Below are 57,671 nucleotides of genomic sequence, written 5' to 3'. Positions count from 1 at the left end.
AGTAGTACCTACGGGGGTACCTACGGCAAGAGCTATGGCAAGACGCCGCCCTCCCCAAAAACAGCGGCTAAGGGCAAGACCCCAGTAGTCCTCAATCAGGTCGTTCAGGTTGCGCCTGCGCCTGCCGAAACCAGACCATCGTAGGATGCGCGGCCTAAGCAATGATCGATCTGCACTGCCATTTTCTGCCTGGTATCGATGACGGACCGGAAACAGTCGATGAAGCACTGGCACTAGCCAGGGCGGCAGTGGCCGATGGCATCACCCACTCGATGCTGACCTCACACATCGATCCTGACCGATACGTCAATCAGCGCAGTAGTCTGGAAGGCGTGTTTGCCAGCTTCGCTGAGCAGATAAGGGCTGCCAGAATTCCTCTGGAGTTGCGTTTGGGGGGCGAGGCCCGCTTATGCCCGGAGTTGATGGATTTGATTGCAGACAACCAGGCCCCGTTTCTGGGGGAGGTTGATGGTTGGCGAATATTGTTGCTGGAGTTTCCACACCACCTCATCCCGGTCGGCAGCAGCCGTTTTATCTACAGCCTCCTCAAGCTCAAGATCCGTCCGCTGATTGCCCATCCAGAGCGCAACAAGGCCGTCATGGCCCAACCTGATCGTATTCTGGAGTTCACTGATGCGGGGTGTTGGTTGCAACTGACGGCGGGATCCTTGTCAGGCCGATTTGGAGTCGTTGCACAGAAAGTTGCGTTTGGACTGGTTGAAGGGGGATTTCACTGTCTGGCTGCCACGGATGCCCACAACCTCGGCAGTCGCCCACCGCTGCTCAGTGAAGCACGGGACGTGTTGGCGTTGCGGTACGGCGATGCAATCGCGCACAGCATGGTTGTGGAGCGACCAGCCCGTATTTTTGGAATACAAGGGGCGTGACCATCAATTCAGAATTTGTCGTTTGCGGTCCCCAGACCTCCAAGCCATCGCTGAGCCGTCCAGTGATGATCGTGGGGCTTCTTGCTTTGTTGGTTTTGGGCAGCGCAACCCTGTGGTTTGTGTTACGGGCGGCATGGGCAGATGCAATCACCCTGAGCGCGCGCAGCATTGTTGCTGAATGGCGGGAGGGCAGCGGTCCCGCCTTTACGCCCGAGCTTTGGGATCGGACCCGAGGTCAGCTGCAGTCGGCTTTGAACGCGGTGCCTGGCAATGCGCGGTTGCATGACGATTTGGGTTTTCTGCATGCCGCGCGTTCGCAAGGCATGGGTGATGTACCAATTGATGGGCCTGAGCACCTATTGCAGCAGACCCTGATGGAGGCCGCCATCGACCATTACCGCGAAGCCAGCGCGTTGAGGCCAACCTTTCCGTATTCCTTGACCTATCTCGCACTGGCCAAGCACCTGCGGGAACAGCATGACGAGGAGTTCTGGTCTGCCTTTGACCACGCGATGCAGTACGGGCAAACCGAAGCTGCGCTACAGAGCCCACTTGCTGAAATCGGATTTGCCAACTGGTCGCGCCTGGGAGTCAAGCGTCAAAAGGCCGTTGTCGATATGGTGGCAAATGCCAAGGCGCCGCTGCGTAAAAAATTGACCGCAATGGCAGATCAAGCTGGCATAGTGCTACGACGCTGACCAGTCGGTTTACGCAGTTCAGAGTAGGCTGGAAACAACGGCGTCAATGATCCAACGGTGATGCGCCTTCGCTTCTGAATCCATGCTTGTCCGGACCGATTGAATCTTGCCCAAATCACTGCCGCTCGGCCGCAGACTGCGTGGCGTAGTTCAGCACCAGTTTGTCGAGCTGGGTGAGGTTGTGAAAAACCAGGCCAACGTAGAACGCAGGATCTGTTGCGGTACGGTTGTTGTGGCCAATGCTGGCGTTCAAGTTCAATTGCACCGGTTGGTCTTCAAAGGTTACGCTCAGTCTCAGGGTCACCATGTCACCCACTGTGGAAAGGGCTGACTCGATTTTGATCATGGCGCCATGCATGCTGATGTCCACCAAAGTGCCTTGCAAGGCAGGCCCAGCCGGTTGCGCGTCTTTGGCTGCGGTTTGCACGGTGGCAGGCCAGGATGTCTTGGTGCGCATGGACTGGCGCACCTTGCGGGCGTCCACTTGGGCGGGGTAGGCTAGCAGGGCGTAGGCAAAGGGCTTTTGAAAGGTCTGCAGTACCTTGCTCAAAAACGAGAACTCATACAGCCCGGTAAAGCCGCGCACGACGCACACTTCGCCGTCATCCAACTCAGTGCTGACGCCGTCCGGGCCCATGGGCCCCACCATCACACCTTTGCCTTCGATGGCGCCAAAAAATTGGGACTCTTTTTTGCTCGCACCTTCCACCAGTCGGCGGGTCTGCAAGGCCATGCCGGTACGCAGACCCAGCGCCTTGAAGGGAATGCGGCTGATGTCAGTGCTGTTGGTTTCTTCGGTGCTCATGGGGATAAGATGGTACACCGGTGTTGCGCCGGTTTGGGCATGACGCCGACCGAAGCACGGGCGTACCTCACCGTGTCGCTCAATAGACATTGGATTGACCCTTGCGATTTTATTTATTTGGAGTTGAATTGACCTGCTACGACGAAGGGCATCGCTTTGGAGCAGGTTGATTGTGTTGTCATCGGGGCCGGCGTGGTCGGCTTGGCGGTGGCGCGCACCCTGGCGCTGGCCGGTCGCGAGGTGCTGGTTCTGGAGGCCTGCGCGGCCATAGGCACACAAACCAGCTCACGCAATAGCGAAGTCATCCACGCTGGCATGTACTACGCCACGGGCTCGCTGAAGGCGCAACTGTGCGTGCAGGGCAATCGCTTGCTGTACGACTACTGCGCAGAGCGTGGTGTGGCGCACCAGCGCTGTGGCAAGTTCATTGTGGCCACCTCGTTGGAACAGTTGGCGCAACTCCACTTCATCCACGACCGCGCCTTGGCCAATGGCGTTATGGACCTGCAATGGCTGGATGCCGTCCAGGCCCAAGCCGACGAGCCGGCGTTGCGCTGTGTAGGCGCTTTGTATTCACCTTCCACTGGTATTGTGGACAGCCATGGGTTGATGCTGTCCTTGCTGGCCGATACCGAGCATGCCGGCGGTGTATTGGCACTAAATTCGCCTCTAGCCCTCGCAAAATATACACAGGAAGCTATTGAATTGGTAGCGGTTGATGGCACACGGTTAGCTGCCAGACTGGTAGTAAATGCAGCGGGCCTGCAAGCGCCCGCAATGGCGGCGCGCTTTGAAGGGCTGGATGCACGCCATGTGCCAACTGCCTACTTTGCCAAAGGCAATTACTTCACGTTGGCAGGCCGTTCTCCGTTTACGCGCCTGATCTATCCGGTGCCCGAAGCCGCTGGTTTGGGCGTGCACCTGACGCTGGACTTGGGCGGCCAGGCGCGCTTTGGGCCGGATGTTCAATGGGTAGACAGCCCCGATGACACCCGGGTGTCGCCCGAACGGGGGGACGCCTTTTATGCCGAGGTGCGCAAATACTGGCCCGCATTGCCCGACGGTGCGCTGGCACCCGCCTATGCCGGCATCCGGCCCAAGATCAGCGGCCCCAACGAACCCGCACGCGACTTTTGCATTCAGGGGCCACGCGACCACGGCATACCCGGCTTGGTTAACTTGTTTGGCATTGAATCACCGGGCCTGACCTGTTGCCTGGCCATAGCCGAGCGGGTTAGCGAAATGCTATTGAATCAGTAGCGTAATCGCAAGCGTTGATGAGGGCTGGTAGTCTATTTTCCCACTGCCTTGATCGCCAAAGCTGAGGCTTTGACCAACTCTGGCCCTTGGTAAATCAGCCCGGTATAGATTTGCACCACATCGGCGCCAGCGCGGATTTTTTCAACCGCGTTGCTGGCGCTCATGATGCCGCCTACGCCAATGATGGGGAACGTGGGCCCCAGGGCGGCGCGCAACTGGCGAATCACCTGGTTGCTGGCCTCAAACACTGGTGCGCCCGACAGGCCACCGGTTTCCTCGGCGTGGGGCAAACCCTTGACTGCGTCGCGGTTCAGCGTGGTGTTGGTGGCCACCACACCGTCCATGCCATGGCGCACCAGTGTGGCGGCAATGACGCCGACCTGGGCTTCGTCCAGGTCGGGCGCAATCTTCACAAAGATCGGAATGCGTTTGCCGTGCTGCTGGTGCAGGGCTTCGCGCCGCTGGGCAATGGCGCCCAGCAGGGCGTCCAGTGCCTCGTCGCTTTGTAGCGCGCGCAGGTTTTTGGTGTTGGGGCTGGAGATGTTGACCGTCACATAGTCGGCATGCGGGTACACACCATCCAGGCAAAGCAGGTAGTCGTCGGTGGCGTTCTCGATGGGTGTGGCGGCGTTCTTGCCAATGTTCAGTCCCAGCAGCATGCCGGGCTTTTTTTGGCGGCGCAGGGCAGAGCGCTGTACGTTCTGCAAAAAGGCATCCAGCCCTTCGTTGTTGAAGCCCAGGCGGTTGATCATGGCGTTGGCCTTGGGCAGGCGAAACATGCGCGGCTTGGGGTTGCCTGGCTGGGCCTTGGGCGTGACCGTGCCCACCTCGACAAAGCCAAAGCCCATGGCGCCCAGGCCGTCGATGCAGCGGGCGTTCTTGTCCAGGCCAGCGGCCAGGCCCACGCGGTTGGGAAAAGTGAGGCCGGCCAGTGTGATAGGGTCGTTGACGGTGTCAACGCAATAGGCCCACGTTAGCGGTGTGCCCTGGGCACGGGCCAGGCTGGCCATGGTGATTTCGTGGGCCACTTCGGGGTCCATACTGAACAACACACGCCGCGCCAAACCATAGGGAACAAGAGACATTGGATAATTCCTGCAATATTTCGTAACTACCATGATTTTCGCCCATGACCCAAACCAACACTCCCACCACCGACGCTTCACCCGCCCTCACACAAGATCAGCTCAAGACCCTGGTAGGGCAGGCCGCCCTGCAATACGTGGTGCCGGGCGAGATTGTGGGCGTGGGTACCGGCTCCACCGTCAACAAGTTCATTGACGCGCTGGCTACCATGAAAGACCAGATAAAGGGTACCGTATCCAGCTCCGTGGCCAGTACCGAACGTCTGCAGGCCCTGGGCATTCCGGTGTTTGACTCCAATGAGGTTGCCCGCCTGTCGGTCTACATCGACGGTGCCGATGAGATAGATGGCCACGGCAACATGGTCAAGGGCGGCGGCGCGGCGCTCACGCGTGAGAAGATCGTGGCCGCCCAGTCCGACCGGTTTGTGTGCATTGCGGATGAATCCAAGCTGGTCCAAACGCTGGGCGCTTTTCCGCTGCCGGTTGAGGTGATTCCCATGGCCACGCAACGGGTGATTGCCCAGTTTGCGGCCCAGGGCGGCAGCGCCAAGGTGCGCCTAAAGGATGGTCATCCGCTGGTGACTGACAACGGTCAGTTCATTGTCGACGTGACAGGCCTGCAGATTACCGATCCGCGCGCGTTTGAAGCCGAGGTGAGTCAATGGCCCGGTGTGGTGACCGTGGGCGTGTTTGCCTTTCAGCGCGCCCAGGTGTGTTTGCTTGGCACGGCCAACGGTGTGAAGACACTTACGTTCTAAACGCCCGTGCAGAAATTGGCCTAGAAGGTGATGCCGGCCGGATTGGATGGGTTGGCAGCAGGTGGCTGGTAGGCGGGTTCGGGTGTCGAAGCCGCGTCAGCCGGTTTGGCCGCCCCGGCAGGCGCTTTTTGCACTACAACCAATGGGGTAGGGTCGGGGCGCTTGTAGGTGGCTGGCAGCAGAGACTTTTGTGGGTACCCGGCTGCGTCCAAGTACTGGTTCCACTCCTGGTCCGAAAAACCTCGGATGCGTTGACTGCCAATGGTCAAGTAGGGCACGGAGTTGTCACCGGTCAGGCGCCGCAGGTAATCACGGTCTTCGTTGGTGCTGACGGTGCGCTCTGAAAAGGGAATTCCGCGCACAGTCAAGAATGAGCGGCCAGTGTCGCAGGGTACGCATTGGGTTGAGGTGTACAGAACCACCGGGTATTTCGCAGCAACTTGACGCAACTCGAATGGCATTGCGGCTCCGGTTGCGTCAGTCTTGGCGCCCGCGCCGGTGCTGGCCACTTTGCCCTGATCCGCGGTGACCGGCGGCTTGTCGGAAAAGGTGACCTTGCCATCGGCGCCAACGATGCGGTAGATCGTTTGTGCCTCCACGCCCATGGCCGACCCAAGTAACGCCGCGCTGCTCAGCAGTACTGCAATGGTGTGGTGTTTCATGTGCGGATTCCTCTTTGGTGTAATAGCGGGTTGCCTCATGGTGCCATACCCTGGTGGCGCAGCAGTGCGTCCAGCGAGGGTTCGCGCCCCCGAAAGGCCTTGAACGACTCCATGGCCGGACGGCTGCCGCCGGCTTCCAGTATCGCTTGACGGTATTTTGTACCGGTTTGCAGATTTGGCAAACCGTCGGGGCCAGCTGTTTCTTCAAAAGCGGCATAGGCATCGGCGCTAAGCACTTCGGCCCACTTGTAGCTGTAGTAGCCTGCGGCGTAGCCACCGGCAAAGATGTGGCTGAAGGTATGGGCCGTGCGACTCCATTCAGGCGGCCGCATGACTGCCACTTCGGCGCGCACCTCGTTGAGCAGGGGCAGAAAGTCTGCTTCTGGGTCGTGGGCTGTGTGCAGCAACATATCGAACAGCGAAAACTCAATCTGCCGCAGCGTCTGCAGGCCACTTTGGAAGTTGCGTGCTGCCAGCATCTTGTCGAACAGGTGACGTGGAAGCGGTTCGTCGGTTTCTACGTGTGCCGTCATGTGGCGCAGCACGTTCCATTCCCAGCAGAAGTTTTCCATAAATTGGCTTGGCAGCTCCACCGCGTCCCATTCCACGCCACTGATGCCAGAGACATCGTGTTCGTTCACCTGGGTGAGCATGTGGTGCAGGCCATGGCCAAATTCGTGGAACAGTGTGGTCACGTCGTCATGCGACAACAAGGCGGGTTGCCGCACGCCGTTGACCTCTATCCCATCGGCAAAGTTGCACACCAGGTGCGCTACTGGGGTTTGTAGTTGCTGGGTGTCTGGGCGCAGCCAGCGGGCGCAAACGTCGTCCATCCAGGCACCACCACGCTTGCCGGTGCGGGCCGTGGGGTCCAGGTAGAACTGGCCCACCAACGTGGAACCGGACGCGGTTTGGCGTTCAATGCGGTAGAACTCCACGTTGGCATTCCACGTAGGTGCCTGGTCGCGGTGAATCGAAATATCGAACAAGGTTTCGGCAATCTTGAACAGACCGGCAAGCACCTTGGGGAACGTAAAGTACTGCTTGACCTCTTGCTCACTGAAGGCATAGCGCGCTTCCTTGAGTTTTTCGCCCACATAGGCCCAGTCCCAGGGCTGCGGGTCGGCCAGGTTCAGGTGCTCGCGGGCAAAGAGGCGCAGATCGTCCAGGTCTTTTTCGGCAAACGGGCGCGCTTTGTGCGCCAGGTCGCGCAGGAAGGTGACAACCGCGTCGGGTGACGACGCCATTTTGGGCACGAGGGACAGTGTTCCAAAGTTGGGGTAGCCCAACAGAGTAGCCTCTTCCTGGCGCAAAGCCAGGATATCGCGAATGTTCTGTGTGTTGTCAAATTGCAAGGCGGTGGTATCGGCCTGGTCCGAGGCCCGGGTGATGTAGGCCCGGTACAGCGTGGCGCGCAACGCGCTGCTGCGGGCAAACTGCATGACCGGCAGGTAGCACGGCATCTTGAGCGTGAGTTTGTAGCCTTCCTTGCCTTGTGCCTGGGCAGCGGCGCGGGCTGTTTGCTGCACGTCTTCGGGCACGCCTAACATTTCGGCTTCGGTAGCGTAGTAGCTGAAAGCGTCTGTGGCATCCAGCGTGTTTTCGCTGAATTTCTGGCTGAGTGCGGCCAATTGGTCCTGGATCTCTGCAAAGCGTTCGCGTGCCACTCCGGTGAGTTCGGCACCACCCAACACAAAGTTGCGCATGGCGTTTTTATGGGCCTGGCGCTGCTCAGGGTTCAAGGTTTGCAAGTCAATGGCTTTGTACTTGGCAAACAGCCGTTCATCGGCACCCAGGCGGGTCCAAAACTCTGTCACGTGAGGCAGGGCGGCGTTATAGGCAGCACGCAGCTCGGGGTTGTCGGCTACGCTTTTGAGGTGGCTTACTGCTCCCCAGGCTCGCCCCAGCTTTTCTGTGGCAACGCCCAGTTCCCTGGCAATCGACTCCCATTGCGCCGGGAAGTCAGTCGCCGTGACGGTTTCCAGCGCCTGGTTGGCACCGGCCAGTAGTGTCTCGATGGCGGGTACTACATGTTCCGGACGAATGGCGTCGAACAGGGGCAGAGTGGTTGGGCTGAGCAGCGGGTTCATGCAACACCCAATTCGCGTTCAGCCGCTTCAATGGTGTTAACCAGCAGCATGGTAATGGTCATGGGCCCCACACCACCGGGTACTGGGGTGATGTAGCCGGCGACTTGCTTGACGCCTTCAAAGTCCACGTCGCCGCACAGCTTGCCCTCGTCATTGCGGTTCATCCCGACATCGATTACCACAGCGCCCGGTTTGACCATGTCAGCGGTCAGCACATTGCGCTTGCCGACAGCAGCAATCACGATGTCCGCCTGGCGTGTCATGGCACCCAGATCGGCTGTGCCGCTGTGGGTGATGGTGACGGTGGCGTTGGCGGCCAGCAGCATCAGGGCCATGGGTTTGCCCACGATGTTGGAGCGGCCAATGACCACCGCATGCTTGCCACGCAGGTCTTTCATGCCGATAGATTCCAGCATCTTCATGCAGCCATAGGGTGTGCAGGCCTTGAAACCGGTTTCACCCACCATAAGCGCACCGGCGCTGGCCACGTGGAAGCCATCCACATCCTTGGCCGGCGAAATGGCTTCAATAACTTTGTGGTCGTCAATGTGGGCTGGTAGCGGTAGTTGGACCAGGATGCCATGGATAGCGGGGTCGTGGTTGAGTGCGTCCACCCGGGCCAGCAGCTCTGCCTCGGTCATGGTGGCGTCGTATTGTTCCAGGACGGAGTGCAGACCGGCATCGTGACAGGCCTTGACCTTGTTGCGTACATAAACCTGGGAAGCGGGGTTGTCACCCACCAGCACCACGGCCAGGCCAGGTGTCAGGCCACGGGCCTTGAGGGCGGCGCTGCGGGTAGCGACGTCTTGCCGCAGTTGCTTGGACAGAGCAACGCCATCTATGATTTGGGCGGTCTGGGTCATGTTCAATATCTCTAAGTAAAAACGCCCGCAGTCCTCGCGGGGCGGGCGTAGACAGCTATAAAATAAATAGCGTCAGGTTTTCGGGGTGGTTTGTCCCAGAGCAATTTTGAGGAGGTCCGCCACGGTGTTGGCGTTGAGTTTTTCCATGATGTTGGCGCGGTGCGCCTCCACCGTCTTGATGCTGATGCCCAAGTCGTCGGCAATCTGCTTGTTCAGACGTCCGGCCACAATGCGCTCCAGCACCTGTGATTCACGCAACGTCAGTTTGGAGAGCAGGGCGTCGCGGTTGGCTGCGGTCTGGAATTCGGTAAAAGAATCCTTGGCGTGGTCCAGCATTCGCTCGACAAGCCCGATGATTTGTTCCTCGTTAAAGGGCTTCTGAATGAAGTCCATAGCGCCCTTCTTCATCGTGTCCACCGCCATGGGCACGTCGCCGTGGCCGGTGATGAATACGATGGGCAGGGGAGAGCGCGCGTCGATCAGGCGCGTTTGCAACTCCAGGCCCGTCATGCCACCCATGCGGATGTCCACAATCAGGCAGGCCACCTCGCGGGCGTCGTAGCGACTGAGAAAGGATTCCGCGGAGTCAAAGCACCGAACACGAAAACCCTTGCCCTCCAGCAACCACTGCAGGGAGTCGCGCACGGCTTCATCGTCGTCGACGACGTAAACGGTACCTTTTTTGGGAAACAGGCTCATTCGGAATTTCCAGGGTTCTAGTTGCTTTTTCGTGGATGTTGCGTTAAACCGGCGCTAACTTCTGTCAGCGGTATCCAGAATGAAAATCGGCACCCCGATACTTCGTCACCATTGTAAAGGTTCTCTGCCGACATTCTTCCCAAGTGGGATTCGACAATGGAGCGGCACAGCGACAGGCCAATGCCCATACCATCGGCTTTGGTCGTGTAGAACGCCTCGTACAGGCGGGACAATACTTCAGGGGACAAGCCCTTGCCGGTGTCTTGCACCGAGAATTCAATCACTGGCTTGTCATCCAGGGTCTTGGGCACCACGCGCAGCTCCACAATGCGCTGGGACGTTTGTCGCAGCGCCATGTCAATGGATTCTGCCGCGTTGCGCAGCAAATTGATTAACACCTGTTCAATCAGGATGGGGTCCACCATCAAGGACGGCAAGCGGGCCGCTACGTAGTGGTTCAGGCGCACGTTGAAGCGGCGCAGTTCGATTTCGGCCAGTTCTACCGACTCGGTCACCATGGCGCCCACCTCAGACAGCGTGCGGTTGGGCTCGCTGCGTTTCACAAAAGAGCGTATGCGCTGGATGATTTGTCCGGCTCGTTGGGCCTGTTTGGCCGTTTTTTCCAGCGCAACCAGAAGCTCTCCCTCGTTGATCTGTTGCGCCTTGATGCGGGACACCATGCCGTTGCAGTAGTTGTTGATGGCAGTCAGCGGCTGGTTGAGTTCGTGTGCCACGCTGGACGCCATTTCGCCCATGGTGATGAGTTGGCTGGCCGACTGGGCGCGCTCGGTCTGGTTGGCGGCCTGCTCTTCGGCAATGCGCCGTGTGGTGATGTCTGTGGCAATCACCATCTGGGCCAGGCGGCCGTCGACCCAACTCAGGTAGCGGCTGCGCACCTCCAGCCACTTGTTTAGCTCGGGGATGAAGATCTCCGCGCTTTCCGTCTCTGTGTCCGGCAGTGCGGCGGTGGACAGGCCCGCGAAGGAGTCCACGCTGTCAGTGGACTCATCGCTGGTCGGGCTGGCGGGCACGCCGGCTTCGGCAATCAGTTGCAAGTGTCCCTGGGTCTGGGTGCCAAACCACTGGCGATAGAGTTTGTTGGCAAACAGCAGTTCGTCGCTGCCCAGTGGGGCCACCGAGATCGAGGCGTCCAGCGCTTCCAGTACCGTAGTAAAGCGCTCGTGCGATGCTGACAACTGATCGCGTATTCGGTTGGGTTCAGTGATGTCCGTCATGGAGCCCATCCAGCCGGTTTGTTTACCCACGGCGTCGATCAGCGGAGATACATACAGGCGGGCGTCAAACAGGCTGTTGTCGCGCCGCTTCACGCGCACCTGAATGCCGCCGGGGGTGGAATTGCCGGCCAGCTCTTCGTTTAGATATGCATTGAGTTGGTCCCGGTCGTTTTCCGGCCAATAGGGAAAGGGGGCGGTACGTCCCACCAAGTCGGACTCGGTCCAACCCGTCATTCTGCAGAAGGCCACATTGACGTAGGTGATGCGACCCTGCAGATCGAGTGCGCGCATGCCCGTTAGCATGGAGTTCTCCATGGCGCGTCGAAAGGTCGTTTCGGACATCAGTGCCTGCTGGGCCTGCAAGCGGCGCCGGGTATGGCGCCAGTTGGCAATCAGCATCCAGGCGGTCATCAGGCTCAGTGCCGCAACCAGCCAGAACAACCCGCTGCCGATTACCCCCAATGAGGCCCGGTAGGCTTGGCCGCGGACCACCAAGCCATCGCCCACGGGAGATACCGGCATGGCGTATTCGTTGGCGGGCCTGGCCCAGGGCAGCAGCGTTTTGACACCTTTCTTGTTGGGGAGAGCAACGCCCGCCAGCAGGCCGCCTTTGGCGTCGTGCAGGGAGATGGCGTAGCGCGAAGTCACTTCGGTTGGTACGCCATAGCGGTACAACCCGTCCACCGAATACTCTGCCAGCAACACGCCGGCGAAGCGTCCCCGGTCACTCAGTGGAAGCAGCATTTGCAGCTTCGGTGCGTCGCTGGCGGAGCCCAGGGGCTGCACATAGACCGGCTGCTGAAAGTCGCGGCTGGCGACGAAGCCGGCCAGCGTGTCATTGTTCTGGCTTTCGTTGCTGCTGGGGTTGAGTTGCCCGCTGACAAGCACCGCAGTGCCCAGGGCTGTGCGCACCCGCTTGCGTTCATCTACCCAAGCCAGACCCTGCAATGCAGGGTTTTGGTTGAGCATGGATCGCGCACGGGCCCGGAAGTCCTCCGTGTCCAACTCGTGGTTGGAAATTTCCCGGCCGATGCGTGCCAGTTGCTCCTGGCGTTCCAGCAGCCGCATACGCAAGCGCTGTTGGGTGTATTCCACGTCCCGTTGCACAGCTTGCTGTTCGCGGTCCATTTCTTCCAACCGCAAATAGCCCAAGGCTGCGATGATGGCTGCAAAGAAAAGCAGCACAGCCACCAGCGGAGCCAGCACAGCCAACCGGTCCTGGCGGTGTGGAGCTAACCGTTGCCACCAATGTCGGATGCGAGTCAGGGTCGACAACCCCCATTGTTTGGGTACAGTGATGATTCGCGGCAAAGACATGGTGCAAGTGTAGTTGTGCGCCAGCAAAGGCATTCTTTAATAATTCATAATATGAAATTGAAAAGCGCATCTTGAAATTTTGAAGTTCTTGTGTGAAAATAGGCAGAACGTACTAAATTGCATTCAAAACAACCAGGAGACACCGCATGTCAGCAGTTCCACCAGGCGAAGCAAACGCCACTACCTCCGACCTGGACAGCCAGGAAACCCGTGAATGGATGGACGCGCTGTCCGCCGTGATTGAAAGCGAAGGACCAGAGCGCGCGCACTTCCTGCTGGAGCAACTTTTGGAGCATGCGCGCCAAAGCAGCATTGATCTGCCTTTTTCGGCCAACACCGGTTACGTCAACACGATTGAACCCGGTCAGGAAGCGCACTGCCCAGGCAACATCCAGATCGAAAAACGCCTGCGCGCTTACATGCGCTGGAACGCCATGGCCATGGTGGTGCGTGCCAACCGCCTGCACCCGGAAGACGGCGGCGACCTGGGTGGCCATATTGGCTCGTTTGCCTCGGTGGCCAGTATGTTTGGCGCCGGCTTCAACCACTTCTGGCATGCCGAGAGCGAGGGCCATGGTGGCGACCTGCTCTACATCCAGGGTCACAGTTCGCCCGGTATTTATGCAAGAGCCTACATGGAAGGGCGCCTGACCGAAGATCAGCTCGACCATTTCCGCCAGGAAGTCGGTGGCAAAGGTCTGTCGAGCTATCCGCACCCCAAGCTCATGCCCGAGTTTTGGCAGTTCCCCACGGTATCCATGGGGCTGGGCCCATTGATGGCCATTTACCAGGCACGCTTTCTCAAATACCTGCACGCACGGGGCATCGCCAACACCGAGAACCGCAAGGTCTGGGTGTTCTGTGGCGACGGTGAGATGGACGAACCCGAATCGCTGGGCGCTATCGGCCTGGCATCCCGTGAAAAGCTCGACAACCTGATCTTTGTTGTCAACTGCAACTTGCAGCGTCTGGACGGCCCGGTGCGCGGCAACGGGAAGATCGTGCAGGAGCTCGAAGGTGAATTCCGTGGCAGCGGCTGGAATGTCATCAAACTGCTGTGGGGCAACGGTTGGGATGCACTGCTTGCCCGTGACAAAACCGGCAAGCTCAAACAATTGATGATGGAAACGCTGGACGGCGACTACCAGGCCTTCAAGGCCAATGACGGCGCCTTCGTGCGCAAAAACTTCTTTGGCCGCTTCCCGAAACGCTTAAGCTCGTCGAGCACATGACAGACGAAGAAGTGTTCGAGCTGCGCCGGGGTGGCCACGAGCCGGCCAAGGTCTATGCGGCGTTCCACGCGGCCAACGCGCACAAGGGGCAGCCCTCGGTGCTGCTGGTCAAGACCGTGAAGGGCTATGGCATGGGCAAGGCCGGTGAAGGCAAAAACACCGTGCACCAGACCAAGAAGCTCTCGGACGAAGACATCAAGTACATCCGCGACCGCTTCAACATTCCGATCCCCGATAGTGAACTGCCTGGCTTGCCTTACTACAAGCCAGCCGAAGACACGCCTGAAATGCGCTACCTGCACGAGCGCCGCAAAGCCCTGGGTGGCTACTTGCCGCACCGTCGCACCAAAGCCGACGAGCACTTCACCGTGCCATCGCTGGAGACTTTCAAGGCTACTTTGGAGCCCACGGCCGAAGGCCGTGAGATCAGCACGACACAGGCCTTTGTGCGCTTCGTCACGCAACTACTGCGCGACCAGGCCTTGGGTCCACGTGTGGTGCCTATTTTGGTGGATGAGGCCCGCACCTTTGGTATGGAGGGGCTGTTCCGTCAGATCGGTATTTACAACCCCAAGGGCCAGCTCTACACCCCGGTGGACCGCGACCAGGTGATGTACTACCGCGAAGACAAGGCCGGCCAGATTCTGCAAGAAGGTATCAATGAAGCCGGTGGCATGTGCAGCTGGATTGCTGCGTCCACCAGCTACAGCACCAACAACCGCATCATGGTGCCGTTTTATGTGTACTACTCGATGTTTGGCTTCCAGCGCATTGGCGATTTGGCCTGGGCAGCGGGTGACATGCAGGCACGCGGCTTTATGCTGGGCGGCACGTCGGGGCGCACGACGCTCAACGGCGAAGGACTGCAGCATGAGGACGGTCACAGCCACATCCTGGCCGGCACCATCCCCAACTGCGTGTCCTACGACCCTACGTTTGCGCATGAGGTGGGTGTGATCCTGCACCACGGTTTGCAACGCATGGTGGAGAAGCAAGAAAACGTTTTCTACTACATCACGCTGTTGAATGAAAACTACCCTATGCCAGGGCTGACTGCTGGTACTGAAGAGCAGATCATCAAGGGTATGTATATGTGCAAAGAGGGCGCCAAGATCACCCCACGGGTGCAATTGCTGGGTTCGGGCACGATCCTGCGCGAAAGCATTGCCGCCCAGGCGCTGCTGGAACAAGACTGGGGTGTTGCCGCCGACGTCTGGAGCTGCCCCAGCTTCAATGAGCTGACCCGCGAAGGGCAGGACTGCGAACGCTGGAATCTGTTGCACCCGTTGGAGGCACCGCGTGTCTCCTTTGTATCGCAGCAGCTCGACAAGGCCAAAGGCCCGGTCGTCGCGTCCACCGATTACATGAAGGCCTATGCCGAGCAGATTCGCCCCTTCATTCCCAAAGGCCGCACCTACAAGGTGCTGGGCACCGACGGCTTTGGCCGCAGCGATTTCCGCAGCAAGCTGCGCGAGCACTTCGAGATCAACCGCCACTACATCGTCGTCGCCGCCCTGAAAGCGCTGAGCGAAGAAGGCACCGTGCCGGTGGCCAAGGTAGCCGAAGCGATTGCCAAATACAACATCCAGGCGGACAAGATCAATCCGCTGTACGCGTGAGGAGACAACAACATGGCATCCATTGAAATTCAGGTCCCCGATATTGGCGACTTTGCAGAAGTCACTGTCATTGAATTGATGGTCAAAGTAGGCGACACGGTCAAGGCCGAACAGTCGCTTATCACCGTGGAATCCGACAAGGCTTCCATGGAAATCCCCTCCAGCCACGGTGGCGTGGTCAAAGAGATCAAGGTCAAGCTGGGCGACAAGGTCAAGCAAGGATCTTTGGTGGTGATTCTGGAAGGTGAGGGAGCTGCTGTGGCCAATGCGCCTGTCGCGGCACCGGCACCCACAGCTGCGCCTGCACCAACTTCTTCTGAGCCAAATCCGGCTCCAGCCCTCGTCGCTGCTACACAGCTGCTTCTGTTTCGGTAGCAACAGTGTCCGCTGCACCGGCTGCCGCCATGCCGGCGCACAACCCCACCTCCGCGCCTGTGGGACTGCCCCACGCGTCGCCGTCGGTGCGAAAGTTCGCACGCGAGCTGGGCGTGCCGCTGGCTGAGGTCAAGGGTAGTGGTTTGAAGGGCCGCATCCTCGAATCCGACGTCCAGGCATTCACGCGCTCTGTCATGAGTGGCGCAGCACAAACCCTTGCGGGCGTGGCGCAAAACAAGGCCGGCGGTGGTGATGGCGCGGGCCTGGGCCTGATTCCCTGGCCTGTCGTGGATTTCACCAAGTTCGGACCCATTGAGCGCAAGGACCGGCCTCGCATCAAGAAGATCAGCGCGTCCAACCTGCACCGCAACTGGGTGATGATTCCGCACGTTACCAACCACGACGACTGCGACATCACTGACCTGGAGGCCTTCCGCGTCTCCACCAACTTGGAAACTGACAAAGCCGCCAAGTCGGGCGGCACCGGCGTCAAGGTCACCATGCTGGCCTTCCTGATCAAGGCCTGCGTGGCTGCGCTCAAGAAGTTCCCCGAGTTCAATTCCAGCATCGACGGCGACCAACTGGTCTACAAGCAGTATTTCCACATCGGCTTTGCGGCCGATACGCCCAATGGCCTGATGGTGCCGGTCATCAAAGACGCCGACAAAAAAGGCATCTTCCAGATCAGCCAGGAAATGGGTGAGCTGGCCAAGAAGGCGCGTGATGGCAAGCTGAGCCCCGCCGAAATGTCGGGCGCCAGCTTCACCATCTCCAGCCTGGGCGGCATTGGTGGGCGCTACTTCACACCCATCATCAACGCGCCCGAGGTGGCCATTCTGGGTGTCTGCAAGAGCCAGATGGAACCCGTGTGGGATGGCAAGGCATTTGTGCCGCGCCTGATGTTGCCGCTCTCCCTGAGTTGGGACCACCGCGTGATTGACGGCGCCGCCGCCGCGCGCTTTAACGTGTACCTGGGCCAGATTCTGGGAGATTTTCGGAGGGTGCTGCTGTGACTATCATAGAAATCAAAGTCCCTGACATTGGTGACGTTGCTGAAGTCGCCGTCATCGAGCTGATGGTCAAACCCGGCGACACCATCCGGGCCGAGCAAAGCCTGATCACTGTGGAGAGCGACAAGGCCTCCATGGAAATCCCGTCCAGCCAGGCCGGGGTGGTGAAAGAACTCAAGGTCAAGCTGGGTGACAAGGTCAAAGAAGGCTCGGTCGTGCTGATGCTGGAAACCACAGACGCCGCTGGCGCTGCGCCGGTTGACGCACCAGCCAATTCTTCTACATCAAATCAGCCTCCAGCCCTCGCCGAATCTATACAAACCGCTCCTATATCCGTAGCAACTACGGTGGCAACATCTGCGCCTGCGGGTGCCAGCTACGCCGGCACCGTGGACCTGGACTGTGATGTCTTGGTGCTGGGCGGTGGCCCTGGTGGCTACAGCGCAGCGTTTCGTGCTGCAGACCTGGGGCTAAAGGTCGTGATCGTGGAGCGCTACGCCACCTTGGGCGGTGTGTGTCTGAACGTGGGATGCATTCCCAGTAAGGCCCTGTTGCATGTGGCAGCTGTGATGGATGAGGTGAGCCACCTGTCGGCCTTGGGCGTGGACTACGGTGCCATGACGGTGGACATCGACAAACTGCGCGGCCACAAAGAAAAAGTCATCGGCAAGCTGACCGGCGGCCTGGCCGCCATGGCCAAGATGCGCAAGGTCACCACCGTGCGCGGCTACGGCAGCTTTGTCGGAGCCAACCACCTGGAGGTGGAAGAAACCACCGGCACCAGCCAAGACAAGACCGGCAGCAAGAAGGTCATTGGCTTCAAGAACGCCATCATCGCCGCCGGCAGCCAGGCCGTGCGCCTGCCCTTCATGCCCGAAGACCCGCGCGTGGTGGACAGCACTGGCGCCTTGGCGCTAAAAGAAGTTCCCAAGCGCATGCTGATTCTGGGTGGCGGCATCATCGGCCTGGAAATGGGCACCGTCTACAGCACGCTGGGCGCGCGCCTGGACGTGGTGGAAATGCTGGACGGCCTGATGCAGGGCGCTGACCGCGACCTGGTCAAAATCTGGCAAAAGATGAACGCGCCACGCTTCGACAACATCATGCTCAAAACCAAGACGGTGGGCGCCAAGGCCACCGCTGAGGGCATTGAGGTCACCTTCGCGTCGGCAGAGGAGGGCGGAACCGCCCCTTCGCCCCAGGTGTATGACCTAGTCCTGCAAGCCGTAGGCCGCACGCCCAATGGCAAGAAGGTGGGCGCTGAGAAAGCCGGTGTAGCCGTCACCGACCGTGGCTTCATCAACGTCGACATCCAGATGCGCACCAACGTGCCCCACATCTTCGCCATCGGCGACATCGTGGGCCAGCCCATGCTGGCGCACAAGGCCGTGCACGAGGCGCATGTGGCGGCGGAAGTGATAGCCGGTGAACTGCAAGGCAACAAAGAGCTTGCAGCCGCAGCCTTCAACGCCCGCGTCATCCCATCCGTGGCCTACACCGACCCCGAAGTGGCCTGGGTGGGCCTCACCGAAGACCAGGCAAAAGCACAAGGCATCAAGGTCAAGAAGGGTTTGTTCCCCTGGGCAGCATCCGGCCGTGCCATTGCCAATGGCCGCGACGAAGGCGTCACCAAGCTGCTGTTTGACGACTCGCCAGAAGCGCATGGTCACGGAAAGATTCTTGGCGGCGGCATGGTCGGCACGCATGCGGGCGACATGATTGGCGAGATTGCGCTGGCCATTGAAATGGGTGCGGACGCAGTGGACATTGGCAAGACCATTCACCCGCACCCCACGCTGGGCGAGAGCATTGGCATGGCGGCAGAAGTCGCACACGGCAGTTGCACGGATGTGCCGCCAGCCCGCAAATAGGCTTACACCGCAGTATTAACGCATTGGCGCAGCCATGGCAACCAAAAAGTTCCCCAATGCACCCTCACACCCAGAGCGGGTGTGCTGGGGCTGCGACAAGTTCTGCTCCGCCAGTGACATGCGTTGCGGCAACGGATCAGACCGCACGATGCATCCCATGGAACTGTTCGGTGAAGATTGGCAGGAGTGGGGTGCGTCGGTGGAGACATCCGAAGTGAAACCCCTTGTATCGAACGGCGGCCTAGTACTTTGAGATCTGGGTTGACCTGGTCCGGCCCACCTGAACCTGGGCGCATTCGCCTTCGTCCACAGGTTTGGTTCTACCCTGAACACGCATGTGCACTTACATGTGTGTGGCGTCGGTGGGGTGTTTGAGGCGTTACCAGATGCATAGTCGGTCAGTTTTACACGGGCGCCTGCTGCGCTGATTTGGTGTACCGCTGCGGCAAAGGCCACAGCGAGCCCCTGCAGTCAGACAAATACGCGGGTGAACTGGCGCTATTGCGGCGTGCTTGCACCGAATTCGCCGATGCGGGCGGCCGTACCCGTGCCATCAGCGCCATCAGCGCAAGTGGCCGTAAGCTGCCCTGTGGTTGTGCCTGCAGGCACTATGGCCCCAATTAGCCGCGCAGGACCGCCCGCGTATCGGTGCGGCCAAAGCCGTCGGGCCCAGGGTTAGGTAGCTGCGGTCCGCTGGCAGGAAGGCAGGTACGCTCTGCGGCAAGGCGCACACGTAGTCGGTAGCGGTGATGACTGTGCCGCTGTTGGCTTGCAACTGCTGCGCGAAAAACGGAATGGGCGCGGTTGTGTCACCGGCGAGTTGGCACTTTAGGCAGGCACGGCCATCACGGGCCCGCTCCAGCTTGTGACACTGAACACGGTCACGTTGGCGCCTTGCGTTGCCTGCAATTGCGCGGCCTTGACTAGTTCGGTCAGCATGGGTTCCGGCCCGGGACTGAGCCACCTGATGCGACACCGTTTCAACCCAGGCCTGGAGCACCATGTAGCAGGCGAACGCACAGGCCAGCGCGATGACATAACGTTTCATGCGCCCTGGCAGCGATGCTTTACCAATTCGGCCCCCGTCGCCGTTGTCGCATTGGTTATCGTCGCTTGTTTGATTCGCCTGTTTGGCAGAGGGTGACTGAGTCGGCTGGGTTGACCATCGGTCAATTAAGATGCTATTGAATATATAGCGGTACACTCATATTTCACAAGGGATATCAGCCAACTTTTCAAATATATGCTTTGACGACAATCAAGCTGTCGCCTCCCACGCGATCACCCCGATATCAGATGTACCCGATGCGCCACGCCAACCCAAATCAACGCCTGCGCCGCAAGTGACGCCACTGTACGGACGGTCGCGCTCAACCGCCCTGTGGCGGTAACATCCACGGGCACTTTCACCAAAAAAATCCTCCTATGATGGGGGAACTCATCAATCAGGTAAGCGCCATGCGTCCAGAGGTTTTGTATGCAGTGAAGGATCGGGACTTCGAAGTTTTCGCCACTGACGCCGCCGTTGCGATGCTCGAAGCATCCCTTGTGGCGGCCAGTGGGCCTGAGCGTCTGCCGGCGTTGATCGCCGTGGCCTGGCAGATGCGCCAACGCGACATGCAACGTGCGCTGGCGTTGGTGGATGAAGCACAAGCCTGCCTCAACGTTTGCACCACTTTGGCCGACAACGTGCTGCGCTGCTTGGAAGCACGGCTGATGCTGATTCGCGGCGAGGTGATGCTTCTGTGCGGCGAACTGGAAGCCAGCGCGGTTCAGGCGGGCAAAGCCTTGAGCGACTTTGCCGCATGCTTTGATACCATTGGCAGAGCCGACGCGCACTGGTTGCAACACTTGGTTGCAGCTGGACAGGGCAATGCCGTGCTTGCGAATGCGCAGCTGCAGGCGGTTGCTGCCGCCGCCCAGGGCAGCGACCCCGTGCGCGTCACCATGGCCCTCGCGGCACTCGCCGCCCGTGACGTGTACCACGATGTCTGCGCCGCCAGACAGAAGTGGGATGCGCGTTTTGCGGGTGGCACCGCCGATATGCACCCTGCGGCGGCCTCCTGGGTGAATGGTTTTTTTGCCGCCGCCGCAGGGGAGAGCAGCGAACACGTCGAATCCATCCGCTACCACGGCATCAGCTACACACAGGCTCTGGCCACGGGGCAAATCCGGCGGGCGGTCATCGCTGCTACCAACCTTGGTGTTGCATTCAACAATCTGAACGATCACCACGCGGCGCTTGAATGGATGCAGCGCGGGCTGGATATGGCCCGGCCCCACGCTTGGCCGGGTACGATGGGCGTAGCCCTGCTGCAAACCGCCGGGACGCTGCGCGAGTTGAAACTCTTTGACGCCGCCCACGCGCTGCTGTTGGAGGCGATGGTGCTTATGGCACCGATGGCCGCCTCGCGAAACTTTGCGGTCGCGTTGCGCTATCTGGGCGAGGTGGAGCTCAAACGCCTGCAATACGATGACGCGCTTGCATGTTTTCAACGGCTGGAACAACGCGCGAACGCGCTCAAAGCTACAGACTTGCTGTGCAATGCCTTGAGCGGCCAGGCCCAGGCCTTGTTGGAGTTGGAGCAACCGCAATCCGCGCTAGCCAAGGCGCAGGTTGCGCTGGCGGCGGCACAGTCGCATGCCGTTCACCAGATCGACGCCCTGCGTGTGCTGGCTGACATCCACACCCGCCATCTGCTAGTGCCTCCGCCCGGCATGCGCGCCGCCAGCGCGCCGCTGCACTATCTGCAGCAAGCGTTGGATGCCGCCGCCACCATGCAGAACTACACCTTGCCGGGCGATTTGCTGGAGGTTGTGGCCCAGGCCCATGCCAATGTTGGTGACACAGCCATAGCCTTTGCCCTGGCCAAACAAGCAATCGCCGCCCGCGAAGTTACCCACAGCCGGGAAGCCAGCAACCGCGCGGTCGCCATGCAGGTGACCCACGAGACGCAGCGGGCACAGGCTGAAGAGGCCCACCAGCGGCAACTGGCCCAGGCCCACGCTGAGCGCGCCGATGCGCTGGAGCAGGCAAACGCGGCCTACCACGCTGTGCTGGAAAACGCGCAAGATGCCATTGTGCTGACCGACAGCCATGGGCGTATCAACAATTGGAACCGCCAGGCCGCCTTGAGCTTTGGCAGGACCTTGGAGGAGGCCCTGGGCCAGGACATCATTGCGTTGTTGTTTGCGGCCCGGTTCCATGGCGCAGTTGGCGCCACCATCATGCGCCAGCGCGCGGTTGAGGAGGATACGCCCCGCCTGGAGGTCATGGCCCTGCGACGTGATGGCAGCGAGTTCCCCATCGAGTTGTCGGTAACATCGACGACGGTGCGCAGTCAATTTGAATGCAGCTTCTTTATCCGCGACATTTCCCAACGGGTCAAGGCCGCTCTGGAAATCGCCGCGTCGCTGGCCCGGCAACAAGAGCTGGCGGAGCTCAAGTCGCGCTTTGTATCCATGGCTTCGCACGAGTTTCGAACACCGCTGGCCACCATTCTTTCTTCGTCGGATCTGTTGCGGGTCCACGGCGCACGCATGGACGAAGAGCAGCGTGCGGGGTGCTTTGAATTCATCAGCCAGGCCGTTCACCGCATGAAAGACATGTTGGAGGATGTGCTGCTCATCGGCACGACCGACGCGGGTGTGTCGCAATTCAAGCCACTTGCCCACGATCTTCGACCCTTGTGTGAATCGATTGTTGCCGAGGTGACGCGCGGCATTGCACAGAATTTTGAGACTTTGCATGCCATTGACCTTCGCATGGCAGATGATTTTTGCCAGGCGGACCTGGATGAGCGATGGTTCCGGCACATTTTTTGCAACCTGTTGTCCAATGCCGTCAAATACTCACCCGACGGCGGCGTGGTGCTTTTTGAAGTCATGGCGCGCGCCGGTGAGGTGGAGTTTCTGGTGGTCGACCACGGTATTGGTGTCCCGGCACAAGAAATTCCCCGATTGTTTGAGCCCTTTTTCAGAGCCAGCACTAGCGCCAGCATCTCTGGAACAGGGCTGGGTCTGTCCATCGTCCAACGCGCGGTCGAACTCCACGGGGGGCGGATCTCGGTCGAGTCCGAGCGCGGTCAAGGGACAACATTCAAGGTGGTGTTGCCACTGCACCAAGTGCTGGCTTAGAGGCGCAGCACACCCCATGCGGCTATGCTTGCAAAAAAAATTTCACTACAGCGATGCCTCGCAAAACCCCGCAGTATGTGCTCAACCTGATTGGCGTCCATGGCCCGTATCCTGATTGTTGATGATGATCCTTCCTTGCTCAGGCTGCTGTCCCTGCGCCTTCACTATGAGGGGCATACGGCGATAGAGGCCAATAGTGGTGCGGCGGCCATGGCGCTGTTGGACCGCGAACTGCCGCACCTCATGATCACGGACCTGCGCATGCCGGGCATGGACGGGCTGCAATTATTCAATGCCGTGCACCGGCGCTTTCCCTTGCTTCCGGTGCTGATGCTGACGGCCAACGGAACCATACCGGACGCAGTGGCCGCCATGCAGAAAGGCATTTTCGGCTACATCACCAAGCCCTTTGAAGGGGCGGACCTCATGCGTGAAGTGGACCGCGCGCTGGAGGTCTCTGCGGCGCTTGGCGCGGACATGCCAGGTGAGGAAGCCGGAGAATCCTGGCGCGAGGCCATCATCACGCGCAGCCCCCGCATGGAAAAACTGCTGGCCGAGGCGCGGCTCATCGCACAAAGCGATGCCTCGGTCCTGATCCACGGCGAAAGCGGCACCGGCAAGGAGCTCCTGGCGCGGGCGCTACATGCATCCGGTCCGCGGTGTCAGGAGGCGATGGTGGCGGTGAACTGTGGAGCGATTCCCGAAAATCTGGTGGAGTCCGAACTTTTTGGCCATGTCAAAGGTGCTTTCACCGGAGCCGTGCGTGACAGCGTGGGGCTCTTCACCAGTGCGCACCGGGGCACCATTTTTCTGGACGAAATTGCGGATTTGCCCATCACCATGCAAGTCAAGCTGCTGCGCGTATTGCAAGAGCGCGAGGTGCGTCCGGTGGGTTCCGCGAAAGCGCACAAGGTCGATGTACGGGTGATTTCGGCGTCCAACCGCAAGCTCGAAGATGAAGTGGCGGCAGGGCGGTTCCGGGAGGATCTTTTCTACCGTCTCCATGTAATTGGTCTGTCGCTCCCGCCTCTGGGTGAGCGGCGCGAGGACATTGCTTTGCTGGCGCACCATTTCATGCGAAGTCTGTCGCAACGCTATGCCAAACCGATTGCGGCCTTTGCGCCCGGTGCGTTAGAGCAGCTTAGCACCGCGTCCTGGCCTGGCAATGTGCGCCAGCTACAGAATGTGGTGGAGAAGTGCGTGGTCCTGTGCACGGGCTCTCTGATTCCTGTGTCGCTGGTGCAAAGCGCGCTGACCAGCCAGGGTGCGGAGCTTTTGCCCTTCGACGATGCGCGCAAGGAATTTGAGCGCGACTACCTGACCCAATTGCTCAAAATCACCCACGGCAACGTAACCCAGGCCGCCAAGCTGGCCCAGCGCAACCGCACCGATTTCTATGCCTTGCTCGCCAGGCACCAACTAGAGTCAGTCAATTTCAAAGCCTGACGCCACACGGCCACGGCTGCGTCGTGAGACAGCGTGGGCACTGTCTGCGAACTCCGACGCTTTGCCTCCTCGCATGGCTGTGCGGGCCTTGATTCCATTGCATTTTTTTTGTGGCACGCATCTTGAGTGCGACCAGACCGTCCACCAAAGAATCGTCGGCACTGGAATCAAAAAAAATGGAAACCTCCGCGCTCACGGAACACATCGACGAGGGTCTGGTGGTCTTGCAAGACCAGCGGGTGGTGTTTGTCAACTGCAGGGCCAGCGAAATCTTGGCCGCCACCAAAGCGGAAATCATCGCAACAGGCCTAGTGAACCGTATCCACCGGGACGACCAGGCTGCGCTGGCCGAGCATCTGCAACGCAGACTGCTGGGGCTGGACGTAGCGCGGCACCATTTGGTCCGCCTGGAGCTGGCCCGGCAACCGATGAAGTGGCTTGAGTTGGGCGACAACCTCGTGCCATGGAATGGGGGACAGGGCTTGCTGGTTTTCTTTCTGGATGTCACGCAGCGCCACAACTCGAAATCGGAGGCCCGCGCGGCATTGGATCGCCAGCAAGAGATCCATGACTTGCAATCCCGAATCGTGGCCATGGCAGGCCATGAGTTTCGCACGCCGCTGGCCGCGATTCTTTCGTCGCAGGAATTGCTTCAATATTTTGGCGACCGACTCCCGCCAGATCAAAAGGCGGAGCTTCTGGGTTTGATTGGGGCAGCCGTCACTCGCTTGACACGCCTCCTGGAGAACACGCTGCGTAGACCTGATCGGTGAAGTAGTCGATCCGCGAACTCGGCGCGATTGTGTCGGAAAACGCCGACGCTTTGCGGCCAGGCAAATACGCCACAGTGTTGATTTCATTGAAGATTTTCTCTGGCACGCATTGTGCGCTCTGAGTCCATGCAGCGCACAACACGCCCTGCCATAAGGGCATATCTATGCGCGGGCTTTCAACACTGGAAAACACAGATAAAGGATCACACGTGGTAACACTTCACCCATCGAATGCGAGCGGCTTTTCACTGGGCCGAACACCTCTTGTCGCGGCCCTGCTGTGTGCCGGGCTGTTTATGGCTGCGCCGGCGCATGCGGTCTTCGTGGGCATCATCGTCAATTCGGCCGCCGACACCACGGGGAATGCATCGATTTGTACGCTGCGCGATGCCATTACCGCAGCCAACACCAATGTCGCTGTGGGCGGTTGCTCTTCGGGCGCGCCAGGGCTGGACAGCATCCTTTTCAACATCCCCGGTCCGGGGGTTCACACCATTGTTCTCACGTCCAATTTGCCCACCATTAGCGAGCCAATTAATATCAACGGCTACAGCCAACCGGGCTCCGTGGCCAACTCCATTGCCTATGCCTATCCCGCAGGTGGCGCCCTTGATGCACAGATCATGATCGAAATCGATGGCAATGGCTTGGGGGGTGGTGTTGGCAGCCATATGTTCTACATCCCGACATCGGTCAACAACAACACCATCACGGGCTTGTCAGTGGGCAATCACGGGGGAAACGCCCCCTTTGGCATGTATGGTCAGGCCAACTTCATTGGGAATTTCCTTGGCATGCGTGCCGACGGGATCACTCCCTTTCTCAATGCCAGCGGGGGGGTTATTGTGGGGGCCATGGCTGGTGGCAGTGTCATCGGCTCCACGGGCTCGCCCGCCCAGCGCAACTTGATTTTGGGGGGTGTTGGAGTGTTCGCCTCCGGCGTGATCGTCAGTGGCAATCTGTTGGGTACCGACAAAACCGGGATGACCAAAGTGGTTAGTTCACCGGGTTCGGCAGGGATAGTAATGAACGCGCCGGGAACCGGCAACATCCTTACCGACAATGTCATTGCCATGAACGGGGTCGGAATCTGGCTCAACGGGGTTGACAATATTGGCGTAGCCAACAACTTGATCGGTGTGGGTGTGGGTGGTGTTGCGCTGGGCAATACGGTTGGCGTTCGAATCAACAATATCAATGGTGCCGGCGCGGCTGGGAATACCATCGCCGGCAACACCATTGCCAATAGCACTGGAGATGGCATTCGGGTGTGGGATGCAACCGGGCTTGGCGCCATCAGCGGCAACAGCCTTGACCTCAATTCCCTCTATGGCAGTGGTGGCCTGGGCATTAATCTGGAAGGGGCTTTAGACGCGCCAAGCTCAGTCACACCCAACGACGTCACCGACACGGACACCGGCCCCAACGACCTGCAAAACTTTCCGCTCATCACTTCCGCGAAGGCTAACGCGGGTGGTGGCATTGACATTGCCTTTACCCTCAACAGCTCGCCGAACGGCCTGTTCCGTGTAACCGCCTACGCCAACCCGGTCTGCCACGCCAGTGGCCACGGCGAAGGGCGCTATGACTCTGGCACCCAGACGGCGGTGGTGACCGATGCATCCGGCAGTGGCGTGGGCACCTTGACTGTCCCCGCACCCCTGCCCACCGGCTGGGGCGTTGGACAAGTCGTGGCGCTGCTGGCGCGCGACAACGCTACGCACGACACGTCGGAATTCTCGGCCTGTGCCACGGTGACGCCTTTTGTTGGTGGTAACCAGCCACCCCTGGCTGTGAACGATACCTACGCCACGCCCATCAACACCGCGTTGAACGTTGCTGCAAACGGCGTGCTGGCCAATGACAGCGACCCCGATGGCAACGCCATCACCGCCGTGCTTTCCGTCAGCACCACCCATGGCACCTTGGCACTCAACGCCAACGGCGGCTTCGTTTACACCCCCACGGCAGGCTACAGCGGGCCGGACAGCTTCACCTACTTTGCCAACGACGGTACGGTCAACAGCATTAGCGCCGCCACCGTCAGCATCACCGTGACTGCAGTTGCCAACACCCCCCCCGTTGCCACCAACGATAGCTACAGTGTTATGACGGGCAACACACCCAACCTGACCGTGTCCGCCCCCGGCGTGCTGGCCAACGACAGCGACCCTGATGGCAATGCCATCACTGCGGTACTCAATGCAGGCCCCGCCCACGGCACGCTGATGCTCAACGCCAACGGCGGCTTTGTCTACACCCCCACGCCAGGCTACAGCGGGCCGGACAGCTTCACCTACTACGCCTTTGACGGCATGGCCAACAGCACCAGCGCCGCCACCGTCAGCATTGCCGTCAGCGCAGTCGTCATCACCCCACCGGACACCACGCCCCCCATTGTTGCGCTGACCATTCCAGCCAGCTGTGGCCTGGGCAGCATGCCCGCCATCGTCAACTTGAGCCTTGAAGAAGGCCCCGCCTTTGCAGCCGACATGGTGGGCATACTCTCCAACGCCTTGGGACAGGCAATGGTCTATCTGGAACAAAGCGCCTGCGGCACCGTCACCCTGGGCGGCTTCAACGCAGGCAAGCTGGCCTTCATCCCCCACACCTTCCAGAGCGAAGACCCCCGTGCCAACGGCATCTACCCCATGGGCAATGGCCAGTACCAGGTGGTGCGCAACAGCCAGTCGCTGATGATCGCACCTGCGCTGGTGCACCTGGAGCAGATCACCGCACTACTGCCCGGAGTCGCCGCCAAGCAAGTGGACAACGGCGTCATGACGGCCAGCGTCAACGGGCTGACTTATGTGGTGCAAGCCAGAGCGCCGGTGCAACTGGAGGCGCCCACGGGCGCTGCCCAACTGCAGAAAGGCGGCGATGGCTACTTCCACTTCATCGACGCCCTGGGCCACAACCAGGCGCTGTACCCGGCATTTGCCGATCCCACCACGCTGCGCAGCGTGCTGCTGGGACTGGACCCGGCTGCCACGCTGACGATTGAACTGGACGGCACGGCGAGCATTGTGCTCAACGGCCAGCATTACACCTTGGTGGCGGACCTGACGCTGGGCGACATACCGGCCGAGCGGGTGGGCCTGTACTGGTGGCAAGAGAGCGCAACCCGTTACCGGGTGATCAATGCGCAGATGCTGGGTACCTCGCAGGGGTTCACGGTCAGGCCTTGAGAGGGAGGCGGTGCCGCTGGTCGGCAATGACGAGAGCACCGCACCTCCAGCGTTGGGTACATCAGAAATGTACCACTGCGATGGACTTGGCTTCAAACAAACCTACTGACCTTGGCGACCCTTTTGATCACCTCTCAAACCCCTATGGCCAGCGCGCACGGCGTGTTCGGCGGACTGGGCTCACTGGGAGCCATCGCCGCTGTGGCCAAGGCGGCGACCCTGAACGAGAACGACGTCATCGACGGCTCGCGCCAGATGATGGTGCACCGGGATGCGTCACATAACTGGCCTCGGCGGGCGACAAATACGCCAAGCGCCTGGTGGCCCTGACGTCCAAGTTCACCCATGAAGGTGGTCTCACGCTCAACTGCAAAGCCTATCTGTCGCCAGAGGTGAACGCCTTCGCCACGCCCGACGGCAGAATCCGCGTTTATTCCGGTTTGATGGATGTGATGAGCGATGACGAGCTGCGCGGCGGGACTGGACACGAAATTGGCCATACCAAGCTCGGACATTCCGTGTCATCCATGAAGAAGGCCTTGCTGGTGTTTGCAGGCGGCAAGGGCGCAGCGGCATCGGGAAGTGGCGCGGTGTCGGTTATCGCCGGGTCGGAATTGGGCGCCATTGCCGAATCTGTGCTGAATGCCCAGTTCTCACAGTCCGACGAAACCGCCTCGGATGACTATGGCTTCAACTTCATGACAAAGCACAAGTTTCCCCATGTGCATGCACATTTTGGGCAGCGGCATCATCGGCCTGGAAATGGGCAAGGGCTAAAGCACGCTGGGCGCCCGCCTGGACGTGGTGGAACTGCTGGACGGCCTGATGCAGGGCGCCGACCGCGACCTGGTCAAGATCTGGCAGAAGATGAACGCCAAGCGTTTTGACAACATCATGCTCAAGACCAAGACCGTCTCCGCACGCGCCATGCCCGAAGGCATTGAGGTCACCTTCGCGTCGGCAGAGGAGGGCGGAACCGCCCCTTCGCCCCAGGTCTACGACCTGGCCCTGCAAGCCGCAGGCCGCACGCCGAACGGCAAGACGATCGCCGCCGACAAGGCCGGTGTGGCTGTCACCGATCGCGGCTTCATCAACGTCGACATCAAGATGCACACCAACGTGCCTCACATCTTCGCCATCGGTGATATCGTGGGCCAACCCATGCTGGCGCACAAGGTGGTGAACTGATGCAGGACAACAAAGAGCTGGCCGAAAATCTCCGGTCCTCGGCTTTCAACGCCCGCGTCGTCCCATCCTTGGCCTACACCGACCCCGAAGTCGCCTGGGTTGGTCTCACCAAAGACTCTGCCCTTGCGCCCAAGGCATTAAGGTACGGAGGGGCCTGTTCCCCTGGACCGCATCCGGACGCGACATTGCCAATGGCCGCGACGAAGGTGTCACCAAGCTGCTGTTTGACGATTCACTCGCATCCAACGCTTGGGGAATCCATTGGCATGGCTGCGGAAGTGGCACATGTCTCTTGAACTGACGTGCCGCCAGTGCGCAAGTAAACCCCAGCAAACTGAATAAGACGCTACTAAATTAGTAGCGATTAACGTAGTTCCGACGAGGGCTGCGTGGCTTTCTATTCATGCACGAACCGCTGGCCTTGGCGGCATCAGGGCTGCGCTGTTTACTGCGGGTGGCACGCGCAACAGGATCTTGCCACTGACAGGTTTTTGGGGCAATTGGCCAAACTTGGCGTAGGTTTCGATGTAGTCGCCCACCGCCACTGCAAAAGCGGCGCAGCACCGTACTTGCCCAGCAGCCGAGCTTTTCATATCGATTGTGCCGGTAGGCGGCAAAATCTTGTGAATTCAGATCACCCCATCAGGGAAAGCCCGGCTATTGAGGACACTTCCCGGTGCCATACTTGGCCTCACGCGGTTGAAACACTTATCCGTTGAAACAACCCAAATATCCTAGCGAAGCGGTTTTAAAAAGCCTATATTGGTGCTGCAATTTGCGGGGAGCGCGCTGATGACCATTCTTCCTGAAAATGGAATTCACGTCGAGGCTGAGGAGCCAGATGTTGAGCACACACGCGTCAGGGCCGGCTTGTTTTGCTTAGGCTTTTCTGCTGCGATTGTGGGGGTGGGGTTCGTCTGGCTCGGGCACGATGGCATGCTGGAACCGCGTTCGCCCAATTTTTTCCCGCTTCCGCATTTTTTTGCGGTAGCGTCCGCTTTCCTGGGCCTGTTCTTCCTGACCCGCGGCTACATCCACGGGCGCAGGTTCGAGTTGTTCGGTGTGTCGAGCATCGACGGCAATGTTCCGAGGTTGGGCGAAACCTTCGAGGGGATGTTGCGCGTCACCCACATCGCCGCGTTTGAAGCGCCAATTGCGATGCGAATTAGCTGTGCCTGGCGCCATACCTCCGTTGGCAGCACAAACCAAAGCAGCAAAAACGAGACAGACACTCTCTGGGAGACGTCGATTGATCTTGGCAGAATCAATGCGTCCGGGGAGCTTGCCTTTCGCTTTGACATCCCGGCCGATGGTGTGCCGTCTGGCCGCAGACCCACACCGGAAACCGGCGTTAACACGAACCCCGGCTACATCGTATGGACGCTGAGCGCCACTTCGCCGCGACGCGGCATGAACTACCTTGCCGAGTTCGAAGTTCGTGTGTTGCCCAAAGCACACCGGCCCGCCAGCGTCGGGGAGTTACCACGAGAGACTGACCCTGCGTTGCTTTTGGCGACCCAGGTCGCCAGCGCCGTGTTTGGTGGAACAATCCCGACTGCAGCGGAACTCGCCGATGAGGCTGAGGCTCAAGCGCGGCCTGAACCGTCCAAACCCTTCGCATCGAGTCCTCAACCGAAACCGGGTGCAGCGGATATCGCCAGGAAAGTGAGCCTTGTCATCGCACTGGTCTTGTGTTTTTTCGCTGCCGCCTCCCTCGTCAATCAGGTTACCTTTGGGAGTCAGGGCAGTGAATTGCACGCGAGCGTCACCGGGGTTGCACACCACGAAGTAACGCTCGATTTTGGTGCACAGGACCCTGCGCACACGATCTATGTGTCGAGCTTTCACACCTGGACGCGGGGTCAGACGGTTACGGCGCTTTGTGAGCCGGGCGAGAATGAGCGGCCGCGCTGCCGCATGACTACCGGGTTCGACCGTTGGCTTAACGCAATCGGAATCTTGGGAGCCGCACTCCTCGCACTGGTGTTTTGGCGCACGCTTGCAGCGCGTCGAAAAATGCCATGAACTGCAAGCGGCCGCTTGAGGCGGTCCGCAGACTGGAAGTGGCGCAGAAGCGGCTTGGATGCCGCAGCGCGGCATGCCGGAGGTTTGGCGGCCTTCTTGGCTGGGCGGGCGGCGGCGGTTTTTGAGGATGTGACCATAGGTCGTGATAGGCCTCGCACCTCGAACTCGCGCCGGATACACGGTTGCGCGGCTTCAATGGCGGTGTTGGCGACAGATCCGGAGGCGCGCAGGAGGGAAGGTCAGACGTCGGCCATAAGCGGACTGCCGTGACAGCAGTCGATAAGACAGCATTGGGCTGGTTCCAGGCATTCAGCCTTGACGCCAAAATCTTCGCGAGTTGCCAATAACCGGTCGCTCTGGCCTGCCTGACTTAAACCAATCGGGTTCCACGAATCCCGGGGCGATTCAATGCGCAGACTTCTGACGCTTATTTATTCGCCACAGCCCCAGGTGCACCGTTGCCAGTTGCACAAAGAGTCTGTGTTACGCTAAATCGCTATTCTTAGGAGGCTTTTGCTTGCTCACAGGCTTTCGTGGGTAAGCCCTTGCGGGGGAGGATTCTGCTTCAACTCAGGAGGATAAAGATCATGGTACGTGGAAGGGTAGCGGGTCTGTCCCGGGTGGCTGGCATGTTGGTTTGGTCCGGGGCAGTGGCGCTCTCAGGTGGAGCTCAGGCACAGACGTCGGTTCAGGAGCAAATCGGCCGGATCGAGATACAAATTGCTGAACTGCAAGCACAGATCGACCGTCTCAAAAATCAGTCGATCGTGGAGGCCGCTCCTGCCGTTCCGGCCTTGACCAAGGCAGTTGTGCCCCCAGCCATCGCTGAGTTGTCAACTGGTGGAGGCGCTCAGGGCACGGAGCTACTTAAACCCGGACAAATTCGCGTTGGATCGTCGCTGGTCAGCTTGGGGGGCTTTGTGGATGCCAGCATGGTGTTCAGGCTTCACAACTTGATGGCAGACGTCGGTACCCCCTTCGCTTCTCTCCCGTTTCAGTCCCAGGGCGATGTTGGCCGCAATACGGAGTTACGTGGCTCCGCAAGAGCCAGCCGGCTGAGTTTGAGGATCGACGATGGCAATGGCCCAGACGGAGCCCGCCTGAGCGCCTACGGGGAAATCGACTTCCTGGGCGAGGTAGGCGATGGTGCCAACATGCGCCAAGTCAACGGTTATCAACCTCGATTGCGGCAAGCCTGGATGGCGGCGGATTCTGGCGGAGATAGCGGTTTCCTTCTACTAGCCGGCCAGGCCTACAGCCTGGTGACACCCGGTCGCGGCAAAGGGATGGCTGGCTTGCAGGAGGCTCTGCCTCCTGTGGTGGATGATCAGGCGGTGGTTGGCACCGACTTTGCCCGTCAGTGGCAAGTGCGCTTGGTCAAGGATTTAGGTCCGGTGTCTCTCGGAGTGTCGATCGAAAACCCGCAAACGCTTTGGGGAAATGCCATCATGCCCAATGGTTTCACCCGCTTTGTCGCGACGTCGGTTCCCCATTCCAGTCTCGGTACCACGCCGATTTCTCTCGACGCGGTGCCCGATGTTGCATTCAAGCTGACGTTGGATAAGTCTTTTGGGCAATTCGAGTTGTTTGGTTTGAGCCGGGTATTCCGACTGGACGATGGCCCCAATGGTGGAACTGTGTCCACTACCAGCCTGGCTGGCGGGGTAAACGCGCGGGTACCGGTAAGCACAAACTTGGACCTGAGTGGCAGCTTTAGTTATGGTACCGGGCTGGGACGCTACGGTGCAGCCCAATTACCCGACGCCACTAGCGACAGTGCCGGCAAGCCAGTGGCAATCAAGGCATTGCATGCGCAGGCCGGCTTGGTCTATCACCCTTCCTCTCGGTGGTCGGCTTACCTGTTTGGTGGTGTCGAAATGGCCAATGAGGCAGGGACAGACAACGTCGGTGGACAGATATTCGGCTACGGTAACCCCGTCCGAATGAACGATGGTTGCACCGGGTCTGTTACTGCGCTGGAGAGGGGCCTCGCCTTCTGTAACGGTGATACCCAGCGGGTACTCGAGATTGCTGCTGGCGGTTGGTGGACCCTCCACCAAGGGCTCCAAGGTCGTTTGCAGATTGGCTCGCAAGTGGGCTATGTGCGGCGAACCCTGTTTGCAGACCTCAATGGCCTGGCTCCCTCGGCAGACAACTGGTTGCTGTTCACCTCACTGCGCTACACCCCGTTTTGATGGGAGCATGCAAGCTGCAGCTGGCCATGACCTAGATACACTACTTATGGTTCAGTGCTCAACCCCTTCTCCAACGCACATTTCCGGGCAATTGATGAATTTTTTAAGGACGCCTCATTGTTGGGTCGCCGGCAAGCGCACCAGGTTTGCCGAAGTGGCGCGCAGTTCGCTGTCCTTGCTAGCCTTAATCCTGTCGTTGCCGGTCTTGGCGCAGCCTCAGCCGCCTGTTACGTTGCACTATATCCAGCGTCCGCCTTACATGACGCCCACCGCCGAGGGCTTGGCGGGCTTGACTGGTTTGCCGACCTACCTCGCGTTCAAGAATGCGCATGTGCCGTTTCACATAGAAGAAACGTCGTTTGCCCGGCAACTCCACATGCTGGAAACCAATTCGGGGCAAGATTGCATGATAGGTATGTTCAAAAAACCCGAACGAGAGTTGTTCGCCAAGTACACCAAGCCTGTCTATCAGGACCAACCGCAAATCCTGCTCACCACTTCGGCCAATGCGTCGAAGGTGTCGCGATTTGAATCGCTGTTGGATCTTTTTGGAGACAAGAGCCTGGTGCTACTGGTGAAGCTCGGCTATTCGTACAGCAACAGCCTGGATGCGCTCATCGAACGCTACCAACCCAAGCGAATCACAACGACCGACGAAAATTTGCTTATGGTCAAGGCGATCAAGATGAAAATGGCCGACTACATGTTCATGGCCCCCGAAGAAGCCGCAGTGGCAATTGGTGCTGCGGGATTCGATCGAGCAGACTTCAAACAAGTCAAGCTCAAGAGCATGCCTGATGGTGACTATCGTCACATCATGTGTAGCAAAAAAGTACCCGATGAGGTCATCAACAAACTTAACGCGGCGATCAAGTTCAGGAAGTGAGCCGTTGGTGAGTGCACCGGCGCCCAGATCGCGCCAATTGTCAGCAACTTGTTACTCTTGCACGACATTGTGAGGGCTCACAAGCGGGGTCTGCTGCCATAGAATCCCAAGACTCGATGGTCGCCCCATATGCGGGCGCACGCTAGGTGATATGCAGACAAAGGACACATGATTGAATTGCCCATTCGCGTTGCTGCACCCGACGTAACCCATGTGGATGCGTTGGCTTGTGGGACCCGGTTGGGCGAATTTGAAATCAGGGGCCTGATTGGGGTAGGCGGATTCGGCATGGTGTACCGCGCTTACGACCACTCACTGCAGCGCGAAGTGGCGATCAAGGAATACATGCCAGGGGCACTCACCGGTCGTTGTGACGATCATCTGAACATTGTCGTTCGCGCCTCCCGCGACGTAGAATCCTTTCAGACCGGATTGCAGTCCTTCATGGGTGAGGCCCGCATGCTGGCCATGTTCGAGCATCCGTCGCTGGTCCGGGTGTTCCGGTTTTGGGAGGCCAACGGTACCGCCTATATGGTGATGCCCCTGTACCGTGGCATGACGCTAAAACAGGCGCGACAGTGCATGCGCATCCCGCCTACTGAAGCGTGGCTGCGCAAGGTGATGTGGTCCATTTTGGGTGCGCTGAAGGTGCTGCACCGCGGCAAGGCCCTGCACCGTGATGTGTCGCCCGACAACATTTTTTTGCAGGACACGGGGCCACCGGTGTTGCTTGACCTGGGCGCAGCCCGCCTTGCCTTGGGCGACAACGCGAAGCCGCACACCGCAATTTTGAAGGTGAATTACGCGCCGATCGAGCAATATGCAGATTCACAGGATTTGCCACAAGGTCCATGGACAGACCTTTATGCGCTCGCCGCCGTTGTGCATGGCATGCTATGCAACGACGCCCCCTTGCCGGCCACGATCCGCGTGGTCAATGACCGGATGCCGGTCTTTGCCAGCGTGGTAAAAACTGTCACGGCTGAGTATGGGCAAAGTTATTCGGAGCAGTTTGTCAATGGCATTACCTGGGCGCTGCAGGTACAACCCCAGGACCGGCCTCAGTCGGTCCGTGATTTTGCACGGGGTCTGGGTTTAGCGACGCCTAACGGCATGTCCTCGTTTGACTGGCGTGCCGAGCTGGGGGCGGCGTGCCTGCCCGCCGGGGATGTAATGCAACTGACTGGCACACCGCCGACTGCGGACAAGACCCGTCCCAGCCGCAGCGATCCTGACTACGCGCCCACCCAATTCATTGGTGGTGACGATGATGATGCCGCCGCCATCATTGCAGACTGGGCGTCTGGTACTTCTACAACGGCTAAGGAAGACTCTGCCGCAGCACGAAAGTCGAAGCTTCGCCAATCGATGGGTGGCAAATATGTGGTAGCAGAGGGCACGACCGTCCCACGCAAAAGCACGCCGCGAGCTGCAAGCAAGCATATGGTGACCGCGCGCCAGTTTCCAAGGCTGGGCATCGGATTAATGGTTGCAACTGTGGTGCTATTGACCCTGGTCTCAGTGGCATGGGGTTGGCGCAATTCGATCACAAAAACCAAGACGACCCGTGACGTTGTGCAGACACAGCCACAAGCAGCAGGCGAACCGATGCCCAGTGCCAGCGCTGCACCGCCTATCCCTGACAACGCTTCCAGCGCTTCGATTACGCTCCCCCCACTTCCTGTTGCAGCGAGCAGCGCCCCTGAGATACCCTTGGATCCCGTTAAACCGGCCAAAATTGCAACGAACGCGCAGGGTCGGCGTGCACCGGTCCGTCCAACCAAAGCAGAGCCGCCGCGTGTGCCGGTGGTGACTGAAACAGCAAGCCCGCCCCCTGCCGTTGAGGCCTCTCCGTCAAAACCCGAGCCGAAGCCTGCGGCGCCGACGGTAACACCAGAAAAACTCTGCGCAGACAGCAATTTTTTGACCCGGCCCATGTGTATGTACCGTGCCTGCCAACGCCCAGACTTGGCAGCTACCGCAACCTGCCTTGAACTGGAACAGAGATTGAAGCGCGATACCAATACCGACAGGAACTAGACAACTTGCGGTAATTCACATGGCGCAGGTCCGGTAAGAAAAATGGATCCGTCGGACAATCAGGCCATTCACCTTGGAGGAAGTCCATGCCAGTTGCAAAGCGATCCATCACCATTGACGATTTGTGGGCACTCAAGCGGCTGGGTACCGGCAGCCTGTCGCCCGATGGTGCTTGGACCTGTGCCACGGTCACCAGCCACGACATGAAGAAGGACGAAGCCAGCACCCAGCTTTGGCTGCTATCCTCCAACGGCAAGACCCAGCGCCAGCTCACACGCGGCAAACGCGACAGCGATCCGCAATGGTCGCCAGACGGCAAATGGATTGCGTTTGTATCCAAAAGGGGTGAGGGCAAAGACGCGGATGAGGCGGGGCAGTTGTACGTCATTCCCGCCGATGGTGGCGAGGCCCGTCGCGTGTGCAACGTGGCTACTGGCGTGAGCGCGCTGCGCTGGTTTCCCGACAGCAAACGCGTGGCCTTTGTTTCCTGGGTTTGGCCCGAACTCAAGACCCCTGCCGAGCAGGAAAAGCGCACCAAGATGGAGAAGGATGACAAGGTTCGGGCGACAGTTGTAGAGCACAACCACTACCGCTACTGGGACCATTGGTTTGCCCGTGGACGCAAGCCCCATATTCACATCGTGGACATTGGCAGCGGAAAATTCGACAACCTGTTTGCGGGAACCGCCTTACACCTGCCGCCCCGCGAGCCCGACGCGTCGCTGTTTGACATCAGCCCGGATGGCAATGAACTGGCGTTTACCTTTGACTTCAACCCCGACCCGCGCGAATTTTCTTTCACCGATATCGTGGGCATGGACATCAAGACGCGCAAAACGCGCACATTGACTGCACGCAGCAGCACCCAGACCCGCTTTGCTTTTGAAGGCCCACGCTACTCACCCGATGGCCAATGGATTGCCTTGCTGGGCACCAACTTTACAGAACGCCACAACGAACAATGCCGCGCGTGGCGGGTACAGCGTAAGGGCCTGAAATTGCAGGAGTGGACAGGCCAGTGGGACCATGGTGTTAATGGGCCCCTGCACTGGACCGCCACCAGTGAAGCCGTGTTCTTCACGGCTGAGTCGGGCGTGGCCCAACCGATCTGGCAGCTTGCTTTGCCAGATGGACAGCCAAGAGAAGTGCTGCGCGGACCGGGGGAGGGGGAACGATTACCGACCTGCGTGTGAGTGGCGATGGCAGCACCCTGGTGTACGCCCGCTCGGCCCAATCGCACCCACCCACCTTGCTTGCCTGCAAGGTCGACGGCAGTGCCGAGCGCATCATTGAAACCTTCAACAAGCGCCTGCTTACCAGCCTGCAAATGGGTGAAGCACGGTCAGTTGCGGTGAAGGGCTTTGGCGGCCATACGGTGCAGATGTGGATCGTCTCGCCACCGGGCTACTCAGCCACCACCAAAAAGAAGTGGCCGCTGATGCAGGTCATTCACGGCGGCCCGCACACCTGCTGGAATGACACTTGGCACTGGCGCTGGAACATGCAAATGTTTGCTGCTGCCGGCTATGTGGTGGCCGCTGTCAATTACCACGGCTCCAGTGGTTTTGGGCAAAAGTTCCTGTCATCCATCAATGGTGACTGGGGCCGCCGCGAGCTGGCCGATGTGGAAGCTGGAACCGACTATATGTTGGCCACTGGCACCATAGACCCACACCGCATGGTGGCCACCGGCGGCAGCTATGGCGGCTACATGGTGGCCTACATGAACGGCCATGTTGCAGCCAAGCGCTACCAGGCGTATGTGTGTCACGCTGGATGCTATGACTGGGTCTCCATGATGGGGTCCGATGGCTATTTCTGGTTTGGCCACGAACTGGGCGCATTCCATTGGGATGACGAAGCCCGCGTGCTCAAACAGTCGCCCCATCACTACGCGCAAAATTTCGCCACCCCCACCCTGGTCGTCCACGGCGAGCAGGACTACCGAGTGCCGTACTACCAGGGTCTGGCCTACTACAACACGCTGCGTGCCCGCAACGTACCGTCACGGTTGGTATTTTTCCCCGATGAGAACCATTGGATTTTGAAACCCCAGAATTCGAGGTTGTGGTATCGGGAGTTCACCAACTGGTGTGACCGATTTACCAGCAATAGTGTCCGCATTCCAAAAGCGGCACGGTCATTGACTTAGGCGCAAACCAAGGGTTACTGGCTAATGACAGAAATGCTGGCCGGTCTGACACTTCCCAGCGCAATGGCAGTACCTTAGGCTCCGAACGCTTTCACGCACAGCACCGGGCATGCCACGGTCATGAGTATTTCCTGGGCCACGCTGCCCATAATCAGCTTACCCACCGCAGTGCGCTTGCGCAGGCCGATGACGAGCAGGGAGATGTCTTGCGCGTCAACCAGGTCGTTGATTTCTTCCACCGCATTTTTGCCGCGTACAAACTGTTTGAACTCGCCGTTAATGCCTTGCTTGGCAAGCAGCTCTTCAATCTGCTCGACCTCGTAGGCCAGCGTCAGCGAGGCGTCTTCTTGCTGGCCACCGGGGCTGGCATTTACGACCAGCAGTGGCTCATTGCGCTCTTTTGACATTTCGATGGCCTTATCGAGTGCAGCTTTGCCTTCGGGGCGTGAAACGTAGGCGACGAGGATGGTCATGTGCAGTGTCTCCTTGAGTGGTGTGGATTCGTGAATCTAAAGGGGCTTAATGGTAGCAGCAGTGCCTGCGGGTTTGCCTCACTGTAGGACCTTCTTCAGGTGGCATAAAAAAGCAGCGTCACGTCGGCGGCCTGAAGCCGGACGGGAATCAGTGCCTGGTAGGCGGCTGAAGAAAACCAGCCTTGCGCCGCCGCTATCGTGGGAAACCGAATGACAACGATGTCAGGGTGTGTGCATTCGTCTGCCATGCCAGTCGCCTGGGTGCCCCGAAACACGAGTTCGGCGCCCCATGGCACCAGGGTGTGCGGCACATGGTTTCGGTACTCGTCCCATTTCGCAGAATCCTTGACCAAGATTTGGCCGACTACGTAGGCTTCAGACATATGCAACTCAGGTGGGCAAAGACATTGAGCCGTTCCACTCGACTCCCTGGCAGCTTCTAGACGCCAAGATAGCGCTGGACAATTTCAGGCTTGCTCTTGAGTTCGGCCGCCGTCCCCTCATGGGCGATATGGCCGTTGCTCAGAATATAGACTCGGCTGGCCAAAGCCAGCGTAGCTGCTAGATTCTGCTCGATCAGGAAAATCGTCTGCCCAGCGGCAGCCAACTCCCGGCAAATGCGCATGAGGTCCTGCACAATAACCGGTGCCAGCCCTTCGAATGGCTCGTCAAGCAAGATGATCTTCGGGTCACGCACCAGTGCTCGGGCAATCGCCAACATTTGTTGTTCGCCGCCTGACAAGTCCGTGCCGCGGCTCAAGCAACGCTCTTTGAGGCGAGGAAACATTTCGTAAATGCGTTCGAGTGGCCATTTACTTTGCGCCGTCAATCCCGCAAGAATGATGTTCTCTTCTACCGTGAGGCTGCCGAAAATGCGCCTTTCTTCATGGACGAGCTGCATACCAAGCAGGGCAATGGAATGGGATTTTTTCCCGACCAGCTCCACACCATCCATCTTCACGCTTCCCGTGCGAGGCTTGACCACGCCCATCAAGCTTTTAAAGGTGGTGGATTTGCCCGCACCATTGCGGCCCAGCAAAGCCACAACCTCATTCTTTTCCACACGCAGCGAAACATCGAAAAGGATGTGGCTATCGCCGTAATAGCTGTTCAGACCGTTGACTTCCAGCAGGCTCATACCGTCTCCTCGTGAACACCGCCCAGATAGGCTTCCTGAACCAGGGGGTTGTTCTTGATTTCCTCAGGCGTGCCCTCGACGAGCAAACGCCCCTCTTGCAGCACGGTGACTTTGCCAGCCAGTTCAAACAGTGAATCCATGTCGTGGTCAATGATGATCAGTGTGCGGTCTTCAGCAATTGCCTTGAGGAGTGCCACGGTTTCGATCCGCTCCTGGGTGCTCATGCCGGCCAGGGGTTCGTCCAGCAGCAGCAGGCTGGGCGAGGTCGCCAGCGCCAGCCCAATCTCCAGGCGGCGCTTTTCGCCATACGAGAGCTCGGATACCGAGGCATCGAGACGTTCCGACAGGTGCACCAGCGCGGCCTTGCCCTCGACATAGTCATCGAGTTTGCGCACTTTGTGCAGGTTTTTGAACATATCCAGCCTGAACTTTCCACGTACCACGCCCAACACCGCGATTTCCAAGTTCTGGCGCACCGTCAGCTTCTCGAAGAGCTGATTGATCTGGTAACTCTTGGTCAAGCCCATCTGGCAGGCATCAATGACGCCCATTTTGGTGATGTCGCGACCGTCGAAGACGATCTTGCCGGCCGTCGGCTCTACCTCACAGGTCAGCATTTTGAAGAATGTGCTCTTTCCTGCTCCGTTGGGGCCGATGATGCCCCGTATCTCACCATGGTTGACGCTGAAGTCGATATCGCTATTCGCTGCCAGCCCACCATAGTGCTTGGTGAGGCCAGTGACTGAGAGCAGCACGCCCTCTTTGCTCTTGGTGGCCTTGTGTGCCAACCTTACACGATTGGCAGCAGTAAGTGGCTTGCGTGCGACTACAGGACCAACAGTTTGCGGCTGAGTCCCTTGCCTTCCTCGACGCATCGAGCGGTAGATGTCGGAAATTGCGCCAGCCAAGCCGTGCCGCAGAAAAACCACCAACAGCACGAACACAATGCCCAGAATGAGCCGCCAAGTCGCACCCAGGTTCAGCGTGGTTTGGAAGAAATCACTCAGGTAAAGCCACACCGCCGCGCCCAGTAGGGGGCCAAACAAAGTGCCCGCGCCGCCAATGGCCGTCTGCATGACGATCTCGCCCGACGTAGCAAACATAAAGGCGTCTGGCGGCATAAAACCTTGCATCAGTCCGAGCAATCCACCGGCAAAACCCGCGTACATGGCAGCCACCACAAACACTGCCAACTTGTAGCGCTGGATGTTGTGGCCCAAGGCCTGGGCACGCAACGGATTTTCCCGGATGGCGCGCAGCACCAGACCGAAGGGCGAGCGCACGAGACGCAGCGCAATCACCAGCCCAACGAAATACCAGAATGCCAGAAAGGCGTACATGCCCATGTTGCTGCTGAAGTCAATTGTGGTGAAACCTAGGTTCAGGGTCGGCGTAGGCACGCCAGGCAAACCATTTTCCCCACCAGTGAAGTCTGACAACGGGTTGAACTCGACAAAAAAGAAGACCTCGGCAATCGCCACAGTGATCATGGCGAAATAAATCCCGGTGCGCCGCAATGCAATCAGTCCGATGAAGAAACCGATCACACCCGCCGCAACTGTTCCAATCAGCAAAGCTGCAATGGTGCTTTGCATAGAGGTTTGTGTCAGCAGGTACGCGGCGAACATGCCACCACTGCCAAAGAAGGCCGACTGCCCAAACGACAGCAGGCCGGTGTAGCCAAAGAGCAGGTCAAAGCCAATGCCCACCAATCCCCACACAAGTATGCGGTTGATGGTGGTCGGCGTAAAACCCAAGTGTGGCAGCACGAAGGGTGCTGCAATGAGGCCCAGAATTGTCAGTGCCTCGACCAAGAAAGGAATTTGTCTGCGCATTACTGGAGATCCTGTTTATTCGCGACCTACGGAGCCAAGCAATCCGCGCGGACGGAACACCAGCACAAGCGTCATCACAACGAAGAGCATCACGTACGAGTAGGCGGGGTTGACCATCGACGTGAGGCTGATGAGTTCGCCAGCGATCAAGCCGCCAAGCACCGCTCCCGGAAACGACCCGACCCCACCAATGACCACCACCACGAAGGTTTGCACCAGAATGGCTTCCCCTACGTCCGGTGCGAGGGACACAACCGGCGCGTTGACGATGCCGGCAAAGCCCGCTGCCATGGCACCAATACCAAACACCACCATGAAAATTTTATGGACGTTGATGCCGAGCGAATCCACCATCACCGAATCCTCGATGCCGGCGCGAACGATCATGCCCAGACGGGTGCGGTACAGCACGAAGTAGAGCGCTAGCAGCGCCACGGTAATGATGCCCAGCAACGCCAGACGATAGGTCGGATAGACCATGAAACCCAAGTCCGTGATGCCGGCCAGCAGCGCCGGCGGTGGTACCGATTTGGAGAGACTACCAAAAACGAAGCGCACCAGCTCGACAAAAACGATGCCCAAGCCGAACGTGACAAGAAGCTGGTCTTCGTGTGGCCGTGTGTAGAAATGGCGAATGATCAACCGCTCCATCACAATGCCAACCAGCGCTACGAACAGCGAACCGGCGACCACGGCAACCAGAAACGAGCTGGTGTAGGTATAAGCCACCCAGCCCGCATACCCCCCCAGCATAAACATCGCGCCATGCGCAAGATTGAGCACGCCCAGCGTGCCATAAATGATCGTCAGACCGGAGGAGATCAGCGCCAGCAGCGCCCCCAACACCAGCCCGTTGAAACATTGCGAGATGAAATTTGCCCAATTAATCACGCTGACCTGCCCTCATTGCAAATGGATTCAAGGATTGAAACAACTACAGCCACCCACCGCCAACCCGAACAGGGGCCATGGCCATTGCCAAGCCACTGTTCAGACAGGCAGACATGCCGCTGGCGCCCCCACAGCACCATGGCTGAAGGAGCAAACCAGCATCCCGCTTAGGTGTAGTCGCCCAACTTGCAACCGAAGGCGTTTGCCGGCTGGATGACCTTGGCGCCATCAACGACTTCGACAACTTCCCAGAAGTCCTCTGGGTTCTTCATGTCCTTCTTGGCCTTGCCGCGCACGATGACCACAGGGTGCAGGTACTGGTGGTCTTCCTTGCGGTAAGCGAAATCGCCCAGCAGCGACGGAATGACTTCACCCTTTTCCCACTCTTTGATGACATCGGGTGGGTAGAAGGTGCCTGCCTGGGTGACCATGCGAGCCCAGTGGGCGAAGCTGACATAGGCGTTTTCTGCGCCCCATTCCGGGCGATAGCCGAATTTTTTCTGGAATGCATCAACGAACATCTTGGCAAGTGGGTATTTGTCTTCCAGCGTCCACCAGAAATCGGTGGCCGCAAACACCCCTTCACTGATATCGACGCCAGCTTCCTTCGCAAAGAATGGGATCTGGTAGGGCAGGACCAAGGTCATCTTGGGCAACAAGCCAAACTGTTTGGCCTGCTGGCTCGACAACACAGCATCCCGCCCCCAATTGACGTTAATGAGGAAATCGGCGCCCGAATTGGCAATATTGGTCAGGTATTGGCTGAAATCCTGCGTTCCCAAAGGGGAAACCTGATTGGTCACCATGGTCCATCCGGCTTCTTTGACCAGATAATCCGCGACCGATTGCGTCGTGGTGTGGCCATAGGTATAGTCCGGCGTCATGAAGGCGGCCTTGCGGTTCTTGCCGAAATTCTTCACCAATATCGGGCCGATGGCATTGGCCGCCATTTCCCCGAAAAACCCCTGCCGGAACCCGTAACGCACACAATCCTTGCCAGTGGTGTCGTTGGAACCGGAAATTCCTGGCATGTAGAGGATTTTTTCGCGCTGGGCAAACTTGTTCATTGCCACCGCCACTGCGGAAGAAGTGGAACCGGTCATCAGCACGACCTTGTTCTTGGCGATGAAAGTCTGCTCTGACTGCAGTGCCTGGTTGGGCTTTGCAGCCGAATCGGCAGAAACAAGCGCTACCTTCTTGCCCAGCACGCCGTTATTCACCTTGGGCGCCAGCTTTTTCATCAGCGGGTGGTTGGTGTTCATGTGCTCAACCGCTAGTTCCCAGCCCTTGAGTTCGTCCGCGCCCTGTACGGCATAGGTGCCGGTCAGAGGAACGGCAGCACCCAGATACACCGTATCTCCCTTGGACCCTTCAGGCCAAGTACCCATGGCGGGCTGGTCGGCAGCAAAAGCCCAACGTACACCACCGAAAGTCGTTAGCAGAGTGGCCCCTGCTACGTTCGCACCGAGATGCAAAGCATTTCGGCGCGAAATAATAGCCTTTGCTTCGTTATGAGATTTAGAGTCCGACATGTGTTTCCTCTTAAATTGTTGCAAACCCGGTATCACCCAGAATTTCAACCGATAGTTAACAAACCTTTGCGGTAATGGAAATCAACCGACGATCGGGTCAGCCCGAAATCGATCAAAACTACAAAGGGCACGTCATTAAAAATAATGGCTTTGTGTTTCATGCGAAACAGGTACAAATTTATCATCGACAGAAGCACCATCACAGAGTGGAAAACCCTAGTTTTTAAGGCAAAAAAATGATGCCATTCGTCAGACACATGTAAGGCAAAAAAACAAGTTAATGATGGCGGCAGAGGTGTGCTGCCAACGCCTATGAATTTTTTTGAACCCATTCCCTAGTTGTCACCGTGTGGCGAGATGTCTGCCACGTACGTTGTCGGGGCTTCGCTCTGGAGCCAGTTGCGCGCACCGGATCGCCCTTGATAAAAACGTTGTGTGCCAAGACCACCCCGAAGCCATCGAGGTAACGTTTTTTGCGGCAGAGGAGGGCTTCACTGTCTCTCGTCAAATGTGTACGACTGGTTCTCCAAATCGCAGGTTGCACGCCTAACGACACGAAGACCGCTGCTGACAAAGTTGGCGTGACCGAGTCTGACCGTGCCATTGCCGATGGTCGCGACGAAGGCATGCGCAGCAAACGAAATCAAATGGACCCACATGCTATCATTTCAATAGCTGCCTGTGTAATCCATTCGAGGGCTGCACGGCCTTTTGTCAAACACTTTGCGTACGGAGGCGGTGTAATTCTTGGGAAATACGGACTGGAAAAAATCAATGAAGCGATTGGTACAGGGGGTACAGATCAGACTCCTCGCGGCGGATCCGGTCGCCCAGCAGCAGCCCAATATCATGCAAGGACGAGCGGACTTGCGCAAAATCGATTGCGTCGTCGGGGGTGGCGATAGAGGTTTCCACAAATCGGAGGGCAGCGTCTCCGATTCCCCCACTTTCTTTCTTGTAGGCATTCACCCGTTGGAAGTTCGTCTGGTTGTCCAGCACTTTCAACTCCTGGCGCAAGTAGGTGTAGACACTGATCGCTTCTTCCAGAAAATGAGGAACCAGAAGTGCCTTGAATTCCTGCAGTGCAGATTTAAACGCGGGCGCATCGTCGGCTTCAGACGCTTGCTTGAGCGAGCCAAAGGCCTGCAGCAAGAGCCGATGCTCCCCGCGGAGTTTATCGATCAGAGCGGAATGGTGTGAAATACCTGCTGGCATAGCGCATTCTTCAGGGGAAATGTATGTGCCTGGCGCGGCAAAGGAACCACACCCTGAGTCCTGTTGAATAGGCAGCTAAAGGATAGATTACTCGACCGGATGAGGCTAAGTATGGCACCGAAAAGTACCCTGAAAAATCGCCCTTACCTTGCTGGGGTTTTCCGAAGTCCCAAGAATTTTGTCCTCCCGCCGGCGCAGTTGCTTGAAGTTGGCCAATACTTCAGTGCCAAATTTGGCATTGCAAACTTGCAACCCACCACCTATAGATCACTGGAAATTGGTTGTGGCAACCTAAAAAAATGGTCCTCAAATAATAGGAGGGTATTTGTTCGCATGTATGATCATGCCGAAAGTTGTACAAATTGTTACATTGTTCGCAATAAAGAACGTATTCTGTAACAACTGTGCTTCGATTTCACCCCCAACCTCACCGGAAAATTTTATAATATGTCGTTCAAGAAAACCCTGCTTGCTATTGCTGCATTGTCCTTCGTTGGTGTGGCTGGTGCCGCCACCGCCACCTCTTCGTTTAATGTCAAGTTGACGGTCAACGGTACCTGCGCGATCAAGGTTGCCCCAATCGATATCGATCTGGGTACGGTACTTGCGGGCGACGCTGTCACACCGGCTAGCACTGTTATTAACGTGAACTGCTCAAAGGGCACAGCGTTCACCGTCGGATTGACCCCTTCAAATAGTTCCACAGTGGGCGCTGGCGCCATGGCTGGCCCAGCCCCTTCGACGCCGATTGCCTACCAACTCCACCAAACCACTGCAGCGGGTGCGGTATGGGGTAATGTGACAGGTGCAGGCGCTAACGTAATGTCTGGTGTTGGCCTTGGCATGGGTGTACCACAAATTGTGCCGTTCATAGCCTTCGCTTCAGTTGCTGCTGGGGCGACAGACGCTGTGACCTTGGGCGCTTACACCGACCTGGTCACTGTGACCGTCACTTACTGATCTAGTCGTGCGCTTTCGTCCTGCTGCCTTGCTGGCTAGCCTTTGGCTGGCCGTTGGTGTAGCCTCAGCCAGCGGACTGCAAGTCTCGCCAATTTCCCTTACGCTGACGGCCAGTCAGAGCGCTGAAGGTTTGTGGCTCAGCAACACCGAAGACAAGGCAATCAATGCCCAAGTGCGGGTGTACCGCTGGACGCAAGAGGGCGGCGAGGATAAACTCACGCCCACGCGTGGTCTGGTCATCAGCCCGCCCATGCTGCAACTGGCTGCTGGTGACCGGCAACTGGTACGAGTCATTCGCCTGGGCGCGCCACCCAGCGGTCCGGGAGCTGTGCAAGAGGCCTACCGCATGATCATCGACGAGTTGCCGGTGGACGCGGCTGGCAACAAAGGTTTGCAGTTCGTGCTGCGCTATTCGGTGCCTGTGTTTATCGAGCCAGGCGGCCTGCCAGCTGCGCCTGCGCAACTGAGTTGGGCCATTCGTTCTGATGGCGACAGAGCCATGCTGGAGGTTGCCAACAGCGGCGGCATCCATGCGCAGCTTGCCAATTTAACTTTTATTGACGCGGCTGGCCACCGCACCGAACTCACTCCTGGCCTGCTGGGCTATGTGCTGCCCGGCGCGCAAATGCGTTGGGCCCTTAAGCCTGCCGCCAAGGTATTTGCTGGCGGCGGCACGCTAGAGACCCTGATCAATGGCCAATCCGTTCAGCAAAACATTTCACTGGCCGACGCTCCTCGCTAAAACCTTGCTGATTCCTGGGGGGCTGATGCCCCTCATGGCTCAGGTCGCCCACGCTGCGGCAGCCGAAGGCACGCAAGCAGGAGAGAGCCCCGCAGGTCTGGTACTGATTGCCGCCGCGGACATCAGCGCCGGAAACCTCGCCGGCGCAAGCGGCAACGACCTTTATCTTGATGTCAAGCTCAACGGCATGCCCAGGGGCCTCATGCACTTCGGTTGGCGCGACGACGAACTGTGGGCCAGCGCCTCGGCTCTGCAGCAGCTGGGTTTTGTGCTGCCGGCTGGCACCACCGACCCGGTCCGTCTGAACAGCCTGACCGGCTTGCGCGTGACCTATGACGCGCGGCGTCAGCAGGTGGCCCTTATGGCGCCGCTGTCGCTGCTCAAGCTGGCTACCACGCAACTCACAACGCCAGGCATCGCCGCGCAGCCTGCTACTGCATCACCCGGCCTGTTGCTGAACTTCGACTTGTATGGCGCGAGTGCCCAGCAAGGTGCCGCCAGCCTGAGCGCGTTTACCGAGGTACGCGCCTTTAGTAGCGCTGGTGTCATCAGCAGCACCGCCTTGACGCAGGCCATCCGCAGCGACGCCAGTGACTGGCAAAACACCACCACCACGCGGCTCGATACGACCTGGAGCCAGTCGTACCAAGACCAGATGCTGACACTGCGCGTGGGCGACACGCTCACCGGCTCGCTGCCTTGGACGCGCGCCACGCGCATTGGCGGCGTGCAGCTATCGACCAATTTTGCACTGCAACCCTACCGCACCACGGCGCCGCTGCCGTCGTTTATCGGCGCTGCCACCTTGCCTTCGGACGTGGAGCTTTACGTCAATGGCCTACGCCAGTACAGCGGCAAAGTGCCTGCCGGGCCGTTTCAACTCAACACCATTCCCAACATCACTGGCTCGGGCAACGCGCAAGTGGTGGTGACCGATGCCCTGGGGCAATCCACCACGCTCAGTTTTTCAATATATGACACGCAGCAGCTGCTGCAAAAGGGCCTCTCCGACTGGACCGTTGACCTGGGCGTGGTGCGCAACAACTATGGACTGCGCTCCTTTGACTACGGCAGTGACCCCGCCGCCAGCGGTACCTGGCGCTACGGTTTAACTGACAGCATTACGCTTGAGACACACGCCGAGGCTACGCGTGACCTGACAACAGCTGGTGCGGGCGGCGTCTGGCAGCTGGGCGCGGCTGGCATGGTATCGGGCGCTGCGTCGCACAGCGTGCACGACGCGCAACAGGGCTCGCAGCTCAATTTGGGTTACAGCTGGCGCAATGACCGCTTCAATTTTGGACTCAACGCCACCGGCACGCAAGGCGACTACCTCGATGTGGCTTCGCAATACGGCACGCTGCCGGCGGTCGGAACCGGCAGTGCGGTGATGGGCTACAACGCACCAAACATTGGCAACGTGGGTGTGAGCTATTTGTACTTGCGCTACCCCGATCAGTCGGCCACGCGCTATGCCACGGCTTACTGGTTCAAGTCTATCGGTCGCGCAACGTCGCTGAACCTGAGCGTCAACCAGAACCTGGACACGCGCAGCGAAAGCAATATTTTCTTTGGTATCAATGTGGCGCTGGACAGTAACGTCTCGTTGAGCGGCGGTATGCAGCGCGACCAGAGCCGCAGTATTTACACGGCCGACGCCGGCAGCTCAGCGCCCAGCGGGGGCGGCATCGGCTGGCGCGCTGGGTTGCGCCAGGGTGAGGGCCAAAATGGTGGACAGGCACAGGTGGACTACCTTGGGCGCTATGGGCGCGTAGGCGCGGGCATCAGCGCGTTTGGCGACAGCCGCTACACCTATGCCAGCGCCAATGGTGGCCTGGTGCTGATGGGCGGGCAGACTTTCGCTACGCGCCGCGTGGACGACGCCTTTGCAGTGGTGTCGACCGACGGCATTGCCGGCGTACCGGTCAAACTTGAAAACCGCCCCATCGGTAACACGGACAGCAAAGGCATGCTGTTGGTCACGCCGTTGCGCGCCTACCAGAACAATCAGTTGGCAATCGACCCAATGCGGCTGCCATCTGATGTGCGCATTGACCGCGTCAAAGCGTTGGCCACGCCTACTGACCGCGCTGGTACGCTGGTGCGCTTTGGCGTCACCCCCGTGCGCGCAGCCCTGATTACGCTGGTGGATGCCGTCGGCAAACCGCTACCGTTAGGCAGCTTGGTGCGCGTTCAGGGCAGCGACGGCCTGCAACCCGTGCTGGTTGGTTTTGACGGTGAAACTTACGTCGATACGCTGAACCTGCAGAATGTGCTGGACGTACAAACGCCGGCCGGGACTTGCCGTGTCAGCTTTGACTATCCCAAGCAGGGCAAGGGTATTGCGCAGATTGGCCCACTGCAATGTTTCACAGAGTCTGCGCGGTGAATATTTCATCTCGTCCATTTGTCGCGTGGACGATCTGGCTGCTAGGCGCAGTCTTTTCGGTACTGGGCAGTACTTCGGTGCATGCGCAAATCAGCTGCACGCCGTCCATGAGTGACCTCGTTTTCGGTACCGTTGATCCGTTGTCCAGCCTGACCAATGCAACTGCCACGCTGACCTTTAACTGCACCAATAGCAATAACAATTCGCGCGCCGCGACGCTGTGCTTCAGCATCGGCGAACCGGGCGGCGCCCAGACCAATCCCCGTCGGTTGAGCAGCGGAGCGAACTTTCTCAACTTCCAGCTCTACAGAGATTCGACCTATTCCACCGTTTGGGGCAGCACCTTCTTTGGCTCCAATACCCCGTTACAGGTCAATGTGACGGTCCCCGGCAAGAGCTCTGTCTCCGTTCCCGGTTCGGCCACTATGTACGGTCGGGTGTTGGCTGGCCAGACCAGCGCCGTTCCGGGCGCCTACACCCGCATTTATCAGAGCGGCGACACCGCTTTGAGGATCAACCAGAACAATAACAACACCGCTCCCGGAAGTTGTGGTAACACAGTGGGTGGTGCCTTTCCTTTTGATGTGAGCGCGACTGTCATCAAAAGCTGTACGGTGACTGCAGGTGCTGCATCCGACATCCAGATTGGTCCAGCCAGCGGCGTACCAGTGGACGCGGTCAACAGTTCTGGCACCAACAGCATCGGCGTGACCTGTTCGGGTGGAACCGCGTACTTCATTGGACTGAAACCCTCGAACAACAACACGGCTGGCTTGGGCGCCATGTCGGGCACCGGCGCGAATACCGACAAAGTGCCCTATCAGCTCAGGTCGGTCAGCGCTTCGGGGCCAATTTGGGGCAATACCGCCACTGCCACCTCCGTCGGCAATGGCGTGGCCGGTATTGGCACGGGCGTGGCGCAGTCGGTTCCTGTTTTTGCTGTCGCTCCCAGCGCCAACTTCACACCCGACAACTACTCCGACATCGTCACGGTCACCGTCAACTACTGATCCAATCCCCATGCAGCAGCCGTCCAATGTGTGCCCGGTGACCTATTTGCGTCAAACACCACAGCTGCTTGTGCCCCTGCTTGCCTGTTGCCTGCTATGGGCCATGCCAGTACAAAAGGTGCATGCAGCCGTTGTATGCACTGCAACCATGACTGATGTGAACTTCGGTAGTGTGGATCTGGTTGCGGGAGTGGGTTTGACTAGTAGTGGGACGCTGAACTACACCTGTACCAATGACGCTACCACCGCTACCAACGTTCGCGTGTGTTTCAACATTGGCGATGGCAATGAGAGTCTGGGGTTTTTCAATCCACGACGAATGAAGAGCGGAGCAAACATTCTGCAATTTCAAATTTTTCATACTTCAGGAAGCATTATTTGGGGCTCTACGGGCAATGGTACGGTGCCACTACCCTTCACCGCCAATTTTTCGATTCCTAGAAGAAGCGGCGGTGTCAACGGAAGTGTCTCGGGCTCGACCACCATGACCGGACAGGTGCTCAACGGGCAGGGTGCTGCCCCAGTTGGCAATTACCAGGATTTTTTCTCGGCCGCGGGCGGGCATACCTCGATCTCGTGGTCAGATGGTGGCACTGCGCCGACCAATTGCACGGGCACGACAAACGGAAACTTTCAGTTCACGGTCAAAGCTGCGGTTATTAAAAGTTGCACCGTCTCGGCCGGTGCTGCATCCGACATCCAGATTGGTCCAGCCAGCGGCGTACCAGTGGACGCGGTCAACAGTTCTGGCACCAACAGCATCGGCGTGACCTGTTCGGGTGGAACCGCGTACTTCATTGGACTGAAACCCTCGAACAACAACACGGCTGGCTTGGGCGCCATGTCGGGCACCGGCGCGAATACCGACAAAGTGCCCTATCAGCTCAGGTCGGTCAGCGCTTCGGGGCCAATTTGGGGCAATACCGCCACTGCCACCTCCGTCGGCAATGGCGTGGCCGGTATTGGCACGGGCGTGGCGCAGTCGGTTCCTGTTTTTGCTGTCGCTCCCAGCGCCAACTTCACACCCGACAACTACTCCGACATCGTCACAGTCATCGTTAACTACTGAAGTGCATTTGGACAGTGCCATAAACGCACTGAGAATTCGTTTGCAGGAGCCCTTGCATAAAATCGCCAAGGCATTTGCAATGCAAAAGGGAATTTTGATCAAGTAGCTGGTCAGTACGGCGCACCCCGAAAGCCCCTTGGCCCCACTGCAAGTCGTGGCAAGAATGTGCGGCAAGCGACATACACGGCGCGTCGTCGATGGTATCGTGGCTGGATGAAATGTTGCCTTCATCCGATCTACCGCAGTGAGCTGCGGCACAGTGCGCGCCCGATCGTTAGAAGGTGACCATGCACAAGCTTCTTACCCAGGGTTTTAGTAGTTTTCTGCGCCGACGGCGCACGAAACGGCACTTCGAGCGCCGACCGCTGCCGGGCTTGATGTCCACGCCGATAGGGGTGGCTGGCAGGAATGCGGGTGCGAAGGTTCCTGTTCCGCAGACCTCTGCCGCCGTGGGTCAAGACCTGCTGGCAGCCGCTGTTGGTGAACCCGCTGCTGCCCTTGCGCTACTCCAATCACAGATCGACGGATTGGCCACTGCGGAGGCGGCACGCCGTTTGACGCGTGACGGCCCCAACGAAATTCAGCACGAGCCGCCACTGCCCGCGTGGTTGCACTTGTGGCATTGCTACCTGAACCCTTTTAATGTGCTGTTGACCGCGTTGGCGGTGCTGTCCTTCCTGAGTGCGGATGCCAAGGCCACGGTGGTGATTGGCGCCATGGTGGCTTTGAGCACCGTTATCCGTTTTGTTCAAGAAGGCCGCTCACACCGCGCGGCTGAAAGTCTGCGCGCGATGGTCAGCAACACGGCCACGGTGATCCGCCGCGAGCCTGGCGCGCCCGCCACCGGTGAGGCAGGCAAACCGCAGGAGATTGCGCTGCGCGAACTGGTGGCCGGCGACATTGTGAGTTTGTCTGCGGGCGACATGATCCCCGCTGACTGCCGCATCCTGAAAGCGCGCGACCTGTTCGTCGCCCAGTCGGCGATGACGGGGGAATCTCTGCCGGTCGAGAAGTTTGTGCAATCCAAACAGGCCGGTGACGCGGCCGAACCATCCAGTGGGCTACTGGCCCAGCGCAACCTGCTGTTCATGGGCACCAACGTCGTCTCGGGTACGGCCCAGGCGCTGGTGGTGGCCACTGGCGGGCGAAGCTACTTTGGCACGCTGGCGGCCCATGCCGCAGCCTCCGAGACCACGCCCAACGCTTTTCAGGCGGGGGTGAACAGCGTGAGCTGGCTACTGATCCGTTTTGCCGCCGTGATGGTGCCGATCGTCTTTCTTGTCAACGGTTTCACCAAGGGCGACTGGTTGGAGGCATTTCTGTTTGCGCTCTCGGTGGCCGTTGGCCTGACGCCCGAGATGCTGCCGATGATCGTCACCAGCACCTTGGCCAAGGGGGCCGTGCTGCTGTCTCGAAAAAAGGTGGTTGTCAAGCGGCTGGATGCCATCCAGAACTTCGGCGCGATGGACATTCTGTGCACCGACAAAACCGGTACGCTGACGCAAGACAAGATCGCCCTGGCGCGCCACGCCGACGCCTACGGCCAAGACACCGACGAGGTGCTGAACTTTGCCTATCTCAACAGTTTCTACCAAACCGGACTGAAAAATCTGCTCGACCATGCCGTGCTGGACCATGTCGAGCTCGCCACCGAGCTGAAGCTCAAAGACGCCTACCGCAAGATTGACGAGATTCCTTTCGATTTTGAGCGCCGGCGCATGTCAGTGGTGGTGGCCACACTCGAAGGCGGGCAGGAGCAGCACCACGAGCTGATCTGCAAGGGCGCGGTGGAAGAGGTGCTGGCCATCTGCACCCATGTGCGCACCCAGGATTCGCTTGATGCCAGCCTGGACGGCGAGCGGGTAATGCCCACACTGCCTTTGGATGCCGCGATGCTGGCGCGTACCAAGGCCGTTACTGCCGGCCTGAATGCCGAAGGGCTACGCGTGGTGGCGGTGGCGGTGAAAACGCTGCCGCCCGACCAGGCGGTGTACTCGGTGGCCGACGAATCGGGCCTGACGCTGATCGGCTACATAGCCTTTCTTGACCCGCCCAAAGAGTCTGCCGCACCCGCCTTGAAGAAGCTGGCGGCGCATGGCATCACCGTCAAGGTGCTGACAGGCGATAACGATCTGGTGACGGCGCAGGTCTGCCGCCAGGTGGGCTTGCCTAGTGCTGCTGGTGACAAGGTGATGCTCGGCTCGGACGTTGAGGCGCTGAGCGACGCGGCGCTGCAGGCGGTGGCGCTCTCGCACAACATCTTCGCCAAGCTGACGCCCTTGCACAAAGAGCGCATCGTTCGAGCGTTGCGTGCCAGCGGGCACGTGGTGGGCTTCATGGGCGACGGCATCAACGATGCACCAGCGCTGCGTGCGGCGGACATTGGTATCAGCGTGGACAGTGCGGTCGACATCGCCAAGGAGGCGGCCGACATCATCCTGCTGGAGAAAAGCCTGTTGGTCCTGATTGAGGGCGTGGTGGAAGGCCGCACCACCTTCTGCAACATGCTGAAATACATCCGCATGACTGCCAGTTCCAACTTTGGCAATGTGCTCTCGGTGTTGGTGGCCAGCGCATTCCTGCCATTTTTGCCCATGCTGCCGCTGCAGTTGCTGGTGCAAAACCTGCTGTACGACATTGGCCAGACCGGCATCCCATTTGACAACGTAGACCCGGAACTGGTCACCCAGCCGCTGAAGTGGAACCCGGCCGACATTGGTCGCTTCATGGTCTTCTTCGGGCCGATCAGCTCGCTGTTTGACATCATCACCTTTGCCATGATGTGGTGGGTTTTCAGTGCCAACAGCGTGGCGCAGCAAGGGCTGTTCCAGTCAGGGTGGTTTGTGGTGGGTCTGCTAACGCAGACGCTGGTGGTGCACATGGTGCGCACGCCCAAGATACCGTTTGTGCAAAGCCGTGCCGCCGCGCCTTTGATGGTGATGACGCTGGCCATCATGGCTGTGGGCCTGTGGCTACCGCTGGGGCCGCTGGCAAGCTACTTCAAGCTGCAGGCGCTGCCACTGGCCTACTACGGTTGGCTGGTGGCGATCTTAGTCGGCTACAGTGTGCTCACTACGCTGATGAAGCGCCTGTACATCCGGCGCTTCGGCTGGCAGTGAGGGACGTACGTTGTCGCACGAGCCGCGTGACGAGTTACCGTAGCCATAACGTTTTAAACACACACCAGGACATTCATCGTGAAACACCGTGCTGAAAATCATCGAAGCGACCGTATCGGCTGGTTGCGCGCTGCGGTGCTTGGTGCCAATGACGGCATTGTGTCCACCGCCAGCCTGGTGCTGGGCGTGGCGGCTGCTGGTGCAGACCATCGCACTTTGCTGTTGACAAGCGTCTCCGGTTTGATTGCCGGAGCCATGTCGATGGCAGCAGGCGAATTCGTTTCGGTCCATTCGCAGGCGGATACCGAGAACGCCGACTTGGCGCGCGAGCGGGCTGAGCTGAAGTCTGACCCGGCGGGTGAGCAGCGTGAGCTGGCGGGCATCTACGTGGGTCGTGGCCTGGACCGTCCCTTGGCGGATCAGGTGGCCAAGCAACTGATGGCGCATGACGCGATCGGCGCGCACGCACGCGACGAACTGGGTTTCTCTCCTACCACCGCTGCGCGACCGATCCAGGCTGCGCTGGCCTCGGCGGCCAGCTTTTCAGTAGGCGCAGTGCTGCCGATTGGCGTCGTGCTGGCGGTGGAGCCTACGAACCTGATCATCTGGGTCTCGGTCACTTCACTGGTGTTCCTGGCTGGGTTGGGCGCAGTATCGGCGCGGGCCGGCGGCGCGAACATGGGCAAGGGTGCCTGGCGCGTCGCGTTCTGGGGTGCCATTGCGATGGCTGTCACCGCCGGTGCGGGGGCATTGTTCGGGGCGGTGGCTTGAGCGCCCATGCAGGTATCTTGTGCACTTTTTGAAATTTCATAAAAGGATAGATATGCGAGCGAATCACCGAGTACCGGGAGTGTTGCAGCGTACACGGGCGCTTTGGATTGTCTGCATCGCAGTAATCGCATTGGTCGCGTGCGCTGTGCCGGGGTCGCCACCATCAGTGCCTGCAGCTGCCAATCGGGCCATGCCCGCCGGTTTTGTACATTTGGCAGCGTTGGCGCCCGACGTCATTCAGGACATGCGTTACCACGGCCCCGATAATTTTGTTGGCCGCCCGGTTGCCGCCTATGAAACCGCGACGTGCATCCTGAGTGAACCCGCCGCTCGCGCCCTGCAGGCGGCCCAAGCCGAACTGCGTCCGCAGGGCATGACGCTGAAGGTGTTTGACTGTTACCGCCCCCAAGCGGCAGTAGACGACTTTGTGAGATGGGGTCGCGACCTGTCAGACCAAAAAACCAAATCGGTGTTTTATCCGGATGTGCCCAAAGAAGAACTGTTTCAGCGCGGCTACATTGCTGAAAAATCTGGCCACAGCCGTGGCAGCACGGTCGACCTGACCGCCGTGGTGCTGAACGCGCAGCGTGCCAGCCAAATCGTGCGTGGACCACTGGCCGACGGCATGGATGTAGACATGGGTACGCCGTTCGACTGGTTTGGCATGCAATCGCACACCGACAACCCTACACTGTCACCCGACATTCAGCACAACCGCCACTGGCTGCGCGCCCTGCTGCAACGCCACGGATTTCGCAATTTGCCTGAGGAGTGGTGGCACTACACGCTGCAGCCTGAGCCGTACCCCGAGCGCTACTTCAACTTCAGCGTGCGCTTAATCACCACAGGGTCAGCCTATGTTTTTCGACTACACCAGCAGCCGCGCCGCATTGCGCGGCTCGCACATGGCACTGGTGGGTATGGTGGTGCTGACCGGTTTGGCACTGCTGCATGTGAGCACTGCGGAGCGTGCCTGAGTTAGTTTTGATGAGACGGATGAAGGAACTGCCATGACGATTCGTCGACGCACTATTTTGCTTTCCACTGTAGCGACGGCCACCGCCGGATGGCCCCAGCTGGGCGTTGCACAGGCGGCTGGGCCGGTGGGTGATTTTCTGGCGTTGTCTGCGCGCCTGACGGGGTTTCCGGTTTCGGCTCTGAGCGCTGGCGTCGGTGCAATGTTGCTGAAATCGTTTCAGGCGCAAGGTGCACAGCCGGGGCCGGGCCAACTCGCTGCGAACACGACACGGAGCCCGGCACTAGACGCAGAAATCATTGCCGCCTGGTATAGCGGTGTGAGCCAAACAGCGGCTGGCCCGGTGGTTGTCACACATGACGAAGCACTGGTCTGGCACAGCGCAGATTTTCTGCACCCCCCCGGCCAATGCGGCGGTGCATTTGGCTACTGGTCCAACCCTCCAGCCACGGCGTGAGCAACTGATATGACAACTCCCTTTTCTGCAGATGTTCTTGTCGTGGGCTCTGGCGTTGCCGGTGCGCTGGTCGCTGCCAAGCTGGCCGCCACCGGTGTGAAGGTCTGCATCATGGAGGCCGGTGCGCCGGTAAACCGCACCGAAGCCGTGCAGACCTACTGGAAGGCACTGATCAAGGTGCCGGAGTCTGCCTACCCACCCGTGCCGCAAGCCATGCACCCGCTGACGCACGAGCCCAAGGGCTGGTACCAGCAAAGCGGGCCAGATTTGTTCAAGAGCACGTATTTGAAACTGGTGGGCGGTACGACGTGGCATTGGCTGGGCACCTGTTTGCGCCTGTTGCCATCCGACTTTGCGCTGCACACACGCTATGGTCGCGGGTTAGATTGGCCGATTTCCTACGCGCAGCTGGAGCCGTTTTATGGTCAGGCTGAACAGGAGCTCGGCGTGTCGGGTGATGATGCGGACGACCTCGGTTCACCGCGCAGCAGCGCTTTTCCGATGGCCAAAATTCCGCCGTCTTACCTGGACACCGTGATGGGCCGGGCATTGGAAGACAGTCCGTATCAGGTCCGGTCAACACCGCAAGCTCGCAATT

43 protein-coding genes and 5 pseudogenes (2 of these 48 cut by a window edge) are annotated in these 57,671 nt (G+C 59.1%); 33 read left to right on the top strand and 15 right to left on the bottom strand.

Annotated features, from left to right (window positions below; all coding sequences use genetic code 11):
• The 3 genes in view from IPI80_RS11165 to IPI80_RS11155 are tightly spaced (at most 17 nt apart) and all read left to right on the top strand, a layout consistent with a single transcriptional unit that may run on beyond the window.
• Positions 1-144, top strand: the end of a protein-coding gene (locus tag IPI80_RS11165; protein ID WP_413860043.1) for a polysaccharide biosynthesis tyrosine autokinase. The gene continues 2,208 nt to the left of window position 1, outside the view; the window shows 144 of its 2,352 coding nt (coding positions 2,209-2,352); its start codon lies off the left edge, out of view; the stop codon is at positions 142-144.
• A gap of 17 nt (positions 145-161) precedes the next feature.
• A complete protein-coding gene (locus tag IPI80_RS11160) occupies positions 162-887 on the top strand; it encodes a tyrosine-protein phosphatase (protein WP_413860041.1) in 726 nt (241 codons plus the stop codon).
• Positions 884-1,585 carry a hypothetical protein gene (locus IPI80_RS11155; protein ID WP_413860039.1) on the top strand — a complete coding sequence of 234 codons (702 nt, stop codon included), beginning with the start codon at positions 884-886 and terminating at the stop codon, positions 1,583-1,585. The genes IPI80_RS11160 and IPI80_RS11155 overlap by 4 nt, the downstream gene beginning before the upstream one ends.
• A gap of 115 nt (positions 1,586-1,700) precedes the next feature.
• Here the strand turns inward: IPI80_RS11155 and IPI80_RS11150 are convergent, their stop codons facing one another.
• On the bottom strand, positions 1,701-2,390 hold the full coding sequence (locus IPI80_RS11150) for a PilZ domain-containing protein (protein WP_413860037.1): 690 nt from the start codon (positions 2,388-2,390) through the stop codon (positions 1,701-1,703).
• 156 nt (positions 2,391-2,546) lie between these two features.
• On the opposite strand from IPI80_RS11150, the gene IPI80_RS11145 reads away from it, so the two are divergent.
• Positions 2,547-3,650 (top strand): NAD(P)/FAD-dependent oxidoreductase, encoded by a 1,104-nt coding sequence (locus tag IPI80_RS11145; protein WP_413860035.1) that lies wholly within the window; start codon positions 2,547-2,549, stop codon positions 3,648-3,650.
• Positions 3,651-3,682: 32 nt separating this feature from the next.
• Here the strand turns inward: IPI80_RS11145 and IPI80_RS11140 are convergent, their stop codons facing one another.
• A complete protein-coding gene (locus IPI80_RS11140; RefSeq protein WP_413860033.1) occupies positions 3,683-4,735 on the bottom strand; it encodes a quinone-dependent dihydroorotate dehydrogenase in 1,053 nt (350 codons plus the stop codon).
• Positions 4,736-4,779: 44 nt separating this feature from the next.
• On the opposite strand from IPI80_RS11140, the gene rpiA reads away from it, so the two are divergent.
• Positions 4,780-5,493: a ribose-5-phosphate isomerase RpiA gene (gene rpiA / locus IPI80_RS11135; protein ID WP_413860031.1), complete on the top strand. Its 714-nt coding sequence runs from the start codon at positions 4,780-4,782 to the stop codon at positions 5,491-5,493.
• A gap of 20 nt (positions 5,494-5,513) precedes the next feature.
• Here the strand turns inward: rpiA and IPI80_RS11130 are convergent, their stop codons facing one another.
• The 5 genes from IPI80_RS11130 to IPI80_RS11110 all read right to left on the bottom strand — a co-directional run bounded on the left by IPI80_RS11130 (position 5,514) and on the right by IPI80_RS11110 (position 12,359).
• Positions 5,514-6,155 carry a glutaredoxin family protein gene (locus IPI80_RS11130; RefSeq protein ID WP_413860029.1) on the bottom strand — a complete coding sequence of 214 codons (642 nt, stop codon included), beginning with the start codon at positions 6,153-6,155 and terminating at the stop codon, positions 5,514-5,516.
• Between the two features lie 35 nt (positions 6,156-6,190).
• Entirely contained in the window at positions 6,191-8,245 is a 2,055-nt protein-coding gene (locus IPI80_RS11125; RefSeq protein ID WP_413860027.1) for a M3 family metallopeptidase, read from the bottom strand.
• Positions 8,242-9,108, bottom strand: a complete 867-nt coding sequence (gene folD, locus IPI80_RS11120) for a bifunctional methylenetetrahydrofolate dehydrogenase/methenyltetrahydrofolate cyclohydrolase FolD (protein ID WP_413860025.1) — start codon at positions 9,106-9,108, stop codon at positions 8,242-8,244. The genes IPI80_RS11125 and folD overlap by 4 nt, the downstream gene beginning before the upstream one ends.
• Before the next feature lie 72 nt (positions 9,109-9,180).
• Positions 9,181-9,807 carry a response regulator transcription factor gene (locus IPI80_RS11115; RefSeq protein WP_413860023.1) on the bottom strand — a complete coding sequence of 209 codons (627 nt, stop codon included), beginning with the start codon at positions 9,805-9,807 and terminating at the stop codon, positions 9,181-9,183.
• A gap of 17 nt (positions 9,808-9,824) precedes the next feature.
• Positions 9,825-12,359, bottom strand: a complete 2,535-nt coding sequence (locus IPI80_RS11110) for a PAS domain S-box protein (protein WP_413860021.1) — start codon at positions 12,357-12,359, stop codon at positions 9,825-9,827.
• A 146-nt stretch (positions 12,360-12,505) separates the two neighbouring features.
• On the opposite strand from IPI80_RS11110, the pseudogene aceE reads away from it, so the two are divergent.
• The 12 genes and pseudogenes from aceE to IPI80_RS11050 form a co-directional block, all read left to right on the top strand.
• A pseudogene (gene aceE / locus IPI80_RS11105) lies at positions 12,506-15,210 on the top strand (pyruvate dehydrogenase (acetyl-transferring), homodimeric type).
• A 12-nt stretch (positions 15,211-15,222) separates the two neighbouring features.
• Positions 15,223-16,598: pseudogene (aceF, locus tag IPI80_RS11100) on the top strand (dihydrolipoyllysine-residue acetyltransferase).
• The gene (gene lpdA, locus IPI80_RS11095; RefSeq protein WP_413860019.1) at positions 16,595-18,466 is read left to right on the top strand and encodes a dihydrolipoyl dehydrogenase; all 1,872 of its coding nucleotides are present in this window, start codon (positions 16,595-16,597) and stop codon (positions 18,464-18,466) included. The pseudogene aceF and the gene lpdA overlap by 4 nt, the downstream one beginning before the upstream one ends.
• A 34-nt stretch (positions 18,467-18,500) precedes the next feature.
• Complete coding sequence (locus IPI80_RS11090; protein ID WP_413860018.1) at positions 18,501-18,719, top strand: DUF3079 domain-containing protein; 219 nt, start codon at positions 18,501-18,503, stop codon at positions 18,717-18,719.
• A gap of 12 nt (positions 18,720-18,731) precedes the next feature.
• Positions 18,732-18,842, top strand: a pseudogene (locus tag IPI80_RS11085) (transposase); the annotation flags it as partial.
• Between the two features lie 1,082 nt (positions 18,843-19,924).
• A complete protein-coding gene (locus IPI80_RS11080) occupies positions 19,925-22,603 on the top strand; it encodes an ATP-binding protein (protein ID WP_413860016.1) in 2,679 nt (892 codons plus the stop codon).
• Between the two features lie 99 nt (positions 22,604-22,702).
• Positions 22,703-24,049 carry a sigma 54-interacting transcriptional regulator gene (locus IPI80_RS11075; RefSeq protein WP_413860014.1) on the top strand — a complete coding sequence of 449 codons (1,347 nt, stop codon included), beginning with the start codon at positions 22,703-22,705 and terminating at the stop codon, positions 24,047-24,049.
• A gap of 176 nt (positions 24,050-24,225) precedes the next feature.
• Complete coding sequence (locus tag IPI80_RS11070) at positions 24,226-24,822, top strand: histidine kinase dimerization/phospho-acceptor domain-containing protein (protein WP_413860012.1); 597 nt, start codon at positions 24,226-24,228, stop codon at positions 24,820-24,822.
• 209 nt (positions 24,823-25,031) lie between these two features.
• Positions 25,032-28,010, top strand: coding sequence for an Ig-like domain-containing protein (locus IPI80_RS11065; RefSeq protein WP_413860010.1), 2,979 nt, complete (start codon positions 25,032-25,034; stop codon positions 28,008-28,010).
• A 111-nt stretch (positions 28,011-28,121) separates the two neighbouring features.
• Positions 28,122-28,340 (top strand): hypothetical protein, encoded by a 219-nt coding sequence (locus IPI80_RS11060; RefSeq protein ID WP_413860008.1) that lies wholly within the window; start codon positions 28,122-28,124, stop codon positions 28,338-28,340.
• Positions 28,331-28,663: pseudogene (locus IPI80_RS11055) on the top strand (M48 family metalloprotease); the annotation flags it as partial. The gene IPI80_RS11060 and the pseudogene IPI80_RS11055, both read left to right, overlap by 10 nt.
• 64 nt (positions 28,664-28,727) lie before the next feature.
• A pseudogene (locus IPI80_RS11050) lies at positions 28,728-29,494 on the top strand (FAD-dependent oxidoreductase); the annotation flags it as partial.
• 105 nt (positions 29,495-29,599) lie between these two features.
• Here the strand turns inward: IPI80_RS11050 and IPI80_RS11045 are convergent.
• Entirely contained in the window at positions 29,600-29,791 is a 192-nt protein-coding gene (locus IPI80_RS11045) for a toxin-antitoxin system HicB family antitoxin (RefSeq protein ID WP_413860006.1), read from the bottom strand.
• A gap of 199 nt (positions 29,792-29,990) precedes the next feature.
• On the opposite strand from IPI80_RS11045, the gene IPI80_RS11040 reads away from it, so the two are divergent.
• From IPI80_RS11040 to IPI80_RS11015, 6 genes are all read left to right on the top strand, one after another.
• On the top strand, positions 29,991-31,223 hold the full coding sequence (locus IPI80_RS11040; RefSeq protein ID WP_413860004.1) for a hypothetical protein: 1,233 nt from the start codon (positions 29,991-29,993) through the stop codon (positions 31,221-31,223).
• A 587-nt stretch (positions 31,224-31,810) separates the two neighbouring features.
• On the top strand, positions 31,811-33,418 hold the full coding sequence (locus IPI80_RS11035; protein WP_413860002.1) for a hypothetical protein: 1,608 nt from the start codon (positions 31,811-31,813) through the stop codon (positions 33,416-33,418).
• A 94-nt stretch (positions 33,419-33,512) separates the two neighbouring features.
• Complete coding sequence (locus tag IPI80_RS11030; protein WP_413860000.1) at positions 33,513-34,304, top strand: substrate-binding periplasmic protein; 792 nt, start codon at positions 33,513-33,515, stop codon at positions 34,302-34,304.
• Between the two features lie 168 nt (positions 34,305-34,472).
• On the top strand, positions 34,473-36,344 hold the full coding sequence (locus IPI80_RS11025; protein ID WP_413859998.1) for a protein kinase domain-containing protein: 1,872 nt from the start codon (positions 34,473-34,475) through the stop codon (positions 36,342-36,344).
• 86 nt (positions 36,345-36,430) lie between these two features.
• On the top strand, positions 36,431-37,537 hold the full coding sequence (locus IPI80_RS11020; protein ID WP_413859996.1) for a TolB family protein: 1,107 nt from the start codon (positions 36,431-36,433) through the stop codon (positions 37,535-37,537).
• Positions 37,534-38,496 carry a S9 family peptidase gene (locus tag IPI80_RS11015; protein ID WP_413859994.1) on the top strand — a complete coding sequence of 321 codons (963 nt, stop codon included), beginning with the start codon at positions 37,534-37,536 and terminating at the stop codon, positions 38,494-38,496. The genes IPI80_RS11020 and IPI80_RS11015 overlap by 4 nt, the downstream gene beginning before the upstream one ends.
• Before the next feature lie 74 nt (positions 38,497-38,570).
• Here the strand turns inward: IPI80_RS11015 and IPI80_RS11010 are convergent, their stop codons facing one another.
• The 7 genes from IPI80_RS11010 to IPI80_RS10980 all read right to left on the bottom strand — a co-directional run bounded on the left by IPI80_RS11010 (position 38,571) and on the right by IPI80_RS10980 (position 45,580).
• Positions 38,571-38,969, bottom strand: a complete 399-nt coding sequence (locus IPI80_RS11010; protein WP_413859992.1) for a universal stress protein — start codon at positions 38,967-38,969, stop codon at positions 38,571-38,573.
• A gap of 95 nt (positions 38,970-39,064) precedes the next feature.
• The gene (locus IPI80_RS11005; RefSeq protein ID WP_413859990.1) at positions 39,065-39,352 is read right to left on the bottom strand and encodes a DUF1330 domain-containing protein; all 288 of its coding nucleotides are present in this window, start codon (positions 39,350-39,352) and stop codon (positions 39,065-39,067) included.
• Between the two features lie 56 nt (positions 39,353-39,408).
• Positions 39,409-40,107: an ABC transporter ATP-binding protein gene (locus tag IPI80_RS11000; protein ID WP_413859988.1), complete on the bottom strand. Its 699-nt coding sequence runs from the start codon at positions 40,105-40,107 to the stop codon at positions 39,409-39,411.
• On the bottom strand, positions 40,104-41,942 hold the full coding sequence (locus IPI80_RS10995; protein ID WP_413859986.1) for an ABC transporter permease subunit: 1,839 nt from the start codon (positions 41,940-41,942) through the stop codon (positions 40,104-40,106). The genes IPI80_RS11000 and IPI80_RS10995 overlap by 4 nt, the downstream gene beginning before the upstream one ends.
• A gap of 15 nt (positions 41,943-41,957) precedes the next feature.
• Complete coding sequence (locus IPI80_RS10990; RefSeq protein WP_413859984.1) at positions 41,958-42,833, bottom strand: branched-chain amino acid ABC transporter permease; 876 nt, start codon at positions 42,831-42,833, stop codon at positions 41,958-41,960.
• A 167-nt stretch (positions 42,834-43,000) separates the two neighbouring features.
• Positions 43,001-44,413, bottom strand: coding sequence for a substrate-binding protein (locus IPI80_RS10985; protein ID WP_413859982.1), 1,413 nt, complete (start codon positions 44,411-44,413; stop codon positions 43,001-43,003).
• 723 nt (positions 44,414-45,136) lie between these two features.
• The gene (locus tag IPI80_RS10980) at positions 45,137-45,580 is read right to left on the bottom strand and encodes a hemerythrin domain-containing protein (protein ID WP_413859980.1); all 444 of its coding nucleotides are present in this window, start codon (positions 45,578-45,580) and stop codon (positions 45,137-45,139) included.
• A gap of 447 nt (positions 45,581-46,027) precedes the next feature.
• On the opposite strand from IPI80_RS10980, the gene IPI80_RS10975 reads away from it, so the two are divergent.
• The 10 genes from IPI80_RS10975 to IPI80_RS10930 form a co-directional block, all read left to right on the top strand.
• Positions 46,028-46,540: a spore coat U domain-containing protein gene (locus tag IPI80_RS10975; RefSeq protein WP_413859978.1), complete on the top strand. Its 513-nt coding sequence runs from the start codon at positions 46,028-46,030 to the stop codon at positions 46,538-46,540.
• A 7-nt stretch (positions 46,541-46,547) separates the two neighbouring features.
• Positions 46,548-47,282, top strand: a complete 735-nt coding sequence (locus tag IPI80_RS10970; RefSeq protein WP_413859976.1) for a molecular chaperone — start codon at positions 46,548-46,550, stop codon at positions 47,280-47,282.
• 25 nt (positions 47,283-47,307) lie between these two features.
• Complete coding sequence (locus IPI80_RS10965) at positions 47,308-49,671, top strand: fimbria/pilus outer membrane usher protein (protein ID WP_413859974.1); 2,364 nt, start codon at positions 47,308-47,310, stop codon at positions 49,669-49,671.
• On the top strand, positions 49,647-50,681 hold the full coding sequence (locus tag IPI80_RS10960) for a spore coat U domain-containing protein (RefSeq protein WP_413859972.1): 1,035 nt from the start codon (positions 49,647-49,649) through the stop codon (positions 50,679-50,681). Before IPI80_RS10965 ends, IPI80_RS10960 begins: the two co-directional genes overlap by 25 nt.
• Before the next feature lie 10 nt (positions 50,682-50,691).
• Positions 50,692-51,750, top strand: a complete 1,059-nt coding sequence (locus IPI80_RS10955) for a spore coat U domain-containing protein (RefSeq protein WP_413859970.1) — start codon at positions 50,692-50,694, stop codon at positions 51,748-51,750.
• A gap of 287 nt (positions 51,751-52,037) precedes the next feature.
• Positions 52,038-54,869, top strand: coding sequence for a magnesium-translocating P-type ATPase (gene mgtA / locus IPI80_RS10950; RefSeq protein WP_413859968.1), 2,832 nt, complete (start codon positions 52,038-52,040; stop codon positions 54,867-54,869).
• 78 nt (positions 54,870-54,947) lie between these two features.
• A complete protein-coding gene (locus tag IPI80_RS10945) occupies positions 54,948-55,640 on the top strand; it encodes a VIT family protein (protein WP_413859966.1) in 693 nt (230 codons plus the stop codon).
• 190 nt (positions 55,641-55,830) lie between these two features.
• Complete coding sequence (locus IPI80_RS10940; RefSeq protein WP_413859964.1) at positions 55,831-56,622, top strand: M15 family metallopeptidase; 792 nt, start codon at positions 55,831-55,833, stop codon at positions 56,620-56,622.
• 28 nt (positions 56,623-56,650) lie between these two features.
• Positions 56,651-57,073, top strand: coding sequence for a sugar dehydrogenase complex small subunit (locus IPI80_RS10935; protein ID WP_413859962.1), 423 nt, complete (start codon positions 56,651-56,653; stop codon positions 57,071-57,073).
• 9 nt (positions 57,074-57,082) lie between these two features.
• Positions 57,083-57,671, top strand: the 5' end (the start) of a protein-coding gene (locus IPI80_RS10930; RefSeq protein WP_413859960.1) for a GMC family oxidoreductase. It continues 1,028 nt past the right edge of the window; 589 of the gene's 1,617 nt are visible here — the first part of the coding sequence; the start codon lies at positions 57,083-57,085; the stop codon falls past the right edge of the window.

It is taken from the genome of Candidatus Aalborgicola defluviihabitans (assembly GCF_016705985.1).
GTDB classification, from domain to species: Bacteria; Pseudomonadota; Gammaproteobacteria; order Burkholderiales; family Burkholderiaceae_C; genus Allorhodoferax; species Allorhodoferax defluviihabitans.
The sequence above is the reverse complement of the archived record's forward strand: the minus strand, read 5'-3'. Positions and strand labels throughout refer to the sequence as shown.

Excerpts from the sequence above, each read along its gene's own strand:
- IPI80_RS11160 (WP_413860041.1), top strand. The coding sequence starts at position 162 with ATGATCGATCTGCACTGCCATTTTCTGCCTGGTATCGATGACGGACCG.
- IPI80_RS11150 (WP_413860037.1), bottom strand. The coding sequence starts at position 2,390 with ATGAGCACCGAAGAAACCAACAGCACTGACATCAGCCGCATTCCCTTC.
- IPI80_RS11140 (WP_413860033.1), bottom strand. The coding sequence starts at position 4,735 with ATGTCTCTTGTTCCCTATGGTTTGGCGCGGCGTGTGTTGTTCAGTATG.
- rpiA (WP_413860031.1), top strand. The coding sequence starts at position 4,780 with ATGACCCAAACCAACACTCCCACCACCGACGCTTCACCCGCCCTCACA.
- IPI80_RS11130 (WP_413860029.1), bottom strand. The coding sequence starts at position 6,155 with ATGAAACACCACACCATTGCAGTACTGCTGAGCAGCGCGGCGTTACTT.
- IPI80_RS11125 (WP_413860027.1), bottom strand. The coding sequence starts at position 8,245 with ATGAACCCGCTGCTCAGCCCAACCACTCTGCCCCTGTTCGACGCCATT.
- folD (WP_413860025.1), bottom strand. The coding sequence starts at position 9,108 with ATGACCCAGACCGCCCAAATCATAGATGGCGTTGCTCTGTCCAAGCAA.
- IPI80_RS11115 (WP_413860023.1), bottom strand. The coding sequence starts at position 9,807 with ATGAGCCTGTTTCCCAAAAAAGGTACCGTTTACGTCGTCGACGACGAT.
- IPI80_RS11110 (WP_413860021.1), bottom strand. The coding sequence starts at position 12,359 with ATGTCTTTGCCGCGAATCATCACTGTACCCAAACAATGGGGGTTGTCG.
- IPI80_RS11090 (WP_413860018.1), top strand. The coding sequence starts at position 18,501 with ATGGCAACCAAAAAGTTCCCCAATGCACCCTCACACCCAGAGCGGGTG.
- IPI80_RS11080 (WP_413860016.1), top strand. The coding sequence starts at position 19,925 with ATGCGTCCAGAGGTTTTGTATGCAGTGAAGGATCGGGACTTCGAAGTT.
- IPI80_RS11075 (WP_413860014.1), top strand. The coding sequence starts at position 22,703 with ATGGCCCGTATCCTGATTGTTGATGATGATCCTTCCTTGCTCAGGCTG.
- IPI80_RS11070 (WP_413860012.1), top strand. The coding sequence starts at position 24,226 with ATGGAAACCTCCGCGCTCACGGAACACATCGACGAGGGTCTGGTGGTC.
- IPI80_RS11045 (WP_413860006.1), bottom strand. The coding sequence starts at position 29,791 with ATGAAAAGCTCGGCTGCTGGGCAAGTACGGTGCTGCGCCGCTTTTGCA.
- IPI80_RS11040 (WP_413860004.1), top strand. The coding sequence starts at position 29,991 with ATGACCATTCTTCCTGAAAATGGAATTCACGTCGAGGCTGAGGAGCCA.
- IPI80_RS11035 (WP_413860002.1), top strand. The coding sequence starts at position 31,811 with ATGGTACGTGGAAGGGTAGCGGGTCTGTCCCGGGTGGCTGGCATGTTG.
- IPI80_RS11030 (WP_413860000.1), top strand. The coding sequence starts at position 33,513 with ATGAATTTTTTAAGGACGCCTCATTGTTGGGTCGCCGGCAAGCGCACC.
- IPI80_RS11025 (WP_413859998.1), top strand. The coding sequence starts at position 34,473 with ATGATTGAATTGCCCATTCGCGTTGCTGCACCCGACGTAACCCATGTG.
- IPI80_RS11020 (WP_413859996.1), top strand. The coding sequence starts at position 36,431 with ATGCCAGTTGCAAAGCGATCCATCACCATTGACGATTTGTGGGCACTC.
- IPI80_RS11010 (WP_413859992.1), bottom strand. The coding sequence starts at position 38,969 with ATGACCATCCTCGTCGCCTACGTTTCACGCCCCGAAGGCAAAGCTGCA.
- IPI80_RS11005 (WP_413859990.1), bottom strand. The coding sequence starts at position 39,352 with ATGTCTGAAGCCTACGTAGTCGGCCAAATCTTGGTCAAGGATTCTGCG.
- IPI80_RS11000 (WP_413859988.1), bottom strand. The coding sequence starts at position 40,107 with ATGAGCCTGCTGGAAGTCAACGGTCTGAACAGCTATTACGGCGATAGC.
- IPI80_RS10995 (WP_413859986.1), bottom strand. The coding sequence starts at position 41,942 with ATGCGCAGACAAATTCCTTTCTTGGTCGAGGCACTGACAATTCTGGGC.
- IPI80_RS10980 (WP_413859980.1), bottom strand. The coding sequence starts at position 45,580 with ATGCCAGCAGGTATTTCACACCATTCCGCTCTGATCGATAAACTCCGC.
- IPI80_RS10975 (WP_413859978.1), top strand. The coding sequence starts at position 46,028 with ATGTCGTTCAAGAAAACCCTGCTTGCTATTGCTGCATTGTCCTTCGTT.
- IPI80_RS10965 (WP_413859974.1), top strand. The coding sequence starts at position 47,308 with ATGCCCCTCATGGCTCAGGTCGCCCACGCTGCGGCAGCCGAAGGCACG.
- IPI80_RS10960 (WP_413859972.1), top strand. The coding sequence starts at position 49,647 with ATGTTTCACAGAGTCTGCGCGGTGAATATTTCATCTCGTCCATTTGTC.
- IPI80_RS10955 (WP_413859970.1), top strand. The coding sequence starts at position 50,692 with ATGCAGCAGCCGTCCAATGTGTGCCCGGTGACCTATTTGCGTCAAACA.
- mgtA (WP_413859968.1), top strand. The coding sequence starts at position 52,038 with ATGCACAAGCTTCTTACCCAGGGTTTTAGTAGTTTTCTGCGCCGACGG.
- IPI80_RS10940 (WP_413859964.1), top strand. The coding sequence starts at position 55,831 with ATGCCCGCCGGTTTTGTACATTTGGCAGCGTTGGCGCCCGACGTCATT.
- IPI80_RS10935 (WP_413859962.1), top strand. The coding sequence starts at position 56,651 with ATGACGATTCGTCGACGCACTATTTTGCTTTCCACTGTAGCGACGGCC.